Genomic DNA, 46,734 nt, shown 5'->3' with positions numbered 1-46,734 from the left:
CATAAATACTCCATAACTATTGTTTTGATGAATCAGTAGGTGCAAGCATTAGCATACTGAAAGTAGAAAAATAACAAATCAAAAAAATCATCGAACCATTGCCTGAACAATCAAAATGTTCGGCTATCATTGTGATGATAGAGATGATATATACTGCTAATGTACCAAAAACATAAGTTTTTATATATATGAAACCACTATCACGGAGTCGTTGGCAATTCATGTTGATGACGAGGTAATGGAGTACGATAGTAGAGACTATAACAAGAAAGTCTGCTTCACCATCGTTAAAAAAGATAATAAGAAAGGCAAAAATGAAATTTGTTAAAATAAATGAAAATATATAACGGCGTCTGGAAATCTTACCGCTAGATGTTGGGATAAACATACGCAACATAAATTTTACGTCCTTGTGTGAGTCTCCTGTCAGCATGACAATATGCCCACTCTCATGCAAGAGCAGGCATATTTTTTCAGAATATATTTATTTTTTATTTGGACGTTCTACGCTGCGTATAAATCGCATCCATCACAAAAATTGCCAGCGCTACCCAAATAAAGGCGAAAGTCACCATCTTATCGGCTCCCGGTTTTTCACCATAAAACGTCACTGCCAACAGGAACATTAGCGTCGGCCCAATGTACTGGAAAAAGCCTAATGTTGAGAGTCGTAAGCGTGTAGCTGCTGCGGTAAAACATAACAGTGGCACGGTGGTGACAATACCGGCGGCGATCAGCAGTAAATTCAGCGACATCGGGTTTTGCCCCATATGGCTGGTTGAGCTGTCGGCAATAGCAAACAGGTAAATCGCCGCCACGGGCAGCAGCCACATGGTTTCGATTAACATGCCGGTTTGCGCTTCAACGGCAATTTTCTTGCGTACCAGGCCGTAGAAGGCAAAACTAAACGCCAGCCCCAGCGCGATGATTGGCAGCGAACCAAAAGTCCAGAGCTGGACCAATACACCACATATCGCCAGAATCACCGCCAGCCATTGCATCCGGCGGAATCGCTCGCCGAGGAAAATCATCCCCAGCACAATGTTCACCAGCGGGTTAATAAAGTAACCAAGGCTCGCTTCCAGCATATGGTGATTGTTCACCGCCCAGATAAACAGTAGCCAGTTGCCACCAATCAGCACGGCAGAGACGGCCAGCATGAAGATTTTCTTTGGTGTCTGAATCAGCGTTTTTAAATAGGACCACTGGCGGCAAATGCTCATCAGCACCACCATAAAGAAAAACGACCAGATCACGCGATGCGTCAGGATCTCATCGGCGGGCACGTAGTAAATCAGCTTGAAGTACGCTGGCGCAATACCCCAAATAAAATAAGCGGCAAGAGCGAGTAATACGCCCTGCCGCGTTTGTTTTGCATCCATCGGGAATACTCATTTTTAATTGGTAACAGCAGTTTACCTGCTTTTACGTTATCAACCTACCATATAGGTGGCGGTGGCACTGGCTATATAAAGCTGTTCTTCATTGTGTAATTCAACGCGGGCGACGGCGACTTTATTGCCCGCACGCAACAGACTACTGGTAGCAGTAAAACGCTCACCCCTGCCTGGGCGCAGATAATCGACGCGAAGATCAATGGTCCCCATCCGCGATAGCCGCTGGCGCAGTTCATCTTCACTGATGGTTTCGTGGCGGGTTAAGGTACTTCCCACGCACACCAGACCGGCTGCGACATCCAGCGCCGACGCAATGACCCCGCCGTGCAAAATGCTTTGCGCCCAGTTACCCACCATCATTGGCTGATTTTTAAAGGCCAGCTGTGCGAACTCTTTTTCGTAACGCTCCAGTTCCATCCCCAATGCGCGGTTAAATGGCATGTGATAAACAAACATCTCACCCACTAATTTCAGGGCTTGTTCAGCGGTCAGTACGGCAGACATATCATCCTTACACTTCATTGGTTAATGAAATGTTGATTTTATGCTTCTTTTTTGTTGGTTTCTACTTTAGGAAGGGATAACTAACGGCAAAGGAGTTAAGTATGTAAAATAGCCCGCAGAAAAATATTCATCTAATCAATAATTCGTTACGGAGAACACGACCGATGCGGACTCTGCAGGGCTGGTTGTTGCCGGTGTTTATGTTGCCAATGGCAGTGTATGCGCAAGAGGCAACGGTAAAAGAGGTGCATGACGCGCCTGCGGTGCGTGGCAGTATTATTGCGAATATGCTGCAGGAGCATGACAATCCTTTCACGCTCTATCCTTATGACACCAACTACCTCATCTACACCCAAACCAGCGATCTGAATAAAGAAGCGATTGCCAGTTATGACTGGGCGGAAAATGCGCGTAAGGATGAAGTGAAATTCCAGTTGAGCCTGGCATTTCCGCTGTGGCGCGGAATATTGGGGCCAAATTCGGTGTTGGGAGCTTCTTACACGCAAAAATCCTGGTGGCAACTGTCCAATAGCGAAGAGTCTTCACCGTTTCGTGAAACCAACTACGAACCGCAATTGTTCCTTGGTTTTGCCACAGATTACCGCTTTGCTGGCTGGACGCTGCGCGATGTGGAGATGGGTTATAACCACGACTCTAACGGGCGTTCAGACCCGACTTCCCGCAGCTGGAACCGCCTTTATACCCGTCTGATGGCAGAAAACGGTAACTGGCTGGTAGAGGTGAAGCCGTGGTATGTGGTGGGGAATACTGACGATAACCCAGATATCACCAAATATATGGGTTACTACCAGCTTAAAATCGGCTATCACCTGGGTGATGCGGTGCTGAGTGCGAAAGGACAGTACAACTGGAACACCGGTTACGGTGGTGCGGAGTTAGGCTTAAGTTACCCGATCACCAGGCATGTGCGCCTTTATACCCAGGTTTACAGCGGTTATGGCGAATCGCTCATCGACTATAACTTTAACCAGACCCGTGTGGGTGTGGGGGTTATGCTGAACGACTTGTTCTAACATGAGTTGATTGAAAGGCAAAACTGGAATCCAGCATCCAGGATTACCCTCTCAGAGACTAAAAGCATTGCAGTTTCTCGCGCAGGCGCTGAAAATAGCGCCTGTTTTTATTTCAGGCAATCGGGGTTAATGTGGCGCAGGCGGAAGTGTTGAATCTGGAGTCCGGAGCTAAACAGGTTTTACAAGAAACCTTTGGCTACCAACAGTTTCGCCCCGGCCAGGAAGAGATTATCGACACCGTACTTTCCGGTCGCGATTGCCTGGTCGTCATGCCCACTGGTGGCGGAAAATCCCTTTGCTATCAAATTCCTGCCTTACTGCTAAACGGTCTTACCGTAGTTGTTTCACCACTGATTTCGTTGATGAAAGATCAGGTGGATCAGCTACAGGCCAACGGCGTGGCGGCGGCGTGCCTTAACTCGACGCAAACCCGCGAGCAGCAGCTTGAAGTAATGACAGGCTGCCGCACCGGGCAAATCCGCCTGCTGTATATCGCGCCGGAACGCCTGATGCTGGATAACTTTCTTGAGCATCTGGCGCACTGGAATCCGGTGTTATTAGCCGTTGATGAAGCGCACTGTATCTCCCAATGGGGGCACGATTTCCGCCCGGAATACGCCGCGCTCGGTCAGCTGCGTCAGCGTTTTCCTACTCTGCCGTTTATGGCGCTAACCGCCACCGCCGACGACACCACGCGGCAGGATATCGTGCGCCTGCTGGGGCTGAACGATCCGCTGATTCAAATCAGCAGTTTTGATCGCCCGAACATTCGTTACATGCTGATGGAGAAATTCAAACCGCTCGATCAGTTGATGCGCTACGTGCAGGAACAACGCGGTAAGTCGGGGATTATTTACTGTAATAGTCGTGCGAAAGTAGAAGACACCGCCGCGCGTCTGCAAAGCAAGGGTATCAGCGCAGCGGCTTATCACGCCGGGCTTGAAAACGATGTCCGTGCGGACGTGCAGGAAAAATTCCAGCGCGACGACCTGCAAATTGTGGTGGCGACGGTAGCGTTCGGCATGGGCATCAACAAGCCTAACGTCCGCTTCGTGGTTCACTTTGATATTCCACGCAATATCGAATCCTATTATCAGGAAACCGGTCGCGCCGGGCGTGATGGCCTGCCCGCGGAAGCGATGCTGTTTTACGATCCGGCCGATATGGCGTGGCTGCGCCGTTGCCTGGAAGAAAAACCGCAGGGGCAGTTGCAGGATATCGAACGTCATAAACTCAATGCGATGGGCGCGTTTGCTGAGGCGCAAACCTGTCGTCGTCTGGTGCTGCTGAATTACTTTGGCGAAGGGCGGCAGGAGCCGTGCGGGAACTGCGATATCTGCCTCGATCCGCCAAAACAGTACGATGGTTCAACCGATGCGCAGATTGCGCTTTCCACCATTGGTCGTGTGAATCAGCGTTTTGGTATGGGCTATGTAGTGGAAGTGATTCGCGGCGCCAATAACCAGCGAATCCGCGACTATGGTCATGACAAACTGAAAGTCTACGGCATGGGTCGCGATAAAAGCCATGAACATTGGGTCAGCGTGATCCGCCAGCTGATTCACCTCGGCCTGGTGACGCAAAATATTGCGCAGCATTCTGCCCTACAACTGACAGAGGCCGCGCGCCCGGTGTTGCGCGGCGAATCCTCTTTACAACTTGCCGTGCCGCGTATTGTGGCGCTCAAACCGAAAGCGATGCAGAAATCGTTCGGTGGCAATTACGATCGCAAACTGTTCGCCAAATTACGCAAACTGCGTAAATCCATTGCTGATGAAAGTAATGTCCCGCCGTATGTGGTGTTTAACGACGCGACCTTGATTGAGATGGCGGAACAGATGCCAATCACCGCCAGCGAAATGCTCAGCGTTAACGGCGTTGGGATGCGCAAACTGGAGCGCTTTGGCAAACCGTTTATGGCACTTATCCGTGCGCATGTCGATGGCGACGACGAAGAGTAGTCAGCGGCATAAAAAAGTGCCAGGATGAAGACTCCGTAAACGATTTCCCCGCGAGTCAATTGTATGTTGATGTTATTCCTCACCGTCGCCATGGTTCATATCGTGGCGCTTATGAGCCCCGGTCCCGATTTCTTTTTTGTCTCCCAGACTGCCGTTAGCCGTTCGCGCAAAGAAGCGATGATGGGCGTGCTGGGCATTACCTGCGGCGTAATGGTCTGGGCAGGGATCGCGTTGCTTGGCCTGCATTTGATTATCGAAAAAATGGCCTGGCTGCATACGCTGATTATGGTGGGCGGTGGCCTGTATCTCTGCTGGATGGGTTATCAGATGCTGCGTAGCGTACTGAAAAAAGAGGTCGTTTCTGCGCCTGCGCCACAGGTAGAACTGGCAAAAAGCGGGCGCAGTTTCCTGAAAGGCTTACTGACCAATCTCGCCAATCCGAAAGCGATTATCTACTTTGGTTCGGTATTCTCGCTGTTTGTCGGCGATAACGTCGGCACCACTGAGCGCTGGGGCATTTTCGCGTTGATTATTATCGAAACACTGGCGTGGTTTACCGTCGTTGCCAGCCTGTTTGCCCTGCCGCAAATGCGCCGTGGTTATCAACGTCTGGCGAAGTGGATTGATGGTTTTGCCGGGGCGTTATTTGCCGGATTTGGTATTCATTTGATTATTTCGCGTTGATGCCAGACGCGTCATCAGAGTAAGTCGGATAAGGCGTTTACGCCGCATCCGACATTATTTTTCACGCATGTCTCGCCGATGCTAACAGCGCTCCCACCAGCATAAACAACGAGCCGAAAATCTTATTCAGCGCCTTCATCTGCTTTGGTCCTTTAATCCATAGAGCAATCCGTTGAGCAAGTGTGGCGTAACCGATCATCACAATAATATCGACCACAATAGTGGTGACGCCGAGCACGATATACTGCATCAGTTGCGGCTGCTGCGGCATGATGAATTGCGGAAAGAGCGCCGCCAGAAACACAATACTTTTGGGATTGGTGAGATTCACAAACACTGCGCGTTGGAACAAATGTCGGCGCGATTGGGTTGAGGCCACCGATTTAAGATCAATTGCGCCAGCGGCGCGCCACTGCTGTATTCCCAGCCATATCAGGTAAGCTGCACCTGCCCACTTCAACACTTCAAACGCAATCACTGAGCGGGAAAATAGCGTTCCTAAACCCACGCCAACCAGCACAATATGTATTGCCAGCCCCGTCTGCAAACCGACAATAGACGCCATCGCACCACGATAACCGTGATTGAGCGAGGTGGTCATGGTGTTGATTGCACCAGAGCCTGGCGACAGGCTTAAAATGATTGATGTTAGCAGGTAGGCAAACCACCATTCTAAGGTCATGATGAACTCCCGGTGTGTCTATTTTTGTGCCACAATACGCTACTGTCGCAGCGTTGTGTCAGACACGCTTAAAAAAACGATTTTACGTGGTTTAAGAGGCAGATTACCCGATGTTTCAGCAGCAAAAAGACTGGGAAACAAGAGAAAACGCGTTTGCTGCTTTTACCATGGGACCGCTGACTGATTTCTGGCGTCAGCGTGATGAAGCAGAGTTTACTGGTGTAGATGACATTCCGGTGCGCTTTGTCCGTTTTCGCGCACAGCACCATGACCGGGTGATAGTCATCTGCCCGGGGCGTATTGAGAGCTACGTAAAATATGCGGAACTGGCCTACGACCTGTTCCATTTGGGGTTTGATGTCTTAATCATCGACCATCGCGGGCAGGGACGTTCCGGTCGCCTGTTAGCCGATCCGCATCTTGGGCATGTTAATCGCTTTAATGATTATGTCGATGACCTGGCGGCATTCTGGCAACAGGAGGTCCAGCCCGGTCCGTGGCGTAAGCGCTATATACTGGCACATTCGATGGGCGGTGCGATCTCCACGTTATTTCTGCAACGCCATCCAGGTGTATGTGACGCCATTGCGCTAACTGCACCAATGTTTGGGATTGTGATTCGTATGCCGTCATTTATGGCGCGGCAGATCCTTAACTGGGCCGAAGCACATCCACGTTTCCGTGATGGCTATGCAATAGGCACCGGGCGCTGGCGCGCGTTGCCGTTTGCTATCAACGTACTGACCCACAGCAGACAGCGATATCGACGTAACTTACGCTTCTATGCTGATGACCCAACGATTCGCGTCGGTGGGCCGACCTACCATTGGGTACGCGAAAGTATTCTGGCTGGCGAACAGGTGTTAGCCGGAGCGGGTGATGACGCCACGCCAACGCTTCTCTTACAGGCTGAAGAGGAACGCGTGGTGGATAACCGCATGCACGACCGTTTTTGTGAACTCCGCACCGCTGCGGGCCATCCTGTCGAAGGGGGACGACCGCTGGTAATTAAAGGTGCGTACCATGAGATCCTTTTTGAAAAGGACGCAATGCGCTCAGTCGCGCTCCACGCCATTGTTGATTTTTTCAACAGGCATAACTCACCCAGCGGAAACCGCTCTACAGAGGTTTAAATTTCTTATGTACCAGGTTGTTGCGTCTGATTTAGATGGCACGTTACTTTCTCCCGACCATACGTTATCCCCTTACGCCAAAGAAACTCTGAAGCTGCTCACCGCGCGCGGCATCAACTTTGTGTTTGCGACCGGTCGTCACCACGTTGATGTGGGGCAAATTCGCGATAATCTGGAGATTAAGTCTTACATGATTACCTCCAATGGCGCGCGCGTTCACGATCTGGATGGCAATCTGATTTTTGCTCATAACCTGGATCGCGACATTGCCAGCGACCTGTTTGGCGTGGTCAACGACAACCCGGACATCATTACTAACGTTTATCGCGACGACGAATGGTTTATGAATCGCCACCGCCCGGAAGAGATGCGCTTTTTTAAAGAGGCGGTGTTCAAATATGCGCTGTATGAGCCAGGATTACTGGAGCCGGAAGGCGTCAGCAAAGTGTTCTTCACCTGTGATTCTCATGAACAACTGCTGCCGCTGGAGCAGGCAATCAACGCTCGTTGGGGCGATCGCGTCAACGTCAGCTTCTCTACCCTAACTTGTCTGGAAGTGATGGCGGGCGGCGTTTCAAAAGGCCATGCCCTGGAAGCGGTGGCGAAGAAACTGGGCTACAGTCTGAAAGATTGTATTGCCTTTGGTGACGGGATGAACGACGCCGAAATGCTGTCGATGGCAGGTAAAGGCTGCATTATGGGCAGTGCGCACCAGCGTCTGAAAGATCTGCATCCGGAGCTGGAAGTGATTGGTACTAACGCCGAAGATGCGGTGCCGCATTATCTGCGTAAGCTCTATCTCAGTTAATGCCAGCCTCTCCCGCATTACGTTGATTGCGGGAGAGCACTTAAAAACCAGGCAGGGAATACGCATGACAAAAGCGACGAAGCAAAGCTGGAATAACCTCAAAGCATTTACCGTTGACTGGCAGAGGGTTGAGCTTAATTTGACGTTAGATGAAGCGCAAATGCGTAATCTGGAAATGGGGTTTATTCCTCCAGCGATGGAATACAAATGGTTTATCTATTTTGAGAATAACGTTTTGCATTTGTATCGTAGCTGGACGGGCTATAAAGTCGCTGAAGTGGTTTTTGAAAAAAGAGAACAAGACTGGCACGCGCCTTTTATGAAACTGGCTCTCGACCCCGAGTACTGCAATCTGAGCGTGGAGAGCGCGCGTGAATCCATTATTAATCAACTACTTTTCGTTGCAGCGGGTAACGTTGGACGATGAGTAAAAACGCACACACTTGAGCAAATATTAAACAGTTGTCAACCTGATACTTCGCTACAATGGATACTCGTTAATCAAAGAGTTTTCCATTGTGGCGCTACTTATCATCACCACGATTCTGTGGGCCTTCTCCTTTAGCTTTTATGGCGAGTACCTTGCGGGGCACGTCGACAGCTATTTTGCGGTGCTGGTGCGCGTTGGCCTGGCGGCACTCGTTTTTCTGCCGTTTCTGCGTACCCGTGGCAATAGCCTGAAAACGGTCGGCCTGTATATGCTGGTGGGCGCGATGCAGCTCGGCGTGATGTATATGCTGAGTTTCCGCGCCTATCTCTACCTGACGGTCTCCGAATTGTTGCTGTTCACCGTACTGACGCCGCTCTACATCACGCTGATTTATGACATCATGAGTCAGCGCCGTCTGCGCTGGGGTTATGCTTTTAGCGCCTTGTTGGCGGTGATTGGTGCCGGGATTATTCGCTATGATCAGGTCACCGACCACTTCTGGACTGGCCTGCTGCTGGTGCAACTCTCCAATATCACTTTTGCCATCGGCATGGTGGGTTACAAACGCCTGATGGAAACTCGTCCGATGCCACAGCATAACGCCTTTGCGTGGTTCTATCTTGGCGCGTTTCTGGTGGCAGTGATTGCATGGTTTTTGCTGGGAAATGCGCAGAAAATGCCGCAAACCACGCTGCAATGGGGCATTCTGGTGTTTCTTGGCGTGGTGGCCTCCGGAATTGGCTACTTTATGTGGAACTACGGCGCGACGCAGGTGGACGCCGGAACGCTGGGCATTATGAATAATATGCACGTTCCGGCAGGGCTGCTGGTTAACCTGGCTATCTGGCACCAACAGCCGCACTGGCCAACGTTTATTACAGGCGCGCTGGTGATCCTGGCCTCACTGTGGGTGCATCGTAAGTGGGTCGCTCCGCGCTCTTCACAAACGGCAGATGATCGCAGGCGTGATTGCGCGCTGAACGAATAAACGCTTCTGTAATCGGCTGACGCTGCTCGCCATCGCGCACGGCGGCGTACAGTCGGCTCCACAAGCCTTCGCCCAGGGTTTTGGTGACCACCAGACCCTGGCGTTCAAAACTCTCCACCACCCAGTGCGGTAGCGCAGCGATGCCCATCCGTGCGGCAACCATCTGAATCAACAACAAGGTGTTATCGACGCTTTTCAGTGACGGGCTAACGCCTGCGGGCTGAAGAAAATGCCGCCAGACATCCAGTCGGCTACGCTGCACCGGATAAATTAACAGCGTCTCGCTGGCGAGATCTTCCGGCGTGATTCGCGTTTTTGTCGCCAGTGGATGGTCAGGTGCCAACACCAGACGCACTTCATAATCGAACATCGGCGAATAATGCAGGCCACTGCGCGGCAGAATATCGGAGGTCATCACCAGATCCAGCTCACCCTGCTGCAACGCGGGCTGCGGGTCAAACGTCACGCCCGATTTAAAATCCATCTCCACCTGCGGCCAGTTCTTATGGAAATTTTCTAACGCGGGCGTCAGCCACTGAATACAGCTATGGCACTCAATGGCAATGCGCAGGCGCGTCTGCTGCGGTTCATTGCAGGCTTGCAGTGCCTGGCTGATTTGCGGCAGCACCTGATTCGCCAGTTGCAACAGGATTTCTCCCTGCGGTGTAAACCGAAGCGGCTGGCTTTTACGCACAAATAGCCGGAAGCCAAGGCGTTGTTCCAGATCGCTAAACTGGTGAGACAGGGCGGATTGCGTTTGATGCAACGTCGCCGCAGCGGCTGCGAGTGAGCCGCAGTTCCGCAACGCTTGTAGCGTTTTCAGGTGTTTTACTTCGATCATGAAAGTCCTTCACTTCGGCATGAATAATTTGCGCTTGAGGAATATACAGTAACCGCCAATTATGGATGTGTAAACATCTGGACGGCTAAAATCCTTCGTCTTTTAAATTTATGGTGCGTTGGCTGCGTTTCTTCACCCCGGTCACTTACTTCAGTAAGCTCCCGGGGATGAATAAACTTGCCGCCTTCCCTAAATTCAAAATCCATAGGATTTACATATAATTAGAGGAAGAAAAATGACAATATTTAATCACACCCTCGGTTTCCCTCGCGTTGGCCTGCGTCGCGAGCTGAAAAAAGCGCAAGAGAGTTATTGGGCCGGGAACACCACGCGTGAAGAACTGCTGGCAGTAGGGCGTGAACTGCGTGCTCGTCACTGGGATCAACAAAAGCAAGCGGGTATCGACCTGCTGCCGGTGGGCGATTTTGCCTGGTACGATCATGTACTGACCACCAGTCTGCTGCTGGGTAACGTTCCGGCGCGTCACCAGAACAAAGATGGTTCGGTAGATATCGACACTCTGTTCCGTATTGGTCGTGGACGTGCACCGACTGGCGAACCTGCGGCGGCAGCGGAAATGACCAAATGGTTTAACACCAACTATCACTACATGGTGCCGGAGTTCGTTAAAGGCCAACAGTTCAAACTGACCTGGACGCAGCTGCTGGAGGAAGTGGACGAGGCGCTGGCGCTGGGCCACAAGGTCAAGCCCGTGCTGCTGGGACCGGTTACCTACCTGTGGCTGGGTAAAGTGAAAGGTGAACAGTTTGATCGCCTGAGCCTGCTAAACGACATTCTGCCGGTTTATCAGCAAGTGTTGGCAGAACTGGCAAAACGCGGCATTGAGTGGGTACAGATCGACGAACCCGCGCTGGTGCTGGAACTGCCGCAGGCGTGGCTGGACGCCTATAAACCCGCTTACGACGCGCTCCAGGGCCAGGTGAAACTGCTGCTGACCACCTATTTTGAAGGCGTAACGCCAAACCTCCACACCATTACTGCGCTGCCTGTTCAGGGTCTGCATGTCGATCTCGTACATGGTAAAGATGACGTTGCTGAACTGCACAAGCGTCTGCCTTCTGACTGGCTGCTGTCTGCGGGTCTTATCAATGGTCGTAACGTCTGGCGCGCCGATCTTACCGAGAAATATGCGCAAATTAAGGACATTGTCGGCAAACGTGATTTGTGGGTGGCATCTTCCTGCTCATTGCTGCACAGCCCTATCGACCTGAGTGTTGAAACGCGTCTTGATGCAGAAGTGAAAAGCTGGTTTGCCTTCGCTCTGCAAAAATGCCATGAACTGGCATTGCTGCGCGATGCGCTGAACAGTGGTGATACGGCAGCGCTGGCAGAGTGGAGCGCTCCGATTCAGGCGCGTCGCCACTCTACTCGTGTACATAATCCGGCGGTAGAAAAGCGTCTGGCGGCGATCACAGCCCAGGACAGCCAGCGTGCGAACGTTTATGAAGTGCGTGCTGAAGCCCAGCGTGCGCGTTTTAAACTGCCAGCCTGGCCGACCACCACGATTGGCTCTTTCCCGCAAACCACAGAAATCCGTACCCTGCGTCTGGATTTCAAAAAGGGTAATCTCGACGCCAACAACTATCGTACGGGCATTGCAGAACATATCAAGCAGGCCATTGTTGAGCAGGAACGTCTGGGTCTGGATGTGCTGGTGCATGGTGAGGCCGAGCGTAATGACATGGTGGAATACTTTGGCGAGCACCTCGACGGGTTTGTCTTTACGCAAAACGGTTGGGTACAGAGCTATGGTTCCCGTTGCGTGAAGCCACCGATTGTTATTGGTGACGTTAGCCGCCCGGCACCGATTACCGTGGAGTGGGCGAAGTATGCGCAATCTCTGACTGATAAACCGGTGAAAGGGATGCTGACTGGCCCGGTGACCATTCTCTGCTGGTCGTTCCCGCGTGAAGATGTCAGCCGTGAAACCATCGCCAAACAAATTGCGCTGGCGCTTCGTGATGAAGTGGCCGATCTGGAAGCCGCTGGAATTGGCATCATCCAGATTGATGAACCGGCGCTACGCGAAGGTTTACCGCTGCGTCGCAGCGACTGGGATGCCTATCTCCAGTGGGGCGTGGAGGCTTTCCGTATCAACGCTGCCGTAGCGAAAGATGACACGCAAATCCACACTCACATGTGTTACTGCGAGTTCAACGACATCATGGATTCGATTGCGGCGCTGGACGCAGACGTCATCACAATCGAAACCTCGCGTTCCGACATGGAGTTGCTGGAGTCGTTTGAAGAGTTTGATTATCCAAATGAAATCGGTCCTGGCGTCTATGACATTCACTCGCCAAACGTACCGAGCGTGGAATGGATTGAAGCCCTGCTGAAGAAAGCGGCAAAACGCATTCCGGCAGAGCGTCTGTGGGTCAACCCGGACTGTGGTCTGAAAACGCGCGGCTGGCCAGAAACCCGCGCGGCACTGGCGAACATGGTGCAGGCGGCGCAGAATTTGCGTCGGGGGTGATGAGTATTAACGAGTCATTGTAAATTGCAGCACAATAATGGCTTCCAACACCGGAAGCCATTTTGCTATGTATGCCAGGTATGATGTGGATCTTCAGGAACAGAAAATTAATTGCGGATTTCTTAAATATTCTATGCACCACTGACAGGCTTTGCCCATACCATCGGAACGAGCGGCAAGAAATAACTTGGTGGCGTGTTTATGTTCGCGCATTGGCTTTTTAAGCAATTTACCGCTGTTCAATAACGGTAATGCCAGATGATGTGGAATATAACCAATACCGACGTTTTGTTCTATTAAGGCGATTGCCGTAGCGAAGTCAGGAACAAAAATCGGTTTTTGTCCTTCCAACAGCCAGGCTTGCATCGGGGGGAAGTTAACGGAGGTATCGCGGATACAAACCGCTGGATAATGACGCAATTCACTGTTTTCTAATGGATGCCGCTTCGCTGCCAGTGGGTGGAGTGGGCTGACGACAAAATCCCATTCCATTTGTCCGACCGGTTCGCTAATGATGCCTTCACTGCTTGGTACTGCATGAGGAGCACCGTAGACCAGATCAGCACGCTTACTGTACAGCGCATCCCAGCAGCCGTTGTATACCTCAAGATCTACCGTCAGTGTTGTTGATGTGAATTGCCGTTCAAAATCTCGAATAAATGCCACCAGCAAATCACCAGGAATAATATTGTTCACCGCAATTGTCAGTTCACGTTCAATACCATCGTGAATCAGCACTGTGTTGCGCTTTAATGCTTCCAGGTCGCCCAGAATAGTTTTGCTATGTTCGATGAAGTAACTCCCCGCCGGAGATAATTCAATATAGCGTCCCTTACGAATGAACAGTTCAACGCCCAGGCTCTCTTCCACTTTCTTGATGGTGTAACTGATGGCGGAAGGGACTTTATTTAACTGTTCGGCTGCGGTGGTAATGCTCTGGTGTCTGGCGACCAGATGAATAACACGAAGCGTTTCGTCTGAGATGAACATAGGCTCCCTGGTCAGTGGTAAAGTGGCTGAATCTCTCCAGATTCAGCCGTAATCATTGCCTGAGTATACCCAGGAATTAGCGGCGTTGACTTGCCCGACTGAGAATCGCATACGCGATACATGCCACCAGAATCGAGTCTACCGAAGGGATTGTCGTCAGGGTGAATAAGCCTTTTACGGTCATAAAGCCAACCGCTGCACCTATGATCCATGCTGCGAATGTCAGCACTTTAATCTGTGACTCCTGGGCTAACACTGACTCTTGATAGCCATTACGGCGATAAAGGAAAAAGTCAGCGATATAAATTCCGGCAACGGGTGGCGTGGCGATACCCAGGAACAGCAGAAACGGAATAAACCACGCCATAATATCCAGACTGCCTACGATGGCGGAAAGGATACCCAGCGCCACGGTAATCTGCCATTTGGGAAAGCGGGTAAGCAGTGTGGAAACCACCAGCGTGCCCTGGAACATATTGCCCGCGTTACCGGTGACGCAGGCGAAAATCAACAACAGCGCCGCGGGCAGAACCGCACCGAATACCGCCATCGCACCCAGTAAAGATCCCTGACCACTAATGGCGCTCGGCGTTGCTCCCGCCCAGTAGAGCAGAGGGTAGGCAACCAGAAACGTCACGCCTGCGGCAATCAGCGCATGTTTGCGGTTATGCACAAAACTACCGAAATCAGGCAGTGTGGCAACCAGCACAATAATGGTGCCAACAACGGTGGAAACGGCGACACCCGTATTCATCTCCACAATCACCGCTGGTGCTGCCACTTCGGTATGGGTTGCCACATAGAGGATGTAACACAGCACCAGCGCGATAACCGGCACGGCAACCTGGGCAATTTTTCCCAGAACGGCAAAACCAAATGCTGTAGAGGCGACAAAAATGACACAGCCAGCAGCCACTAACAGTGCTAGTGGAACTTCCAGTCCATGTTGAGCCAGTAAGTCATGTACCGAATGACCAAACATATTGGCGGTAACGGCAATCCAGCCGAACAGACTTATCGCCATCAAAATGTTAATGGCGATGGCCCCTTTTTCGCCAAACGAATATTTCACAATGCCATACGTTGGCAGGCGGGCTTTTTCTCCCACGCTAATGGTGATGGCTGAAAGTAAGGTCAGAATGACGCCGCCTAACAATACGACGCTAATTAAACTGCCGCTGGAAAGTTGATTGCCGAGGCTTGAGGATGACAACAGCACAGGTGTGACGGCAATACCCAGTAAAATCATGGCAATACGCAATCCTGATGCTGTATTCAGATTCTCTTCTTTTTTACGCATAGTATGTTCCCTTTAAAAATGCGCGTTACACAGTATGAAAATGCCCGGTGTATTTGCGCCAGCTACCCAGTTCTGTAATTTCCCGTTGGCCTTCGGTCAGCCAGTTTTCTGCCAGTACGCCCAGCACTTCGCTACCATCGGCAAGTTTGATTTTGCCAATTGCCAGCCCAGCGGGTTCGCTCATTAACAGAGCGGCAAAACTGGCCAGTGGTAATTGCCAAATTTCTACGTCGACGTGTGTTCCACCTTCATTCACGCGAATCATTCCCGGATGACGATCGTTAATACTCCACAACCTGTAATGGGCGTCAGTTCGGTCTTCACGGACAAAAATGCCGCCCGCTTTTTGCATATTTGGGTTGAGTTCTAGGCCACGCATCAGCGTTCCGTTAACGGCTAAAAGTGTTGTAGTCATTGAGTTCTCCAGAGAATTAAAGGGTTATCCATGTGCCGCTCTGATGCGAAAGGGCTGCTTTTATGGTTTGCGGTGAAGTAATCAGGCCGCTGGCCTGTTTGCCTTGTTGTTGGCTGGCATTGATGAAATCAACAATGGCTTCCACTTTGGGCTGCATACTGCCGACACCAAACTGACCTTCCCGTAACAGCGTTTGCGCTTCGGCAACGCTGATAGCGTCGAGCCACTGTTGTTGTGTTGTACCAAAGTTAATCGCCACTTTTTCTACACCGGTGGGGATCACCAGCAGATCTGCGCCTAACTGACTGGCGAGCAGCGCGGAGGCCAGATCTTTATCGATCACGGCTTCCACACCTTTCAGTTGTTGTCCGTCTCGCACCACCGGAATACCGCCACCGCCGCAGGCAATAACCAGATATCCCTGGCGCACCAGGTGAGCGATGGTGTCGTGCTCAATAATTTCCAGTGGCGTAGGAGAGGGAACTGTACGCCGCCAACCACGCCCGGCGTCCTCCATCAGCGTCCAGCCGAGTTGCTGTTGGCGTTGTAGGGCCGTTGCTTCATCGAGAAACGCGCCAATCGGTTTACTGGGGCTGGTGAAAGCATCGTCATGTGGGCTGACTCGCGTTTGTGTCACCAGCGCAATTACCGGTTTGTTTATGCCACGGCGAGCCAATTCGTTATGCAGCGCTTTCTGGAACATGTAGCCAATTGCACCTTGTGTATCACCCACGGCGTAATCAAGTGGAACCGGAGAAACTTCGTTACTGGCGAGTTCAGAGCGGCGCAGAATAAAGCCCACCTGCGGGCCATTACCGTGGGTAAGCACCAGGTCCCATCCGGCTTCAACCATATCAACGATATGCTGCACGCTTTCCATCACTGCAACATATTGATCGGGAATACTATTGCGTTGCTCGTCCTGAATGAGCGCATTGCCGCCAACTGCGACAACAGCCAGTGGCTTAACCATGATGGTTCTCCTTTGCGACGATCTCAGCCAGTGCACGTACAGCGGCGACAAAACAGGCCATCGGCGCAGTGGTGATCCCGGCACCAATTTGCCCGACCCCTGCTTGTTTGTGGGCGATACCCGTATTGATGACCGGTAAGATGCCGCGATCGGTCACTTTACGCGCATCAATCCCTGCTGCGGTTGGGGAAAAATTGAGGGCCGGAAGTGTAAATGCGGGGTTACCGCCGAGGGTGATTGCTTGCATCCGACGGCTGTTATTGGTGGCATCAGCAGGGGTGCCTCCCACAAATTTGACGATCGCTGGAGATGACGCCATCGCGAAGCCACCCACACCTGCGGTTTCGGTAATTGCGCTATCACCCAGGTCAGCAGCGGCATCGTCGACGCCAAATCCGGGGAAGAACAGACCTTCAACTGCATTGGCAGGAGCCTGGAACCAGCGATCGCCAGTACCGGAAAGCCGAATACCAAAATTCACCCCGTTACGCGCCATCACCGTAACCATTGAACTGAACGGTACATTGGCGGCGGCATCCATCATCGCTTTACAGGCAGCCATCGACAGATTGAGGAAGAAGTGATCGTTACTGGTGATAAATGCCACGACGCGCTGGATATGTTCCTGTGGAAGAGAGCAGGCCAGCAATGCCGGGAGCAGGCGCTTAATCAGCAAACCGGTAGCGGCAGCATTGCGGTTATGAACTTCATCCCCCATATGCAGCGCCTGCGCCATTAATGGCTTGAGTTCCAGCTCGCCGTGTTGTGCGATTGCTGCTTTCATTGCCGGTGCCAGTTCATCGCGCATCCAGGCCAGACGATTGAGAACTTCATCGTTATTGGCACCAAAACGGAGAACCTTACCCAGACCTTCATTGAAATTGCTAAAAGTACGGTGGCCGTTGGTTTTGTTTTCTACCACCCATAACGGCATCGACGGGCTGATGATGCCTGCCATTGGTCCAACCGCGTGATAATGATGACAAGGGGCAAGGTCGATTTCGCCTGTGTTTATCTGGTTTTCAGCGTCTTGCTGGCTGGTGGCCCAACCTTCGTACAGCATGGCACCAATAATCGCCCCTTTTACCGGACCACACATCTCTTCCCAGGCAATCGGCGGGCCAGAGTGCAAAATACGTTTTTGTTCAGCCATTGCTGGAATGGCCTCTTTAGCGAGCATGACATCCACCAGCACGGGTTGTGCTTCGAGATAACGTGTCATGGCGATTTGATTGGCATTTTCTACTAGTGGATGACGTAGCAACGATGCCAGATCCAATCCAGCGTCAATATCGCCTTGTGCTGGTGGCTGCCAGTTGAGTGCAATTGCGCTTCCCCCGGCATGTTGAATATTGTCAGCAAAACTGTGTAGTCCCGCGTTCACGACCTTCAAAGGCTGATTAAATAAGGTATTCATGCGTTTAGCCCCTTTTTCTGCAACTGAGTCTGCGCAACGGCGCTGGCCCATAGCGCCGCCTGTGCATTGCTGCTGGCAATGATGATGCCCGCATTTTGTAGTGCGCTTATCTGCTGACTGCGTATTTGCGGATCAGCTTCCGTTCCGCAAACGTGCGCAATCAGCAACGGTGCGTTATTCATGTCGATGTGTGAAAGTTGGTCCAGTAATTCGCTGGCAGGCGTAGCGGAAGCGCCATAACCAAGTACCAGGTCGAATAACACGACGGCAGTGTGTGAGTCGTTGAGTTCGTTGAGCAGACGTTGATTGCGCAGAGTCGGGTCGATCATTGGATGCGGTTTGCCACGGGTGAAATCATCGTCGCCCATATCGATCAGCGTGTGACCTTTGCTTTGCCAGATATTTGCCAGAGTACGATTACCCGCAACTGGCGTATTGGAGGCGGCGCTGAATCCCTTTTGCTGGCAGATAAGTTGCGCTTCGTAACAGAAGGTTCCTCCGGCGAAAACACCGCGTATCGCCTGGCGATGGGCTGGCAGACGCTGGCAGGCGTTTTGTAACATTGTGAGATCGTCGCAGGAAATCTCGGTCTCGACAGTCGGAAGTGGCTGATCATTCAGTACTGCCACGGCGATATTTGCGGCGCTGGCAAGTGTGGCGGCAGCGGTGATATTGGGACGTGCCAGATCATGCGGATTCGCACCGAGGAAATTCACCACCACGGGTTTTCCACAAGCCTCGGCGCGCTCCAGAATAGCCCGGGCAACGATCGGTGAAGGCGGTTTTGAAATAAGCACAATCACGCGAGTTTCATCGTCTTGCGCCAGCGCATCTAAAGCGAAGAGCATCGATATTCCACCAATCTCTTCACTGAGATCATGCCCGCCTGTTCCCAACGCCTGAGAAATACCCGCTCCGAGCTGGTCGATTCGGCAAGTCACTTCCTGTAGCCCGGTGCCTGACGCGCCAATAACACCAATTGCTCCGCGTTTCACCACATTAGCGAAGCCTAACGGAATGCCGTTAACAATGGCGGTTCCACAATCAGGTCCCATTACGATGCGCTGACGTTCTCGGGCAAGTGTTTTGATGGATTTTTCCTGCCCGATACTGACGTTATCGCTGAACATCATCACGTTCATTCCGAGGTTTAACGCTTTAATTGCTTCGGCGGCGGCGTAGTCTCCCGGTACAGAAATGAGTGCCAGGTTGGCTTCGGTGTCGGCTTCCAGTGCCATTTCCAGGCTGACATTTTCCGGTGTTTTAATGCCACTATCCGTTTCATCATCGGGTTTGCTGGTCAGACGTTGCTGGGCCAGTATCAGTGCTTCATTGCAAATATCTTCTTCACCCATGACTGCAATCACTAAATCATTGGGACTGGCGTTGATTTCGTTACCCAGACCCGCATCGCGCAATTGTTCGAGATTATTGGGTGTTCCCATGACGACCGAGGCCTGTTGAATACCGGGCAACTTACTGATTTGCGCGGAAATCTGCATCAGAGAAACCGAGTCCTGATAAAGATTGCTGAAAACTTTATATTTAACTTTCATGCTGTTACGCCTGTTTTATTCCGCCCGATAGCAAAATTCGGGCAAAGCATCCCCGTGTAGCGCCATAAATGGGCTACGGGAGAAAAGGTTGAAATCAATTCATGGTGTTCAGGGTTCGAAAGCCATGCAGCATTCCTGCAAGGCAATCTACTCCTGACGTTGCGCCAAATTGCATGACCTGTTCTGCACAGGATGCGATTGTCATTTCCGATGCGCCCCCAACCAGTTGTGCGAGTAACTGGCAAATCGGTTCTGAAAAATGCCCCTGAAGCGCACGCTCCAGATAATGACGACTGATATCCGTGGTGTTGTGCGCATGTTGATCAATTGCCTGCTGCAACCGGTATTGATGATCGGCAAGTGTTGCAGGGAGTTGCCATAACCAGAGCGCTGCCAGATAGCCCAACAAATAGTCATCTCCATCGGGCGTTAAGCCTTTACCAAAGCCGATCAGTTGTGGCACCTGGCGTTCCAGTGCATCTGGATGTTCCATAATCGCTAATCCCTGGTGCGTGAGACTATCCGGCAGGTGCAATGTGCTTTGAACGTTATGCTCCAGACAAAATAAAAGCCGTTGCGATGCCATCGTTGGGTAGTGCTGGAAAACCAAAGGGAATGCCTCAAGTGTCAGCATTCCCCCCACAAATGGCGGTTGCCAAAGTGTTGTGTTATGAAGCACCACGCAAAAGCGAGGTGTTTGTAACAAGCCTGGGGTTAACTGAATGGGATCTGAATGGGCAATCTCTCTTCGCCAGTCCCAATTCTCAGGCAGGTTGACTCTGGCGGCATCAGGGAGATTCAGATACGTTTGCGCACACAACAGAGTGATGAATGTTCCCGCTTCTGAATACAGATTTACCGCATGTTTAAAAGCACTATGCAGACGTAAATCTTGCGTTTCATTTTGCGGGAAAAGATATCCCAACGATGATGCGCAAAGCGTCACCTGTACCATCGGCGTTAGCCTTCCAGACCTGCAATAATGGCTTTGGAATCACTCACCCAACCGAAAATGGCACCTTGTGCTTTGATCATCTCGAGGGCATATTTCTGGAATTCCGGGAAATATGAGCCGACACAATCTTCCGGGATAATGCATTCATAGCCACGGTCATTTGCTTCGCGCACGGTGGTGGTTACGCAAACTTCGGTTGTTACACCACAAACTATCAGCGTCTTGATACCGTGGTTTTGCAAAATCAGATGTAAGTCGGTTTGATAAAAAGCGCCTTTACCGGGCTTATCAATCACCGGTTCGCCTGTCACTGGGTACAGTTCAGGAATGATGTCATGACCCGCTTCACCTCTGACCAGAATGCGTCCCATCGGTCCTGGTTCACCAATAAAGGTTTTTCCGCCGCGCGTCAGTTTGGCTGGCGGGCAGTCGCTTAAGTCTGCACGATGGCCTTCACGAGTATGAATAACCATAATTCCTTTTTGACGTGCGGCTGCCAGCACCTCTGTACATGGTGCGATAGCCGTGCGTACCAGTGAAACATCATTGCCCAGTGCCTCACCGAAGCCCCCTGCTTCGACAAAGTCACGCTGCATGTCGATCATGACCAGTGCAGTTGTGCGCGGATCAAAAGGTAATTCAAAGGGTTGAGCCTGAAAAATGGATTGCGTCATGGTAAATCTCCTGTCTGATGTTTAAACGATCCAGTTGTTCTGAGAGCGAGTATTCAGGAGAAAAGCGGCATAAAACAGGAAAAAAGTTTGCCGCACAGCAACGAAATTTTTGCATTCAACAGGTGGTGTGATGACGAATGTGAAGGGAGTCAAAGAGTGGCATACAGCAACAAATTTTTTGATGCTGTATGGTTTTGAGATTAAAAAAATCGTTGAAATTGTGTGAGCTTAATCATCAGATTTAGCGGCTATGGCGTTACTTTTTAACACTATACTGCTTAAACCACTCCAGCATTCGCTGCCAGCCATCTTTCGCCGACTCAGCATGATAGCTCGGGCGATAATCGGCGTTGAATGCATGCCCGGCATCCGGGTAGACGATAATCTCTGCTTTCGCATTAGCAGCCCGCAGCGCCTGGCGCATGGTTTCAACGCTCTCCTGCGGAATGCTGTTATCCTGGCCGCCATATAAGCCGAGAACCGGAGCGTTAAGATCGGTTGCGATATCAACAGGCTGTTTCGGTGAATTTAGCGTCTTATCGCCCGTCAGCTTGCCGTACCATGCCACCGCCGCTTTCAGTTGCGGGTTATGCGCAGCATACAGCCAGGTGATGCGCCCACCCCAGCAAAATCCGGTGATCATTAAACGATGGACATCACCGCCGTTGCGTGACGCCCAACTGGCGACATGATCGAGATCGGCCAGCACTTGCGAGTCAGGCACCTTTGCTACCAGACCGCTAAGCAGCGTAGGGATATCGGCAAAATCATTCGGATCGCCTTCGCGGAAGTAAAGTTCAGGTGCGATAGCCAGATACCCCTCCAGCGCCAGACGGCGACAAATATCGCGGATATGTTCATGCACGCCAAAAATTTCCTGCACTACAATGACCACTGGTAGTAGGCCATCGCTCTGCTTTGGTCTGGCATGGTAAGCAGGCATGTTATCCCCTTGTGAAGGGATAGAGGTGAAGCCCGCCACAATCGCGTCGTCCGGGGTCTGAACGATGGTCGAAGCGAGAGGCGATGCAGCAGGTGCAAATCCAGATTGTTGTGTTGTTGCCATGGTATTCTCCGTACCCTTATAAAAATGTTGCGCAATGTTAACTATAGTCAGCATGCAACAAATCACATTGCCTGAATCGGCTCATCTTTTATGCAGTCATGCAGAATGAAGAGTGATTTATGTGATTCGCATCACTTTTGCTGGGTAAATTTATGCAACGCATTTGCATCAAGGTGATGAGTGTCACGAAAAAATGTTAAACCCTTCGGTAAAGTGACTTTTTGCTTCTTCTGACTAAACCGATTCACAGAGGAGTTGTATATGTCCAAGTCTGATGTTTTTCATCTCGGCCTCACTAAAAACGATTTACAAGGGGCTACGCTTGCCATCGTCCCTGGCGACCCGGATCGTGTGGAAAAGATCGCCGCGCTGATGGATAAGCCGGTTAAGCTGGCATCTCACCGCGAATTCACCACCTGGCGTGCAGAGCTGGATGGTAAACCTGTTATCGTCTGCTCTACCGGTATCGGCGGCCCGTCTACCTCTATTGCAGTTGAAGAGCTGGCACAGCTGGGCATTCGCACCTTCCTGCGTATCGGTACAACGGGCGCTATCCAGCCGCATATTAATGTGGGTGATGTCCTGGTTACCACGGCGTCTGTTCGTCTGGATGGCGCGAGCCTGCACTTCGCTCCGCTGGAGTTCCCGGCTGTCGCAGATTTCGAATGTACGACCGCGCTGGTTGAAGCGGCGAAGTCAATTGGTGCAACCACTCACGTTGGCGTGACGGCTTCTTCTGACACCTTCTACCCAGGCCAGGAACGCTACGACACTTACTCTGGTCGTGTTGTGCGCCACTTTAAAGGTTCGATGGAAGAGTGGCAGGCGATGGGCGTAATGAACTATGAAATGGAATCTGCAACCCTGCTGACCATGTGTGCAAGCCAGGGCCTGCGTGCGGGTATGGTGGCGGGCGTTATCGTCAATCGTACCCAGCAAGAGATCCCGAATGCTGAGACGATGAAACAAACCGAAAGCCATGCGGTGAAAATCGTTGTGGAAGCGGCGCGTCGTCTGCTGAAATAAAAAAACGCTCCCCAACGTCGGGGAGCGATATCAATTACTGACGCCGTAAGCGCATAATTTTGCGTATTATTGGCGTCAGTAGCGTAAAGGCTGCCAGTGTCAGCAATGCCAGGGTTATCGGTCGGGTATACAGGAAGTCGAGTGACCCCCCTGAAAGCGACAGCGCACGGCGAAAATTACTTTCCGCCATTGGCCCCATAATCAATGCCAGCACTACGGGTGATGCCGGATATCCCCCTTTTTGCATGAAATAGCCCACCACGCCTGCAATCAGCATAATGCCAACATCAAACAGGCTATTGTTCAACGCATAAGTCCCGACCACACAAAGTGCGAGGATCATCGGTGTGAGAATATTGCCGGGAATTTTCACCACGTTACCGATGACTTTCAAAGAGAGCAGTCCAAGAACTAGCAGCATGAAGTAACAGAAGATCATGCCGACAAATAACGTATAAACCATATCGCCGTGGTCGGTAAACATCAGTGGGCCTGGCTGCATCCCTTGTAACGTTAACGCGCCCAGCATGATGGCAGTTACCGCATCGCCTGGAATCCCCAGCGTCAGCATAGGTAACAACGCGCCACCTGTGCAGCCATTTGCGCCTGCTTCACAGGAGGCCACCGCCTTAATCTCACCCTTACCAAAGTTTTCTGGTGTCTTACTGAAACGACGAGTTTCGTTATAGGCAACAAAAGCCGCAATATCCGCCCCCGCACCGGGGATCATGCCGATAAAAACCCCTAATCCTGATGAGCGCAAAATGGTTAATGTGATGCGGCGTAGTGTTTGCCAGGGCAGTAACAGACTGCCAATAGCCACTTTCGCGCTCTGACGAATATGCTGATTTTGTTCCATAGAACGGAACGCTTCTGAAGCAGCAAACAGGCCAATCATCACCGGGATAAATGGCACATTCATCAGTTCCACAAACCCGCCCGTAAAGCGTGGAAAACCGCCCATCGGATCGAGGCCTATCGTTGCGATCAGTAATCCGCCAACCCCGGCAATCAGCCCCTTAGTCAGTGACTCACCGGAAATACTGGCAATAATACTTAGCCCGAAGGTTGCCAGGGCGAAGGACTCCGAGGCACTAAATTTCAGCGCCCAACTGGCAAGTACCGGAGAGAGAAACATCAATACGATAATGCTGAGCGTTCCACCGCTAAAAGAAGAGAACGTGGCGGCACTTAACGCCAGCCCGGCTTTTCCCTGCTTCGTCAGCTCATATCCGTCAATGGCGGTGGCAGCGGCGGCAGGCGTACCGGGAATTTTGAGCAAAATTGCGGTGATAGAACCACCATACACACCACCAAAAAAGACACCGCAAATCATCAACAAGCCAGAAACAGGCTCCATGCCGTAGGTGAAAGGCAGCAAAATCGCCACACCCATAGTCGCTGTCAGACCAGGCAGAGCGCCAATTACAATACCCAGCATCACTCCAAACGTGGCAAACAGCAGCGCCTGAGGATTATTGAGTAATGTCGAAAACCCCTGAGTTAAAAGTTCACTTTCAAACATTGCAGGCCCCTGTTATTCGAAAAATGTGCCGACAGGCAATGGCACCTGTAACGCTTCGACAAACAGCAACCAGAGGATTGCCGTTAACAGCAGCGCAATACCCGGTGTGAGTACCCATCGCCTGTAGCCCATCAACGTCATAATGACGATGAGGAAAACAGGAGTAGTAATGAGATAACCGCAGTAGCTCATCGCCACAATATAAAACGCGGTTGCCGCAATTCCTGTTGCCGTTTTCCTGAATGCCGGTTTTTCCTGTGCGTTGGCGCAAGGGACTGGTTTTGCCAGCAAAAGATCGCGTATCACCAGTAAGACAGCGAGCACAATCAGAGCGCAGGCATAGAAAGTAGGGAAGGCACTTGCACCGGGATCCGTTTCAATGGCAGTTGCTGGAAAATCAGCGGCATTAATTATCACCGCGCCAGCAACCACACAAAGTAACAGCGCCACCACCACAGTGGATGAAAGGCGCTTGCGGTGCGGTACGGCGAGTTGAGCAACAGACTGTTTTGTGTTCATCGACCGTACCTCGGGATTATTTTTTCAAGCCCAGCCGAGTCAGCAGCTCGTCAAAGTACTTTTCCTGCTCGTTGATTTGGGTCTGGAAGCTGGCACCATCAAGCCATGCATAGTTGAGATTCAACTTTTGCAGTGCATCCTGGAATGCAGGCTCTTCAGCCGTCTCTTTTGCTGCCTTTGCCAGAACATCCACCACATCCTGCGGCGTTTTTTGCGACACAATCAGGCCGCGCCAGGTGCCGATGGAGAGATCAACGCCTTTCTCTTTTAACGTCGGGACGTCAGGCATGGTTTTCATACGTTCATCCGCCATCACTACCAGTGTCTTCAGCTTGCCGCCTTTCACATGATTGATAACTTCACCTGGGCTTACGGAAACCGCTTCAATATGCCCGCCTAACAGGCCTGTAATGGCAGGGGCTGCGCCGTCATATGGGACATGAGAAAACTTCACGCCCGTTTTGTCTTCCAGTGCAGCTGCCGCCAGATGCCAGATTGCTCCGGTGCCTGAGTTACCAATGCGTACTTTTCCGGGATTCGCTTTGGCGTAAGTCATAAATTCTTCATAGCTATTCCACGGTGCATCGGCACGGACGGTGATAGCCGCAGGATCCGCATTCAGACGGGCAATGGGTTTAAAGTCGCTGGTTTTAAAACGCACCATTCCGAGACTGGGAAGGGTGGTCAGTTCAACCGTGCCTAAACCCATTTTGTAACCGTTAGGGCGGGCAGCGGCGATTTCACTCAGGCCGATAGCGCCGCCACCGCCAGGTTTATTGATAACCCCGATGCTGACGGGCAAATGGTTTTTGGCGGCATCAGCAAAGGCACGGGCAACCAGATCCGTACCGCCTCCGGCCGCGTAGGGTACGACTAACTCGATCTGTTTGGTTGGCCAGGAGGCCGCCTGCACAGGCGCAGTGCTGAGGGCAGCGCCGGCAAGAAGTACCATTGCAGCCATTTTTTTCGGTAAGGTAAGATGTTTTATCATTGCTTTTATATCCTTATTTATCAGTTATTTGCTATTTAAATTGTTCCATGCGTTCATAAACAGTACTGCATTTTCATAGACTTGCTCTGGCGTCATGCCGGGGCGATATAGCGCAGAACCGAGGCCAAAGCCGTTTGCGCCGTGGCTCAGATAACGCGCCATTGTGTCTGGAGTGATACCGCCAACCGGTAACATCGGAACGGATTGTGGAATAACCGCACGCCAGGCTTTGGTGACTTCAGGCGTAATTTGTTCAGCCGGGAACAGCTTGATGGCATTGGCGCCATGTTCAATGGCAGCAAAAGCTTCGGTGGGCGTAGCGACGCCAGGCGCACAATACATACCCAGCGCACGGGCACGACGGATCACCGCAGTATCGCAATGCGGCATCACGATAATCTGGCCTCCAGCCTCTTTAACCGCGACGACTTGCTCCACCGAAAGCACAGTTCCGGCTCCGACCAGGCAGTCCTTAGGCAGGGCGTCGCGCAGTAAACTGATACTTTGCAACGGCTCCGGCGAGTTCATGGGAATCTCAATCAGGCGAAATCCAGCGGCATACAGCTTTTCACCGATGGCGACAATCTCATCCGGTTTCACGCCGCGTAAAATGGCGACTAACCCGGTTTTTTGCAAAAGCGTATTAAATGGCATGAGTACATTCCCTGGCGTTGGTGGAGAGTAGCCCGGCAGCGTGGGCGATTCGCCATAACCCCTGTTCAGTGGCATTAGGAATGGCGTGTAGCTGTCTGTCGGGAAAAACGTGGCTGAATGCTTGTGAATAGCGGCTGTTCAGAGTGGCGCTACCGATTAAGGCGATCGGTGTTGTGGCGGGTAAATCACGTAGCAAACTGGATGCCAGACCGCATAATTCATGGCCTATCAGTAATCCTGAAAGGTAATCCCCCTGTGAGGACGGCGTAAGATTACTGGTCAGCAGGCGCGAACGGGTCGAAAACAGCGTCGATAATAATCCGGTCTGATGATGCTCTTGTGCCGCTGTCAGCCCGTGGGCGAAGGCATCCCAGTGCGGTTCATCTCCCGAACGCATGGTGGCACCGAGAATCGAATGGCGGGATAAAACATCAAATAACTCGCCTGTCATAAAGGTTCGAAAATCGGTAATGGTGTTGTTTTCAACTACCGCCCATTTCGCATGTGTGCCAGGTAAGCCAATCAGCACAGGCATACCCTGGCGGATCGCGTTTTGCAGGGCCGGTTCCATCGAGATAGCACCGAAGATTTGTGTCTCTTCGCCACGCATCACTTCGGGCATTTCACCTTCTTTAATCACGCCAGGAATAATGTGCAGCATTGTCTGCTGCTGGTGGATAACAGGCGTCAACTGCTTTGCCAGACCCTCGAGAGTGACCGGGCAAGGTAAATAAGCTGCGGGTTGCCACCCTTGCGCACTGCCGATCATGCCGCAAGCCAGAACCGGGCATGGGGATTGTGCCAGCCAGTCGCCGCAGACACGTAAAAACGTATCGTGGAAAGCGTCCTCACGTGTTGCTGCCTGGGAGGGTAATTTCATGATCCCCCACGGGAATTCACGTTTTTCTTGTGGATTTGGTGAGTCGCCAAAACGCCATGCCCGAAGCGATGACGTTCCCCAGTCCAGGGCAATAAATGAGGTGTTTCCCGACATTAGCCGTTTCCTTTAGTCATGGTTTATTTATTTTTGTGGACGTGCTTACCCCAGCCCAGTTCAGCGGATATCTCTTCTGCACAGGATTTGACGTAAGGTGCCAGTTCTTCCAGACGCGCCAGTGACATATACGTAGTGGTACTGGCGACAGAAATAGCCGCCACAATTTCATCCCGGGCGTTGTAAACCGGCGCTGCAACGCAACGGATAGTCGGCTCGTTCTCTTCCAGATCAAAAGCAAAACCACTGGCGGCATAACGACGCATGTTCTGAATAAATGCGCCCAGTTTTGTTTCATCACCACAGGTCTTAAACAGCGTGCGCCACTCTTCTTCTGTTCGGTTGAGGATCAATGCCTTGCCGATGCCGGTGATTGCCAGTGGCATGCGATGGCCTGGGCGTGAGCGCATTTCCAGCCCGCGCTGGCTGTTGATCTTCTCCAGATACAGCACTTCGTCGCCTTCAACGATCCCCAGATGCACGGTGTCCAGGGTGTAACGGGCAAGGCGTTGCAAAACGGGCAGCGCAACTTCGTACAGCGAGGTGCTTTCCAGCGCTCTGGCACCGAATTCGATCAGTTTGGCGCCCAGTTGGTAGCCCTGCGTTGGGACGTGGCGCAGGTAGCGTTGTTCCACCAGAACGGTGACTAAACGATGGGTTGTGCTCCGGGTCGTGCCGGTGAACTCGCCGATACTTTTCAGGTCATGGCAGCCGTTATAAACAGCATTAAGAACCGCCAGCCCGCGTAATAACGTTTGTGCGCCAGCGGTGGTTGAAGAGGTATCTGCCATACGTTTCTCCTGATGATATTGCTGAAGTGTTCCACATAATGACGTGGGGAAAAGGTGATATATCCCACAATATAAACTACGTCTCATATTGTGGGATAAAATAATAAAAATTAAGGATCGTTTTGCGTAGCGCCTCGCAGGAAACTTCTTTCAAACTGGACGTTTGTACAGCACAATTCTATTTTGTGCGGGTAAGTAATGAGGCTGGAGGCGTTGTGGATATCTCAATCATGGTTTACGCAGTTATTGCGTTGGTGAGCGTGGCGATTGGCTGGCTGATTGCCAGTTATCAGCATGCGCAGCAAAAAGCCGAGCAATTCGCTGAACGTGAAGAGATGGTCGCGGAGTTAAGTGCGGCAAAACAACAAATTACCCAAAGCGAACATTGGCGTGCTGAGTGCGAGTTACTCAATAATGAAGTGCGCAGTCTGCAAAGCATTAACACCTCGCTGGAGGCGGATCTGCGTGAAGTCACCACGCGAATGGAGGCCGTACAGCAACATGCTGACGATAAAATTCGCCAAATGATCAACAGCGAACAGCGCCTCAGTGAGCAGTTTGAAAACCTCGCCAACCGTATTTTCGAGCACAGCAATCGCCGGGTTGATGAGCAAAACCGTCAGAGTCTGAACAGCCTGTTGTCGCCACTACGTGAACAACTGGACGGTTTTCGTCGTCAGGTTCAGGACAGTTTCGGTAAAGAAGCACAAGAACGCCATACCCTGACTCACGAAATACGCAATCTCCAGCAGCTCAACGCGCAAATGGCCCAGGAAGCGATCAACCTGACGCGTGCGCTGAAAGGCGACAATAAAACCCAGGGCAACTGGGGCGAGGTAGTATTGACGCGTGTGCTGGAGGCTTCCGGTCTGCGTGAAGGGTATGAATATGAAACCCAGGTCAGCATCGAAAATGACGCCCGCTCGCGGATGCAGCCGGATGTCATCGTGCGGCTGCCGCAGGGCAAAGATGTGGTGATCGACGCCAAAATGACGCTGGTTGCCTATGAACGTTATTTCAACGCTGAAGATGACTACACACGTGAAAGCGCGCTACAGGAACATATCGCGTCGGTGCGTAACCACATCCGCTTGCTGGGGCGTAAAGATTATCAACAGCTGCCGGGGCTACGAACGCTGGATTACGTGCTGATGTTTATCCCTGTTGAGCCCGCATTTTTACTGGCGCTTGACCGCCAGCCGGAGCTGATCACCGAAGCGTTGAAAAACAATATTATGCTGGTTAGCCCGACCACGCTGCTGGTGGCGCTGCGCACTATCGCCAACCTCTGGCGCTATGAGCATCAAAGCCGCAACGCTCAGAAAATAGCCGATCGTGCCAGCAAGTTGTACGACAAAATGCGCTTGTTTGTCGATGATATGTCCGCGATTGGTCAAAGTCTGGACAAAGCACAGGACAACTATCGTCAGGCAATGAAAAAACTCTCTTCAGGTCGCGGAAATGTGCTGGCGCAAGCAGAAGCGTTTCGCGGTTTAGGAGTAGAAATTAAACGCGAGATTAATCCGGATTTGGCTGAACAAGCGGTGAGCCAGGATGAAGAGTATCGACTGCGGTCGGTACCGGAGCAGCCGAATGATGAAGCTTATCAACGCGATGATGAATATAATCAGCAGTCGCGCTAGCCCATTGGGGGTAGTTAAGCCGGGTAGAAATCTAGGGCATCGACGCCCAATCTGTTACACTTCTGGAACAATTTTTTGATGAGCAGGCATTGAGATGGTGGATAAGTCACAAGAAACGACGCACTTTGGTTTTCAGACCGTCGCGAAGGAACAAAAAGCGGATATGGTCGCCCACGTTTTCCATTCCGTGGCATCGAAATACGATGTCATGAATGATTTGATGTCTTTTGGCATACATCGTTTGTGGAAACGCTTCACGATTGATTGCAGTGGCGTACGCCGCGGGCAGACCGTGCTGGATCTGGCAGGCGGTACTGGCGACCTGACAGCGAAATTCTCCCGCCTGGTGGGTGAAACTGGCAAAGTGGTCCTTGCTGATATCAATGAATCCATGCTCAAAATGGGCCGCGAGAAGCTGCGTAATATTGGTGTGATTGGCAACGTTGAGTATGTTCAGGCGAACGCTGAGGCGCTGCCGTTCCCGGATAACACCTTTGATTGCATCACCATTTCGTTTGGTCTGCGTAACGTCACTGACAAAGATAAAGCTCTGCGTTCAATGTATCGCGTTCTGAAACCTGGCGGCCGACTGCTGGTGCTTGAGTTCTCGAAGCCGATTATCGAGCCGTTAAGTAAGGCCTATGACGCTTACTCCTTCCATGTGCTGCCGCGTATTGGCTCACTGGTCGCGAACGACGCTGACAGCTACCGTTATCTTGCTGAATCTATCCGCATGCATCCCGATCAGGACACCCTGAAAGCTATGATGCAGGATGCTGGATTCGAAAGTGTCGACTATTACAACCTGACGGCAGGGGTTGTGGCGCTGCATCGTGGTTATAAGTTCTGACAGGAGACCGGAAATGCCTTTTAAACCTTTAGTGACGGCAGGAATTGAAAGTCTGCTCAACACCTTCCTGTATCGTTCACCCGCGCTGAAAACGGCCCGCTCGCGTCTGCTGGGTAAAGTTTTGCGCGTGGAGGTAAAAGGCTTTTCGACGTCATTGATTCTGGTGTTCAGCGAACGCCAGGTCGATGTGCTGGGCGAATGGGCAGGAGATGCTGACTGCACCGTTATCGCCTACGCCAGCGTGTTGCCGAAACTTCGCGATCGCCAGCAGCTTGCTGCGTTAATTCGCAGCGGTGAGCTGGAAGTACAGGGCGATATTCAGGTGGTGCAAAACTTCGTTGCGCTGGCAGATCTGGCAGAGTTCGACCCTGCGGAACTGCTGGCCCCTTATACCGGTGATATCGCCGCTGAAGGTATCAGCAAAGCCCTGCGTGGAGGCGCAAAGCTCCTGCATCACGGTATTAAACGCCAGCAACGTTATGTGGCGGAAGCCATTACTGAAGAGTGGCGTATGGCACCCGGTCCACTTGAAGTGGCCTGGTTTGCGGAAGAGACGGCTGCCGTCGAGCGTGCTGTTGATGCCCTGACCAAACGGCTGGAAAAACTGGAGGCTAAATGACGCCAGGTGAAGTACGGCGCCTATATTTCATCATTCGCACTTTTTTAAGCTACGGACTTGATGAACTGATCCCTAAAATGCGTATCACCCTGCCGTTACGACTATGGCGATACTCATTATTCTGGATGCCAAATCGGCATAAAGACAAACCTTTAGGTGAGCGACTACGACTGGCTCTGCAAGAACTGGGGCCAGTGTGGATCAAGTTCGGGCAGATGCTGTCTACCCGCCGCGACCTTTTTCCTCCGCATATTGCCGATCAGCTGGCGTTATTGCAGGACAAAGTTGCTCCGTTTGATGGCAAGCTTGCGAAGCAACAGATTGAAGCTGCAATGGGCGGTTTGCCGGTAGAAGCGTGGTTTGACGATTTTGAAATCAAGCCGCTGGCGTCGGCTTCTATTGCTCAGGTTCATACCGCGCGATTGAAATCGAATGGCAAAGAGGTGGTGATTAAAGTTATCCGCCCGGATATTTTGCCGGTGATTAAAGCGGATCTGAAACTTATCTACCGTCTGGCTCGCTGGGTGCCGCGTTTGCTGCCGGATGGTCGCCGTCTGCGCCCAACCGAAGTGGTGCGCGAGTACGAAAAGACATTGATTGATGAACTGAATTTGCTGCGGGAATCTGCCAACGCCATTCAGCTTCGGCGCAATTTTGAAGACAGCCCAATGCTCTACATCCCGGAAGTTTACCCTGACTATTGCAGTGAAGGGATGATGGTGATGGAGCGTATTTACGGCATTCCGGTTTCTGATGTCGCGGCGCTGGAGAAAAACGGCACCAACATGAAATTGCTGGCGGAACGCGGCGTGCAGGTGTTCTTCACTCAGGTCTTTCGTGACAGCTTTTTCCATGCCGATATGCACCCTGGCAACATCTTTGTAAGCTATGAACACCCAGAAAACCCGAAATATATCGGCATTGATTGCGGGATTGTTGGCTCGCTAAACAAAGAAGATAAACGCTATCTGGCGGAAAACTTTATCGCCTTCTTTAATCGCGATTATCGCAAAGTGGCAGAGCTACACGTCGATTCAGGCTGGGTGCCGCCAGATACCAACGTTGAAGAGTTCGAATTTGCCATTCGTACGGTCTGTGAACCTATCTTTGAGAAACCGCTGGCCGAAATTTCGTTTGGACATGTACTGTTAAATCTGTTTAATACGGCGCGTCGCTTCAATATGGAAGTGCAGCCGCAACTGGTGTTACTCCAGAAAACCCTGCTCTACGTCGAAGGGGTAGGTCGCCAGCTTTATCCGCAGCTCGATTTATGGAAAACGGCGAAGCCTTTCCTGGAGTCGTGGATTAAAGATCAGGTCGGTATTCCTGCGCTGGTGAGAGCATTTAAAGAAAAAGCGCCGTTCTGGGTCGAAAAAATGCCAGAACTGCCTGAACTGGTTTACGACAGTTTGCGCCAGGGCAAGTATTTACAGCACAGTCTTGATAAGATTGCCCGCGAGCTTCAGTCAAATCATGTACGTCAGGGACAATCGCGTTATTTTCTCGGAATTGGCGCTACGTTAGTATTAAGCGGCACATTCTTGTTGGTCAGCCGCCCTGATTGGGGGTTGATGCCCGGCTGGTTAATGGCAGGTGGTCTGATCGCCTGGTTTGTCGGTTGGCGCAAAACACGCTGATTTTTTCATCGCTCAAGGCGGGCCGTGTAACGTATAATGCGGCCTTGTTTAATCATCATCTACCACAGAGGAACATGTATGGGTGGTATCAGTATTTGGCAGTTATTGATTATTGCCGTCATCGTTGTACTGCTTTTTGGCACCAAAAAGCTCGGCTCCATCGGTTCCGATCTTGGTGCGTCGATCAAAGGCTTTAAAAAAGCAATGAGCGATGATGAACCAAAGCAGGATAAAACCAGTCAGGATGCTGATTTTACTGCGAAAACTATCGCCGATAAGCAGGCGGATACGAATCAGGAACAGGCTAAAACAGAAGACGCGAAGCGCCACGATAAAGAGCAGGTGTAATCCGTGTTTGATATCGGTTTTAGCGAACTGCTATTGGTGTTCATCATCGGCCTCGTCGTTCTGGGGCCGCAACGACTGCCTGTGGCGGTAAAAACGGTAGCGGGCTGGATTCGCGCGTTGCGTTCACTGGCGACAACGGTGCAGAACGAATTGACCCAGGAGTTAAAACTCCAGGAGTTTCAGGACAGCCTGAAAAAGGTTGAAAAGGCGAGCCTCACTAACCTGACGCCCGAACTGAAAGCGTCGATGGATGAACTACGCCAGGCCGCGGAGTCGATGAAGCGTTCCTACGTTGCAAACGATCCTGAAAAGGCGAGCGATGAAGCGCACACCATCCATAATCCGGTGGTGAAAGATAATGAAGCTGCGCATGAAGGCGTAACGCCTGCCGCTGCACAAACGCAGGCCAGTTCGCCAGAACAGAAGTCCGAAACCACGCCAGAGCCGGTGGTAAAACCTGCTGCGGACGCTGAACCGAAAACCGCTGCACCTTCCCCTTCGTCGAGTGATAAACCGTAAACATGTCTGTAGAAGATACTCAACCGCTTATCACGCATCTGATTGAGCTGCGTAAGCGTCTGCTGAACTGCATTATCGCGGTGATCGTGATATTCCTGTGTCTGGTCTATTTCGCCAATGACATCTATCACCTGGTATCCGCACCATTGATCAAGCAGTTGCCGCAAGGCTCAACGATGATCGCCACTGACGTGGCCTCACCGTTCTTTACGCCGATCAAGCTGACCTTTATGGTGTCGCTGATTCTATCAGCGCCGGTGATTCTCTATCAGGTGTGGGCGTTTATCGCCCCAGCATTGTATAAGCACGAACGTCGCCTGGTGGTGCCGCTGCTGGTTTCCAGCTCTCTGTTGTTTTATATCGGCATGGCGTTCGCCTACTTTGTGGTCTTTCCGCTGGCATTTGGCTTCCTTGCCAATACCGCGCCGGAAGGGGTACAGGTATCCACCGACATCGCCAGCTATTTAAGCTTCGTTATGGCGCTGTTTATGGCGTTTGGTGTCTCCTTTGAAGTGCCGGTGGCAATTGTGCTGCTGTGCTGGATGGGAATTACCTCGCCAGAAGACTTACGCAAAAAACGTCCGTATGTGCTGGTTGGCGCATTTGTTGTCGGGATGCTGCTGACGCCGCCGGATGTCTTCTCGCAAACGCTGCTGGCGATCCCGATGTACTGCCTGTTTGAAATCGGTGTCTTCTTCTCACGCTTTTACGTTGGTAAGGGTCGAAACCGGGAAGAGGAAAACGACGCTGAAGCAGAAAGCGAAAAAACTGAAGAATAAATTCAACCGCCCGTCAGGGCGGTTGTCATATGGAGTACAGGATGTTTGATATCGGCGTTAATTTGACCAGTTCGCAATTTGCGAAAGACCGTGATGATGTTGTAGCACGCGCTTTTGACGCAGGAGTTGATGGGCTGCTCATCACTGGCACTAACCTGCACGAAAGCCAGCAGGCACAAAAACTGGCGCGTCAGTATTCATCCTGTTGGTCAACGGCGGGCGTGCATCCTCATGACAGCAGCCAGTGGCAAGCAGCGACCGAAGAAGCGATCATTGAACTGGCCTCGCAGCCAGAAGTGGTGGCGATTGGTGAGTGTGGCCTCGACTTTAACCGCAACTTTTCTACACCAGAAGAGCAGGAACGTGCTTTTGTTGCTCAGCTACGCATTGCTGCAGAATTAAACATGCCAGTATTTATGCACTGTCGCGATGCCCACGATCGGTTTATAACCTTGCTGGAGCCGTGGCTGGATAAACTGCCTGGTGCAGTTCTTCATTGCTTTACCGGTACACGTGAAGAGATGCAGGCGTGCGCGGCGCGTGGAATTTATATCGGCATTACCGGTTGGGTTTGCGATGAACGACGTGGGCTGGAGCTGCGGGAAATCTTGCCGTTGATTCCGGCGGAGAAATTGCTGATCGAAACTGATGCGCCGTATCTGCTCCCGCGAGATCTCACGCCGAAGCCATCATCCCGGCGCAACGAGCCAGCCTATCTGCCCCATATTTTGCAACGTATCGCGCAATGGCGTGGGGAAGATGCCGCATGGCTGGCTGCCACCACGGATGCCAATGTCAAAACACTGTTTGGGGTTGCGTTTTAGAGTTTGCGGAACTCGGTGTTCTTCACGCTGTGCTTGATCTCTTTATTAATAAGATTAAGCAATAGCATGGAACGTGCCTCGCCGTCGGGTTCGGTGAAAATGGCCTGGAAACCTTCGAATGCGCCTTCGGTAATAATTACCTTATCACCCGGATAAGGGGTCGCCGGATCAACAATGTCTTTCGGTTTATACACCGACAGCTGATGAATCACCGCTGATGGGACTATCGCTGGCGACGCGCCAAAGCGCACAAAGTGGCTGACGCCGCGGGTCGCACTGATGGTTGTGGTATGAATCACTTCCGGATCAAATTCCACAAACAGGTAATTGGGGAACAGTGGTTCACTGACTGCGGTTCGTTTGCCTCGCACGATTTTTTCCAGGGTGATCATCGGCGCCAGGCAATTCACCGCCTGTCTTTCGAGGTGTTCCTGGGCACGTTGAAGTTGCCCGCGCTTGCAGTACAGTAAATACCAGGATTGCATAATGACTCTTATCCGTTTAATCGGGGCGCAAGGATAGCAAAAGCTTTACGCTAAGTTAATTATATTCCCCGGTTTGCGTTATACCGTCAGAGTTCACGCTAATTTAACAAATTTACAGCATCGCAAAGATGAACGCCGTATAATGGGCGCAGATTAAGAGGCTACAATGGATGCCATGAAATATAACGATTTACGCGACTTCCTGACGCTGCTTGAACAGCAGGGTGAGCTAAAACGTATCACTCTCCCGGTGGATCCGCATCTGGAAATCACTGAAATTGCTGACCGCACTTTGCGTGCAGGTGGGCCTGCGTTGTTGTTCGAAAACCCTAAAGGCTACTCAATGCCGGTGCTGTGCAACCTGTTCGGTACGCCAAAGCGCGTGGCGATGGGCATGGGGCAGGAAGATGTTTCGGCGCTGCGTGAAGTTGGTAAATTATTGGCGTTTCTGAAAGAGCCGGAGCCGCCAAAAGGTTTCCGCGACCTGTTTGATAAACTGCCGCAGTTTAAACAAGTATTGAACATGCCGACAAAGCGACTGCGTGGTGCGCCCTGCCAACAAAAAATCGTCTCTGGCGATGACGTCGATCTTAACCGCATTCCCATTATGACCTGCTGGCCGGAAGATGCCGCGCCGCTGATTACCTGGGGGCTGACCGTAACGCGCGGCCCGAATAAAGAACGGCAGAATCTGGGTATTTATCGCCAGCAGCTGATTGGTAAAAACAAACTGATTATGCGTTGGCTGTCGCATCGCGGCGGCGCGCTGGATTATCAGGAGTGGTGCGCGGCGCATCCGGGCGAACGTTTCCCGGTTTCTGTGGCGCTGGGTGCTGATCCCGCTACGATTCTCGGTGCGGTAACGCCCGTTCCGGATACACTTTCAGAATATGCGTTTGCCGGATTGCTGCGCGGCACCAAGACCGAAGTGGTGAAGTGTATCTCCAATGACCTTGAAGTGCCCGCCAGTGCGGAGATTGTGCTGGAAGGGTATATCGAACAAGGTGAAACGGCGCCGGAAGGGCCGTATGGCGACCACACCGGTTACTATAACGAAGTCGATAGTTTCCCGGTATTTACTGTGACGCATATTACCCAGCGTGAAGATGCGATTTATCATTCCACCTATACCGGGCGTCCGCCGGATGAACCTGCTGTGCTGGGTGTCGCACTGAACGAAGTGTTTGTGCCGATTCTGCAAAAACAGTTCCCGGAAATTGTCGATTTTTACCTGCCGCCGGAAGGCTGCTCTTATCGCCTGGCGGTAGTGACGATCAAAAAACAGTACGCCGGACACGCGAAGCGCGTCATGATGGGCGTCTGGTCGTTCTTACGCCAGTTTATGTACACTAAATTTGTGATCGTTTGCGATGATGACGTCAACGCACGCGACTGGAACGATGTGATTTGGGCGATTACCACCCGTATGGACCCGGTGCGGGACACGGTGTTGGTCGAAAATACGCCTATTGATTATCTGGATTTTGCCTCGCCTGTCTCCGGGCTGGGTTCAAAAATGGGGCTGGATGCCACGAATAAATGGCCAGGGGAAACCCAGCGTGAATGGGGACGTCCCATCAAAAAAGATCCGGATGTTGTCGCGCATATTGACGCCATCTGGGATGAACTGGCTATTTTTAACAACGGTAAAAGCGCCTGATGCGCGTTTGTTTTGCCCTATTTATCGATCCGACAGAGAAAGCGCATGACAACCTTAAGCTGTAAAGTGACCTCGGTAGAAGCTATCACCGATACCGTATATCGTGTTCGAATCGTGCCAGACGCGGCCTTTTCTTTTCGTGCTGGTCAGTATTTGATGGTGGTGATGGATGAGCGCGATAAACGTCCATTCTCAATGGCTTCGACGCCGGATGAAAAAGAGTTTATCGAGCTGCATATTGGCGCTTCTGAAATCAACCTTTACGCGAAAGCAGTCATGGACCGTATCCTCAAAGATCATCAAATCGTGGTCGATATTCCCCACGGAGAAGCGTGGCTGCGCGATGATGAAGAGCGTCCGATGATTTTGATTGCGGGCGGTACAGGCTTCTCTTATGCGCGCTCGATTTTGCTGACGGCGCTGGCGCGTAACCCAAACCGTGATATCACCATTTACTGGGGTGGGCGTGAAGAGCAGCATCTTTATGATCTCTGCGAGCTTGAGGCGCTTTCGCTTAAGCATCCAGGTTTGCAAGTGGTGCCGGTGGTTGAACAACCGGAAGCGGGCTGGCGTGGGCGTACTGGCACTGTGTTAACGGCGGTATTGCAGGATCACGGTACGCTGGCAGAGCATGATATCTATATTGCCGGACGTTTTGAGATGGCGAAAATTGCCCGTGACCTGTTTTGCAGTGAGCGTAATGCGCGGGAAGACCGCCTGTTTGGCGATGCGTTTGCATTTATCTGAGATATAAAAAACCCGCCCCTGACAGGCGGGAAGAACGGCAACTAAAACTTTATACAGTGGCATTTAGATCTATGTCGCATCCGGCAATCGTTGCACGATGCCTGATGCGACGCTGGCGCGTCTTATCAGGCCTACATTAGTGCTGGGTCGGTAGACCGGATAAGGCGTTTACGCCGCATCCGGCAAGTGGTTAAACCCGCTCAAACACCGTTGCAATACCCTGACCCAGACCGATACACATCGTCGCCAGACCAAACTGAACGTCTTTGCGTTCCATCAGATTCAGCAGCGTGGTGCTGATACGCGCACCGGAACAACCCAGCGGATGACCCAGCGCGATCGCACCACCATTGAGGTTGATCTTCTCGTCAATCTGCTCCATCAGTCCCAGATCTTTAATGCACGGCAGGATCTGCGCGGCGAAGGCTTCATTCATTTCAAACACGCCGATATCGCTGGCAGAAAGCCCCGCTTTTTTCAGCGCCAGCTTCGAGGCCGGAACCGGGCCGTAACCCATAATCGACGGATCACAACCAACGACCGCCATCGAACGCACGCGGGCGCGCGGCTTAAGACCTAATTCTCGGGCGCGGCTTTCACTCATCACCAGCATGGCAGCTGCGCCATCGGAGAGAGCGGAAGACGTACCCGCCGTTACCGTGCCGCTGACTGGATCGAACGCCGGACGCAGCGTGGCGAGGGCTTCCACGGTGGTTTCCGGCCGAATCACTTCGTCGTAATTAAACTGCTTCAGGACGCCGTCGGCATCGTGACCACCGGTCGGGATGATTTCATTTTTAAATGCGCCCGACTGCGTGGCGGCCCAGGCGCGGGCGTGTGATCGCGCGGCAAAGGCATCCTGCATTTCACGGCTGATACCGTGCATACGCGCCAGCATTTCTGCCGTTAAGCCCATCATGCCCGCCGCTTTGGCGACATTGCGGCTCAGGCCGGGGTGAAAATCGACGCCGTGACTCATCGGCACATGGCCCATATGCTCCACGCCACCGACCAGACATGCCTGCGCATCGCCGGTCATAATCATCCGTGCTGAGTCATGCAGTGCCTGCATGGATGAACCGCACAAGCGATTGACGGTCACCGCCGGGACAGAATGCGGCACTTCTGCCAACAGCGCCGCGTTACGAGCGATATTAAAACCCTGCTCCAGCGTCTGCTGCACACAACCCCAGTAAATATCATCGAGGGCCGCTGCTTCCAGCGCCGGGTTACGCGCCAGCAGGCTACGCATTAAATGAGCGGAGAGATCTTCCGCACGCACGTTACGAAAAGCACCGCCCTTCGAACGGCCCATCGGGGTACGAATTGCATCGACAATGACAACCTGTTCCATTGTGACTCCTTAAGCCGTTTTCAGGTCGCCAACCGGACGGGCTGGCTCAACCGGGGGATAGTACGGTTCGTTATGACGCGCTTTATTACGCAGACCTTCCGGCACTTCATACAGCGGGCCGAGGTGCTGATATTGCTGTGCCATATCGAGGTATTTCGCGCTGCCGAGGGTGTCCAGCCAGCGGAACGCGCCGCCGTGGAACGGAGGGAAGCCCAGGCCGTAGACCAGTGCCATATCGGCTTCTGCCGGAGTGGCGATAATGCCTTCCTCCAGACAACGCACCACTTCGTTGACCATCGGGATCATCATGCGGGCGATAATCTCTTCTTCGCTGAAATCGTGCTTCGGCTGACTGACTTCTGCCAGCAGGTCGTCAACGGCGGCATCTTCTTCTTTCTTCGGCTTACCTTTGCTGTCTTCTTTATAACGCCAGAAACCAAGGCCGTTCTTCTGACCAAAACGGTTGGCATCAAACAGTGCGTCGATGGCATCGCGATAATCTTTCTGCATCCGCTGCGGGAAACCTGCTGCCATCACTGCGTGGGCGTGATGCGCGGTATCAATGCCCACGACATCCAGCAGGTATGCCGGACCCATCGGCCAGCCAAACTGTTTTTCCATCACTTTGTCGATCTTGCGGAAGTCTGCGCCGTCGCGCAGTAACTGGCTGAATCCGGCGAAGTAGGGGAACAGCACGCGGTTAACAAAGAAGCCGGGGCAGTCGTTAACCACAATCGGCGTTTTACCCATCTTGCTCGCCCATGCGACAACTTTCGCGATGGTTTCGTCGGAGCTTTTCTCACCGCGAATAATTTCCACCAACGGCATCCGGTGCACTGGGTTAAAGAAATGCATCCCGCAGAAGTTTTCCGGGCGTTCCAGCGCGTTGGCCAGTTCGCTGATAGGAATGGTTGAAGTATTGGAAGCCAGCACGGTATCCGGGCGTACTTTCTGCTCGGTTTCTGCCAGCACGGCTTTTTTCACTTTCGGGTTTTCGACAACCGCTTCTACCACAACGTCCACGCGATCAAACCCGGCGTAGTCGAGCGTTGGATGAATCGTGGAGATCACGCCAGCCAGTTTCAGACCGTCGATCTTGCCGCGCTCAAGCTGCTTGTTCAGCAGTTTCGCGGCTTCGGTCATGCCGAGGGTTAACGACTTGTCGTTGATATCTTTCATGACAACCGGCACGCCTTTCCACGCAGACTGGTAAGCGATGCCGCCGCCCATAATGCCTGCGCCCAGCACAGCGGCCTGTTTCGGGGTTTCAACATCTTTGGTGAGTTTCTTCGCTTTGCCTTTTACATATTGATCGTTAAGGAAAATGCCGACCAGTGCGCGAGCTTCGTTGGTATGCGCCAGCGGGACAAAACTTTTGTTTTCCAGATTTAATGCTTCTTCACGACCAAAACGGGCAGCCGCTTCAATGGTTTTTACTGCGGTGATGGGTGCGGGGTAATGTTTCCCTGCTGTTTGTGCGACCATTCCTTTAGCGATGGTGAAGCTCATGGTGGCTTCAATCTTGCTCAGTTTTAGCGGTTCCAGCTTCGGCTGACGTTTCGCTTTCCAGTCGAGGTCGCCGTTAATGGCCTGACGTAAAATCGCCTTCGCGCCTTCAACCAGTTTTTCTGCTTTGACTACGCCATCCACCAGACCGATTTTCAGCGCCTGATCCGCGCCGACATCTTTACCGGCGGCAATGATTTCCAGCGCACAATCAGCACCGAGCATACGTGGCATACGTACAGAACCGCCAAAGCCCGGCATGATGCCCAGTTTGGTTTCCGGTAGACCGATGCGCAGATCTGGCGTCGCCAGACGATAATCGGTCGCCAGCACACATTCGCAGCCACCGCCCAGCGCATAGCCGTTGACGGCAGCAATGGTCGGCACCGGCAGATCTTCCAGGCGATTAAACACGCTATTGGCAAAATGCAGCCACTGGCTTAACTGTTCTTCAGGAACGAGGAACAGGGACAAGAATTCGGTGATATCAGCACCGACGATAAAGGCTGCTTTATTCGAACGCAGCAGCAGCCCTTTTAAATCTGATTGCTGTTCCAGCACGCCGATGGCCCCGCCGAGGCTGGCGACGGTCGCAGTGTCGAGTTTATTAACTGAACCTGGGGCATCAAATACCAGTTCGGCAATGCCATCTTCCAGCCAGTCAAGGTACAGGGTGTCGCCTTTGTAAAGCATGTCAGTCTCCTGAATCCGCAAGGTGATCTGGTCGTACCAGATGAGACGAAGTGTGTATTTTGTGTTAAAAATATGCAAATAAAAGATTAAAGAAATGCCAATCTGATCACGCTCGGCAGAAATCACGCTCTGTATTAACGTTGTGCTAAGATGCGGAGACTTAAGGTCAAAAAACAGAAGGGTAAAAAATGGAATCACTGGCCTCGCTCTATAAAAATCATATAGCTACCTTACAGGAACGGACTCGCGATGCGCTGGCGCGCTTCAAACTGGATGCGTTACTTATTCACTCCGGCGAACTGTTCAACGTTTTTCTCGACGATCATCCCTATCCGTTTAAAGTGAACCCGCAATTCAAAGCGTGGGTGCCGGTAACTCAGGTGCCAAACTGCTGGCTGCTGGTGGATGGCGTGAATAAGCCGAAACTGTGGTTCTATCTGCCGGTTGATTACTGGCACAACGTCGAACCGCTGCCGAACTCCTTCTGGACTGAAGATGTAGAAGTGATCGCGCTGCCGAAAGCCGATGGCATTGGTAGTCTGTTGCCTGCTGCGCGCGGCAATATCGGTTATATCGGTCCGGTGCCAGAACGTGCGCTGCAACTGGGTATTGAGGCCAGCAATATCAACCCGAAAGGGGTGATCGACTACCTGCATTACTACCGCTCCTTCAAAACCGAGTACGAACTGGCCTGTATGCGTGAAGCGCAGAAAATGGCGGTCAACGGTCATCGCGCGGCAGAAGAAGCGTTCCGTTCTGGCATGAGCGAGTTCGATATCAACATTGCCTATCTGACCGCGACCGGTCATCGTGATACCGACGTGCCTTACAGCAACATTGTGGCGCTCAACGAACACGCTGCGGTACTGCATTACACCAAACTCGACCATCAGGCACCGGAAGAGATGCGCAGCTTCCTGCTGGATGCCGGGGCCGAATATAACGGCTATGCGGCTGACCTGACTCGTACCTGGTCGGCAAAAAGCGACAACGACTATGCACAGCTGGTGAAAGACGTAAATGATGAACAACTGGCGCTGATCGCTACCATGAAAGCAGGCGTCAGCTATGTGGATTACCACATCCAGTTCCATCAGCGTATCGCCAAACTGCTGCGTAAACATCAAATCATCACCGATATGAGTGAAGAGGCGATGGTCGAAAATGATCTTACCGGACCGTTTATGCCGCATGGTATCGGCCATCCGCTGGGCCTGCAGGTGCATGACGTCGCTGGTTTTATGCAGGATGATAGCGGTACGCACCTCGCGGCACCGGCAAAATATCCGTACCTGCGCTGCACTCGTATTCTCCAGCCGGGCATGGTGTTAACCATCGAACCGGGTATCTACTTCATCGAATCGCTGCTGGCGCCGTGGCGTGAAGGGCAGTTCAGCAAACACTTCAACTGGCAGAAAATTGAAGCACTGAAACCGTTTGGTGGCATTCGTATCGAAGACAACGTGGTGATCCACGAAAACAACGTGGAAAACATGACCCGGGATCTGAAACTGGCGTGATGGAAAGCTGGTTAATCCCTGCGGCACCGGTCACGGTCGTTGAAGAGATCAAAAAGAGCCGCTTCATTACGCTGTTGGCGCATACCGATGGCGTTGAGGCGGCGAAAGCGTTTGTTGAATCGGTGCGGGCAGAACACCCCGATGCCCGCCACCATTGCGTGGCGTGGGTGGCGGGTGCGCCGGATGATTCTCAACAGCTGGGTTTCTCTGACGACGGGGAGCCGGCGGGAACGGCAGGTAAACCGATGCTCGCCCAACTAATGGGCAGCGGCGTCGGGGAAATTACCGCTGTGGTGGTGCGCTACTACGGCGGCATATTGCTGGGCACCGGTGGGTTAGTGAAAGCGTATGGCGGCGGCGTGAATCAGGCGCTGCGCCAGCTAACGACCCAACGCAAGACGCCATTAACCGAATATACTTTGCAATGTGAATATAGTCAGTTAACCGGCATTGAAGCGTTGCTGGGGCAGTGTGGCGGCAAAATTATCAACAGTGATTATCAGGCATTCGTTCTGCTGCGGGTGGCGCTTCCGGCAGCGAAAGTGGCTGAATTTTCCGCAAAGCTGGCGGATTTTAGCCGTGGTTCATTGCAATTGTTAGCGATTGAAGAATAATCCCCACTTCGTTTTGCAGAACTAAGGAAGCGGCAGAGATGCATTTTCGCGCCATTACCCGAATCGTTGGACTACTGGTCATCTTATTTTCAGGGACCATGATTATCCCTGGACTGGTAGCACTCATCTACCGGGATGGTGCGGGCCGCGCCTTTACCCAGACCTTTTTTGTCGCCCTTGCCATTGGTTCTATGCTGTGGTGGCCGAACCGTAAAGAAAAGGGCGAACTGAAATCCCGTGAAGGGTTTCTGATAGTGGTGCTGTTCTGGACCGTGTTGGGTAGCGTCGGTGCGCTCCCTTTTATCTTCTCGGAAAGCCCAAACCTCACGATTACCGATGCGTTTTTTGAATCTTTCTCCGGTCTGACTACCACGGGGGCCACTACGCTGGTGGGACTGGATACACTTCCTCACGCAATCCTCTTTTATCGCCAGATGCTGCAATGGTTTGGCGGGATGGGGATCATCGTGTTGGCGGTTGCGATACTGCCTATCCTCGGCGTGGGTGGGATGCAGCTCTATCGCGCGGAAATGCCCGGCCCGCTGAAAGATAACAAAATGCGCCCGCGAATTGCGGAAACGGCGAAAACCCTGTGGTTGATTTATGTCTTGCTGACCGTCGCCTGTGCGCTGGCGTTGTGGTTTGCCGGAATGGATGCCTTTGATGCCATCGGCCATAGCTTTGCGACTATCGCTATTGGCGGCTTCTCGACACATGATGCCAGTATCGGTTATTTCGACAGCCCGACTATTAACACCATCATTGCTATCTTCCTGCTGATCTCCGGCTGTAACTACGGTCTGCACTTTTCACTGTTAAGTGGGCGTAGTCTGAAGGTTTATTGGCGCGATCCGGAATTTCGCATGTTTATCGGCGTACAGTTTACGCTGGTGGTTATTTGTACCCTCGTGCTGTGGTTTCATAATGTCTACAGTTCGGCGCTGATGACAATTAACCAGGCGTTTTTTCAGGTGGTGTCGATGGCGACGACCGCCGGATTTACGACAGATAGCATTGCCCGCTGGCCGCTCTTTTTGCCGGTACTGCTTTTATGTTCAGCATTTATTGGCGGTTGCGCCGGGTCTACGGGCGGTGGCCTGAAAGTGATCCGCATTCTGCTGCTGTTTAAGCAGGGGAACCGTGAGCTGAAACGACTGGTGCATCCGAACGCCGTTTACAGCATTAAGCTAGGGAATCGCGCACTGCCGGAACGTATCCTCGAAGCTGTTTGGGGATTTTTCTCTGCCTATGCATTGGTGTTTATTGTCAGTATGCTGGCGATTATCGCCACGGGGGTGGATGACTTTTCTGCCTTTGCCTCGGTTGTTGCGACATTGAATAACCTGGGGCCAGGGCTTGGCGTGGTTGCTGATAACTTTACCAGTATGAACCCGGTGGCTAAATGGATCCTGATTGCCAATATGCTGTTTGGTCGTCTCGAGGTCTTTACATTACTGGTGCTCTTTACCCCGACTTTCTGGCGTGAATGATGGAGTAATACGTGAAAACATTAATTCTTTTCTCAACAAGGGACGGACAAACGCGCGAGATTGCCTCCTACCTGGCTTCGGAACTGAAAGAACTGGGGATCCAGGCAGATGTCGCTAATGTGCATCGCATTGAAGAACCCCAGTGGGAAAACTACGATCGCGTGGTCATTGGTGCTTCTATTCGCTATGGTCACTACCACTCTGCGTTCCAGGAATTTGTCAAAAAGCATGCGACGCGGCTGAATTCGATGCCGAGCGCCTTTTACTCCGTAAACCTGGTGGCGCGTAAACCGGAGAAGCGTACTCCACAGACCAACAGCTACGCGCGGAAGTTTCTGATGAGTTCACAATGGCGTCCCGATCGCTGTGCCGTCATTGCCGGGGCGCTACGTTATCCACGTTACCGCTGGTACGACCGCTTTATGATCAAGCTGATTATGAAGATGTCAGGCGGTGAAACGGATACGCGCAAAGAAGTTGTCTATACCGATTGGCAGCAGGTGGCGAATTTCGCCCGAGAAATCGCCCATTTAACCGACAAACCGACGCTGAAATAAGCATAAAGAGTAAAAAATGCGCGGTCGGTAAATTATTTTAAATTTCCTCTTGTCAGGCCGGAATAACTCCCTATAATGCGCCAC

General features: G+C 52.0%; 46 protein-coding genes. 23 read left to right on the top strand and 23 right to left on the bottom strand.

The window, feature by feature from the left end; genetic code table 11:
• Positions 1-16: 16 nt before the first annotated feature.
• The 3 genes from yigG to yigI all read right to left on the bottom strand — a co-directional run bounded on the left by yigG (position 17) and on the right by yigI (position 1,901).
• Positions 17-397 carry a protein YigG gene (gene yigG / locus HEN33_RS15975; protein ID WP_024256555.1) on the bottom strand — a complete coding sequence of 127 codons (381 nt, stop codon included), beginning with the start codon at positions 395-397 and terminating at the stop codon, positions 17-19.
• A gap of 94 nt (positions 398-491) precedes the next feature.
• A complete protein-coding gene (rarD, locus tag HEN33_RS15970) occupies positions 492-1,382 on the bottom strand; it encodes an EamA family transporter RarD (RefSeq protein ID WP_032185568.1) in 891 nt (296 codons plus the stop codon).
• Between the two features lie 51 nt (positions 1,383-1,433).
• Positions 1,434-1,901: an acyl-CoA thioesterase YigI gene (yigI, locus tag HEN33_RS15965; RefSeq protein ID WP_001277142.1), complete on the bottom strand. Its 468-nt coding sequence runs from the start codon at positions 1,899-1,901 to the stop codon at positions 1,434-1,436.
• A 164-nt stretch (positions 1,902-2,065) separates the two neighbouring features.
• Between yigI and pldA the strand changes: the two genes are divergently transcribed.
• The 3 genes from pldA (at position 2,066) to rhtC (ending at position 5,580) form a co-directional block, all read left to right on the top strand.
• Positions 2,066-2,935 (top strand): phospholipase A, encoded by an 870-nt coding sequence (gene pldA / locus HEN33_RS15960; RefSeq protein WP_001259701.1) that lies wholly within the window; start codon positions 2,066-2,068, stop codon positions 2,933-2,935.
• A 131-nt stretch (positions 2,936-3,066) separates the two neighbouring features.
• Positions 3,067-4,896, top strand: a complete 1,830-nt coding sequence (gene recQ / locus HEN33_RS15955; protein WP_000035580.1) for an ATP-dependent DNA helicase RecQ — start codon at positions 3,067-3,069, stop codon at positions 4,894-4,896.
• 63 nt (positions 4,897-4,959) lie between these two features.
• Entirely contained in the window at positions 4,960-5,580 is a 621-nt protein-coding gene (gene rhtC, locus HEN33_RS15950) for a threonine export protein RhtC (protein ID WP_176262861.1), read from the top strand.
• A gap of 61 nt (positions 5,581-5,641) precedes the next feature.
• Here rhtC and rhtB read toward each other — a convergent pair whose 3' ends face one another.
• Positions 5,642-6,262 carry a homoserine/homoserine lactone efflux protein gene (rhtB, locus tag HEN33_RS15945; protein ID WP_176262862.1) on the bottom strand — a complete coding sequence of 207 codons (621 nt, stop codon included), beginning with the start codon at positions 6,260-6,262 and terminating at the stop codon, positions 5,642-5,644.
• Positions 6,263-6,372: 110 nt separating this feature from the next.
• Here rhtB and pldB point away from each other — a divergent pair, with 110 nt between their 5' ends.
• From pldB to bioP, 4 genes are all read left to right on the top strand, one after another.
• The gene (pldB, locus tag HEN33_RS15940) at positions 6,373-7,395 is read left to right on the top strand and encodes a lysophospholipase L2 (RefSeq protein ID WP_000487644.1); all 1,023 of its coding nucleotides are present in this window, start codon (positions 6,373-6,375) and stop codon (positions 7,393-7,395) included.
• 7 nt (positions 7,396-7,402) lie between these two features.
• Positions 7,403-8,203, top strand: a complete 801-nt coding sequence (gene yigL, locus HEN33_RS15935) for a sugar/pyridoxal phosphate phosphatase YigL (protein ID WP_000285353.1) — start codon at positions 7,403-7,405, stop codon at positions 8,201-8,203.
• Between the two features lie 64 nt (positions 8,204-8,267).
• Complete coding sequence (locus tag HEN33_RS15930) at positions 8,268-8,630, top strand: hypothetical protein (protein ID WP_105271952.1); 363 nt, start codon at positions 8,268-8,270, stop codon at positions 8,628-8,630.
• 91 nt (positions 8,631-8,721) lie between these two features.
• Positions 8,722-9,621 (top strand): biotin transporter, encoded by a 900-nt coding sequence (gene bioP, locus HEN33_RS15925; RefSeq protein WP_016233684.1) that lies wholly within the window; start codon positions 8,722-8,724, stop codon positions 9,619-9,621.
• On the opposite strand, the gene metR is transcribed toward bioP, so the two are convergent.
• Positions 9,509-10,462, bottom strand: coding sequence for an HTH-type transcriptional regulator MetR (metR, locus tag HEN33_RS15920; protein WP_000573627.1), 954 nt, complete (start codon positions 10,460-10,462; stop codon positions 9,509-9,511). The two genes, bioP and metR, sit on opposite strands and share 113 nt — an antisense overlap.
• A 235-nt stretch (positions 10,463-10,697) precedes the next feature.
• Between metR and metE the strand changes: the two genes are divergently transcribed.
• Positions 10,698-12,959 carry a 5-methyltetrahydropteroyltriglutamate--homocysteine S-methyltransferase gene (metE, locus tag HEN33_RS15915; protein WP_176262863.1) on the top strand — a complete coding sequence of 754 codons (2,262 nt, stop codon included), beginning with the start codon at positions 10,698-10,700 and terminating at the stop codon, positions 12,957-12,959.
• A gap of 93 nt (positions 12,960-13,052) precedes the next feature.
• Here the strand turns inward: metE and HEN33_RS15910 are convergent, their stop codons facing one another.
• The 9 genes from HEN33_RS15910 to HEN33_RS15870 all read right to left on the bottom strand — a co-directional run bounded on the left by HEN33_RS15910 (position 13,053) and on the right by HEN33_RS15870 (position 22,305).
• Entirely contained in the window at positions 13,053-13,949 is an 897-nt protein-coding gene (locus HEN33_RS15910; RefSeq protein ID WP_105271949.1) for a LysR substrate-binding domain-containing protein, read from the bottom strand.
• Between the two features lie 76 nt (positions 13,950-14,025).
• Complete coding sequence (locus HEN33_RS15905) at positions 14,026-15,249, bottom strand: cytosine permease (RefSeq protein ID WP_046082704.1); 1,224 nt, start codon at positions 15,247-15,249, stop codon at positions 14,026-14,028.
• A gap of 25 nt (positions 15,250-15,274) precedes the next feature.
• Positions 15,275-15,664, bottom strand: coding sequence for an allophanate hydrolase-related protein (locus tag HEN33_RS15900; protein WP_000214035.1), 390 nt, complete (start codon positions 15,662-15,664; stop codon positions 15,275-15,277).
• Between the two features lie 16 nt (positions 15,665-15,680).
• The gene (arcC, locus tag HEN33_RS15895) at positions 15,681-16,637 is read right to left on the bottom strand and encodes a carbamate kinase (RefSeq protein WP_176262864.1); all 957 of its coding nucleotides are present in this window, start codon (positions 16,635-16,637) and stop codon (positions 15,681-15,683) included.
• The gene (locus HEN33_RS15890) at positions 16,630-18,054 is read right to left on the bottom strand and encodes a YlbE family protein (RefSeq protein ID WP_105271947.1); all 1,425 of its coding nucleotides are present in this window, start codon (positions 18,052-18,054) and stop codon (positions 16,630-16,632) included. The genes arcC and HEN33_RS15890 overlap by 8 nt, the downstream gene beginning before the upstream one ends.
• A complete protein-coding gene (fdrA, locus tag HEN33_RS15885; RefSeq protein ID WP_105288326.1) occupies positions 18,051-19,610 on the bottom strand; it encodes an acyl-CoA synthetase FdrA in 1,560 nt (519 codons plus the stop codon). Before fdrA ends, HEN33_RS15890 begins: the two co-directional genes overlap by 4 nt.
• Before the next feature lie 94 nt (positions 19,611-19,704).
• Positions 19,705-20,565 carry a DUF2877 domain-containing protein gene (locus HEN33_RS15880; protein WP_046082708.1) on the bottom strand — a complete coding sequence of 287 codons (861 nt, stop codon included), beginning with the start codon at positions 20,563-20,565 and terminating at the stop codon, positions 19,705-19,707.
• 5 nt (positions 20,566-20,570) lie between these two features.
• Positions 20,571-21,239, bottom strand: a complete 669-nt coding sequence (locus HEN33_RS15875; protein WP_046082265.1) for a cysteine hydrolase family protein — start codon at positions 21,237-21,239, stop codon at positions 20,571-20,573.
• Positions 21,240-21,495: 256 nt separating this feature from the next.
• Complete coding sequence (locus HEN33_RS15870; protein ID WP_176262865.1) at positions 21,496-22,305, bottom strand: dienelactone hydrolase family protein; 810 nt, start codon at positions 22,303-22,305, stop codon at positions 21,496-21,498.
• A gap of 261 nt (positions 22,306-22,566) precedes the next feature.
• Between HEN33_RS15870 and udp the strand changes: the two genes are divergently transcribed.
• On the top strand, positions 22,567-23,331 hold the full coding sequence (gene udp / locus HEN33_RS15865) for a uridine phosphorylase (RefSeq protein ID WP_000045178.1): 765 nt from the start codon (positions 22,567-22,569) through the stop codon (positions 23,329-23,331).
• A 34-nt stretch (positions 23,332-23,365) separates the two neighbouring features.
• Here the strand turns inward: udp and HEN33_RS15860 are convergent, their stop codons facing one another.
• From HEN33_RS15860 to HEN33_RS15835, 6 genes are read right to left on the bottom strand one after another with little or no spacing between them, the layout of a single operon-like run.
• Entirely contained in the window at positions 23,366-24,856 is a 1,491-nt protein-coding gene (locus tag HEN33_RS15860; protein ID WP_176262866.1) for a tripartite tricarboxylate transporter permease, read from the bottom strand.
• A gap of 12 nt (positions 24,857-24,868) precedes the next feature.
• Positions 24,869-25,375: a tripartite tricarboxylate transporter TctB family protein gene (locus HEN33_RS15855; protein WP_105278843.1), complete on the bottom strand. Its 507-nt coding sequence runs from the start codon at positions 25,373-25,375 to the stop codon at positions 24,869-24,871.
• A 16-nt stretch (positions 25,376-25,391) separates the two neighbouring features.
• Positions 25,392-26,366 (bottom strand): Bug family tripartite tricarboxylate transporter substrate binding protein, encoded by a 975-nt coding sequence (locus HEN33_RS15850; RefSeq protein WP_000589812.1) that lies wholly within the window; start codon positions 26,364-26,366, stop codon positions 25,392-25,394.
• 24 nt (positions 26,367-26,390) lie between these two features.
• Positions 26,391-27,020 carry a 2-dehydro-3-deoxy-6-phosphogalactonate aldolase gene (locus HEN33_RS15845; protein ID WP_001116474.1) on the bottom strand — a complete coding sequence of 210 codons (630 nt, stop codon included), beginning with the start codon at positions 27,018-27,020 and terminating at the stop codon, positions 26,391-26,393.
• Positions 27,010-28,014: a 2-dehydro-3-deoxygalactonokinase gene (locus tag HEN33_RS15840; protein ID WP_115739252.1), complete on the bottom strand. Its 1,005-nt coding sequence runs from the start codon at positions 28,012-28,014 to the stop codon at positions 27,010-27,012. The genes HEN33_RS15845 and HEN33_RS15840 overlap by 11 nt, the downstream gene beginning before the upstream one ends.
• 23 nt (positions 28,015-28,037) lie before the next feature.
• Entirely contained in the window at positions 28,038-28,805 is a 768-nt protein-coding gene (locus HEN33_RS15835; protein WP_001361103.1) for an IclR family transcriptional regulator, read from the bottom strand.
• Positions 28,806-29,020: 215 nt separating this feature from the next.
• Between HEN33_RS15835 and rmuC the strand changes: the two genes are divergently transcribed.
• The 8 genes from rmuC to tatD all read left to right on the top strand — a co-directional run bounded on the left by rmuC (position 29,021) and on the right by tatD (position 36,024).
• Positions 29,021-30,448, top strand: a complete 1,428-nt coding sequence (gene rmuC / locus HEN33_RS15830) for a DNA recombination protein RmuC (RefSeq protein ID WP_032185577.1) — start codon at positions 29,021-29,023, stop codon at positions 30,446-30,448.
• A 94-nt stretch (positions 30,449-30,542) separates the two neighbouring features.
• Positions 30,543-31,298: a bifunctional demethylmenaquinone methyltransferase/2-methoxy-6-polyprenyl-1,4-benzoquinol methylase UbiE gene (gene ubiE / locus HEN33_RS15825; protein ID WP_000227958.1), complete on the top strand. Its 756-nt coding sequence runs from the start codon at positions 30,543-30,545 to the stop codon at positions 31,296-31,298.
• Between the two features lie 13 nt (positions 31,299-31,311).
• Positions 31,312-31,917: a ubiquinone biosynthesis protein UbiJ gene (ubiJ, locus tag HEN33_RS15820; protein ID WP_001355388.1), complete on the top strand. Its 606-nt coding sequence runs from the start codon at positions 31,312-31,314 to the stop codon at positions 31,915-31,917.
• A complete protein-coding gene (ubiB, locus tag HEN33_RS15815) occupies positions 31,914-33,554 on the top strand; it encodes a ubiquinone biosynthesis regulatory protein kinase UbiB (RefSeq protein WP_176262867.1) in 1,641 nt (546 codons plus the stop codon). The genes ubiJ and ubiB overlap by 4 nt, the downstream gene beginning before the upstream one ends.
• Positions 33,555-33,632: 78 nt before the next feature.
• Positions 33,633-33,902, top strand: coding sequence for a Sec-independent protein translocase subunit TatA (gene tatA, locus HEN33_RS15810; protein WP_001295260.1), 270 nt, complete (start codon positions 33,633-33,635; stop codon positions 33,900-33,902).
• Positions 33,903-33,905: 3 nt separating this feature from the next.
• On the top strand, positions 33,906-34,421 hold the full coding sequence (tatB, locus tag HEN33_RS15805; protein WP_130076670.1) for a Sec-independent protein translocase protein TatB: 516 nt from the start codon (positions 33,906-33,908) through the stop codon (positions 34,419-34,421).
• Between the two features lie 2 nt (positions 34,422-34,423).
• On the top strand, positions 34,424-35,200 hold the full coding sequence (gene tatC / locus HEN33_RS15800; protein WP_000109943.1) for a Sec-independent protein translocase subunit TatC: 777 nt from the start codon (positions 34,424-34,426) through the stop codon (positions 35,198-35,200).
• Between the two features lie 41 nt (positions 35,201-35,241).
• Positions 35,242-36,024 carry a 3'-5' ssDNA/RNA exonuclease TatD gene (gene tatD, locus HEN33_RS15795; RefSeq protein ID WP_105288321.1) on the top strand — a complete coding sequence of 261 codons (783 nt, stop codon included), beginning with the start codon at positions 35,242-35,244 and terminating at the stop codon, positions 36,022-36,024.
• Here the strand turns inward: tatD and rfaH are convergent.
• Complete coding sequence (gene rfaH / locus HEN33_RS15790) at positions 36,021-36,509, bottom strand: transcription/translation regulatory transformer protein RfaH (protein WP_001192404.1); 489 nt, start codon at positions 36,507-36,509, stop codon at positions 36,021-36,023. The genes tatD and rfaH overlap by 4 nt on opposite strands.
• A 166-nt stretch (positions 36,510-36,675) precedes the next feature.
• Here rfaH and ubiD point away from each other — a divergent pair, with 166 nt between their 5' ends.
• Together ubiD and fre are read left to right on the top strand one after the other, a co-directional pair.
• Positions 36,676-38,169: a 4-hydroxy-3-polyprenylbenzoate decarboxylase gene (gene ubiD / locus HEN33_RS15785; RefSeq protein WP_105271935.1), complete on the top strand. Its 1,494-nt coding sequence runs from the start codon at positions 36,676-36,678 to the stop codon at positions 38,167-38,169.
• Between the two features lie 45 nt (positions 38,170-38,214).
• Positions 38,215-38,916 carry an NAD(P)H-flavin reductase gene (gene fre, locus HEN33_RS15780; protein ID WP_032185583.1) on the top strand — a complete coding sequence of 234 codons (702 nt, stop codon included), beginning with the start codon at positions 38,215-38,217 and terminating at the stop codon, positions 38,914-38,916.
• A gap of 190 nt (positions 38,917-39,106) precedes the next feature.
• Here fre and fadA read toward each other — a convergent pair whose 3' ends face one another.
• Entirely contained in the window at positions 39,107-40,270 is a 1,164-nt protein-coding gene (gene fadA / locus HEN33_RS15775) for an acetyl-CoA C-acyltransferase FadA (RefSeq protein ID WP_176262868.1), read from the bottom strand.
• Between the two features lie 9 nt (positions 40,271-40,279).
• A complete protein-coding gene (gene fadB, locus HEN33_RS15770) occupies positions 40,280-42,469 on the bottom strand; it encodes a fatty acid oxidation complex subunit alpha FadB (RefSeq protein WP_176262869.1) in 2,190 nt (729 codons plus the stop codon).
• 188 nt (positions 42,470-42,657) lie between these two features.
• Between fadB and pepQ the strand changes: the two genes are divergently transcribed.
• From pepQ to hemG, 4 genes are read left to right on the top strand one after another with little or no spacing between them, the layout of a single operon-like run.
• Entirely contained in the window at positions 42,658-43,989 is a 1,332-nt protein-coding gene (pepQ, locus tag HEN33_RS15765; protein WP_000444545.1) for a Xaa-Pro dipeptidase, read from the top strand.
• Positions 43,989-44,603 (top strand): IMPACT family protein, encoded by a 615-nt coding sequence (locus tag HEN33_RS15760; RefSeq protein ID WP_001353706.1) that lies wholly within the window; start codon positions 43,989-43,991, stop codon positions 44,601-44,603. The genes pepQ and HEN33_RS15760 overlap by 1 nt, the downstream gene beginning before the upstream one ends.
• Positions 44,604-44,641: 38 nt before the next feature.
• Positions 44,642-46,093 carry a Trk system potassium transporter TrkH gene (gene trkH / locus HEN33_RS15755; protein ID WP_000545683.1) on the top strand — a complete coding sequence of 484 codons (1,452 nt, stop codon included), beginning with the start codon at positions 44,642-44,644 and terminating at the stop codon, positions 46,091-46,093.
• 11 nt (positions 46,094-46,104) lie between these two features.
• Positions 46,105-46,650 carry a menaquinone-dependent protoporphyrinogen IX dehydrogenase gene (hemG, locus tag HEN33_RS15750; RefSeq protein ID WP_032185585.1) on the top strand — a complete coding sequence of 182 codons (546 nt, stop codon included), beginning with the start codon at positions 46,105-46,107 and terminating at the stop codon, positions 46,648-46,650.
• Positions 46,651-46,734: the final 84 nt, after the last annotated feature.

The sequence above is a fragment of the Escherichia sp. 94.0001 genome, assembly GCF_013369155.2.
Lineage (GTDB): Bacteria > Pseudomonadota > Gammaproteobacteria > Enterobacterales > Enterobacteriaceae > Escherichia > Escherichia coli_F.
This window is presented reverse-complemented; position numbering and strand designations above follow the sequence as displayed.

What these genes read in the sequence shown, in the direction of transcription:
- yigG (WP_024256555.1), bottom strand. Translation starts at nt 397, where the DNA reads ATGTTGCGTATGTTTATCCCAACATCTAGCGGTAAGATTTCCAGACGC.
- rarD (WP_032185568.1), bottom strand. Translation starts at nt 1,382, where the DNA reads ATGGATGCAAAACAAACGCGGCAGGGCGTATTACTCGCTCTTGCCGCT.
- yigI (WP_001277142.1), bottom strand. Translation starts at nt 1,901, where the DNA reads ATGTCTGCCGTACTGACCGCTGAACAAGCCCTGAAATTAGTGGGTGAG.
- pldA (WP_001259701.1), top strand. Translation starts at nt 2,066, where the DNA reads ATGCGGACTCTGCAGGGCTGGTTGTTGCCGGTGTTTATGTTGCCAATG.
- rhtC (WP_176262861.1), top strand. Translation starts at nt 4,960, where the DNA reads ATGTTGATGTTATTCCTCACCGTCGCCATGGTTCATATCGTGGCGCTT.
- rhtB (WP_176262862.1), bottom strand. Translation starts at nt 6,262, where the DNA reads ATGACCTTAGAATGGTGGTTTGCCTACCTGCTAACATCAATCATTTTA.
- pldB (WP_000487644.1), top strand. Translation starts at nt 6,373, where the DNA reads ATGTTTCAGCAGCAAAAAGACTGGGAAACAAGAGAAAACGCGTTTGCT.
- yigL (WP_000285353.1), top strand. Translation starts at nt 7,403, where the DNA reads ATGTACCAGGTTGTTGCGTCTGATTTAGATGGCACGTTACTTTCTCCC.
- HEN33_RS15930 (WP_105271952.1), top strand. Translation starts at nt 8,268, where the DNA reads ATGACAAAAGCGACGAAGCAAAGCTGGAATAACCTCAAAGCATTTACC.
- metR (WP_000573627.1), bottom strand. Translation starts at nt 10,462, where the DNA reads ATGATCGAAGTAAAACACCTGAAAACGCTACAAGCGTTGCGGAACTGC.
- metE (WP_176262863.1), top strand. Translation starts at nt 10,698, where the DNA reads ATGACAATATTTAATCACACCCTCGGTTTCCCTCGCGTTGGCCTGCGT.
- HEN33_RS15910 (WP_105271949.1), bottom strand. Translation starts at nt 13,949, where the DNA reads ATGTTCATCTCAGACGAAACGCTTCGTGTTATTCATCTGGTCGCCAGA.
- HEN33_RS15905 (WP_046082704.1), bottom strand. Translation starts at nt 15,249, where the DNA reads ATGCGTAAAAAAGAAGAGAATCTGAATACAGCATCAGGATTGCGTATT.
- HEN33_RS15900 (WP_000214035.1), bottom strand. Translation starts at nt 15,664, where the DNA reads ATGACTACAACACTTTTAGCCGTTAACGGAACGCTGATGCGTGGCCTA.
- arcC (WP_176262864.1), bottom strand. Translation starts at nt 16,637, where the DNA reads ATGGTTAAGCCACTGGCTGTTGTCGCAGTTGGCGGCAATGCGCTCATT.
- HEN33_RS15890 (WP_105271947.1), bottom strand. Translation starts at nt 18,054, where the DNA reads ATGAATACCTTATTTAATCAGCCTTTGAAGGTCGTGAACGCGGGACTA.
- fdrA (WP_105288326.1), bottom strand. Translation starts at nt 19,610, where the DNA reads ATGAAAGTTAAATATAAAGTTTTCAGCAATCTTTATCAGGACTCGGTT.
- HEN33_RS15880 (WP_046082708.1), bottom strand. Translation starts at nt 20,565, where the DNA reads ATGGTACAGGTGACGCTTTGCGCATCATCGTTGGGATATCTTTTCCCG.
- HEN33_RS15875 (WP_046082265.1), bottom strand. Translation starts at nt 21,239, where the DNA reads ATGACGCAATCCATTTTTCAGGCTCAACCCTTTGAATTACCTTTTGAT.
- HEN33_RS15870 (WP_176262865.1), bottom strand. Translation starts at nt 22,305, where the DNA reads ATGGCAACAACACAACAATCTGGATTTGCACCTGCTGCATCGCCTCTC.
- udp (WP_000045178.1), top strand. Translation starts at nt 22,567, where the DNA reads ATGTCCAAGTCTGATGTTTTTCATCTCGGCCTCACTAAAAACGATTTA.
- HEN33_RS15860 (WP_176262866.1), bottom strand. Translation starts at nt 24,856, where the DNA reads ATGTTTGAAAGTGAACTTTTAACTCAGGGGTTTTCGACATTACTCAAT.
- HEN33_RS15855 (WP_105278843.1), bottom strand. Translation starts at nt 25,375, where the DNA reads ATGAACACAAAACAGTCTGTTGCTCAACTCGCCGTACCGCACCGCAAG.
- HEN33_RS15850 (WP_000589812.1), bottom strand. Translation starts at nt 26,366, where the DNA reads ATGATAAAACATCTTACCTTACCGAAAAAAATGGCTGCAATGGTACTT.
- HEN33_RS15845 (WP_001116474.1), bottom strand. Translation starts at nt 27,020, where the DNA reads ATGCCATTTAATACGCTTTTGCAAAAAACCGGGTTAGTCGCCATTTTA.
- HEN33_RS15840 (WP_115739252.1), bottom strand. Translation starts at nt 28,014, where the DNA reads ATGTCGGGAAACACCTCATTTATTGCCCTGGACTGGGGAACGTCATCG.
- HEN33_RS15835 (WP_001361103.1), bottom strand. Translation starts at nt 28,805, where the DNA reads ATGGCAGATACCTCTTCAACCACCGCTGGCGCACAAACGTTATTACGC.
- ubiE (WP_000227958.1), top strand. Translation starts at nt 30,543, where the DNA reads ATGGTGGATAAGTCACAAGAAACGACGCACTTTGGTTTTCAGACCGTC.
- ubiJ (WP_001355388.1), top strand. Translation starts at nt 31,312, where the DNA reads ATGCCTTTTAAACCTTTAGTGACGGCAGGAATTGAAAGTCTGCTCAAC.
- ubiB (WP_176262867.1), top strand. Translation starts at nt 31,914, where the DNA reads ATGACGCCAGGTGAAGTACGGCGCCTATATTTCATCATTCGCACTTTT.
- tatA (WP_001295260.1), top strand. Translation starts at nt 33,633, where the DNA reads ATGGGTGGTATCAGTATTTGGCAGTTATTGATTATTGCCGTCATCGTT.
- tatC (WP_000109943.1), top strand. Translation starts at nt 34,424, where the DNA reads ATGTCTGTAGAAGATACTCAACCGCTTATCACGCATCTGATTGAGCTG.
- tatD (WP_105288321.1), top strand. Translation starts at nt 35,242, where the DNA reads ATGTTTGATATCGGCGTTAATTTGACCAGTTCGCAATTTGCGAAAGAC.
- rfaH (WP_001192404.1), bottom strand. Translation starts at nt 36,509, where the DNA reads ATGCAATCCTGGTATTTACTGTACTGCAAGCGCGGGCAACTTCAACGT.
- ubiD (WP_105271935.1), top strand. Translation starts at nt 36,676, where the DNA reads ATGGATGCCATGAAATATAACGATTTACGCGACTTCCTGACGCTGCTT.
- fre (WP_032185583.1), top strand. Translation starts at nt 38,215, where the DNA reads ATGACAACCTTAAGCTGTAAAGTGACCTCGGTAGAAGCTATCACCGAT.
- fadA (WP_176262868.1), bottom strand. Translation starts at nt 40,270, where the DNA reads ATGGAACAGGTTGTCATTGTCGATGCAATTCGTACCCCGATGGGCCGT.
- fadB (WP_176262869.1), bottom strand. Translation starts at nt 42,469, where the DNA reads ATGCTTTACAAAGGCGACACCCTGTACCTTGACTGGCTGGAAGATGGC.
- pepQ (WP_000444545.1), top strand. Translation starts at nt 42,658, where the DNA reads ATGGAATCACTGGCCTCGCTCTATAAAAATCATATAGCTACCTTACAG.
- HEN33_RS15760 (WP_001353706.1), top strand. Translation starts at nt 43,989, where the DNA reads ATGGAAAGCTGGTTAATCCCTGCGGCACCGGTCACGGTCGTTGAAGAG.
- trkH (WP_000545683.1), top strand. Translation starts at nt 44,642, where the DNA reads ATGCATTTTCGCGCCATTACCCGAATCGTTGGACTACTGGTCATCTTA.